This window comes from Pseudomonas sp. PS01270 (assembly GCF_029959775.1).
GTDB classification, from domain to species: domain Bacteria; phylum Pseudomonadota; class Gammaproteobacteria; order Pseudomonadales; family Pseudomonadaceae; genus Aquipseudomonas; species Aquipseudomonas atacamensis.
On record NZ_JASCPT010000035.1, the window covers coordinates 1 to 44,759 of the forward strand.

32 protein-coding genes, 4 tRNA genes, 1 pseudogene and 1 riboswitch are annotated in these 44,759 nt (G+C 59.8%); of the genes and pseudogenes, 24 read left to right on the forward strand and 13 right to left on the reverse strand.

The genetic code is table 11. The annotated features are described in order from the left end of the window. The first annotated feature begins 169 nt into the window (after positions 1–169). Complete coding sequence (gene argR / locus QMX86_RS12700) at positions 170–1,150, forward strand: transcriptional regulator ArgR (protein WP_024014018.1); 981 nt, start codon at positions 170–172, stop codon at positions 1,148–1,150. 14 nt (positions 1,151–1,164) lie between these two features. Here the strand turns inward: argR and QMX86_RS12705 are convergent, their stop codons facing one another. Continuing rightward, complete coding sequence (locus tag QMX86_RS12705; protein ID WP_282386270.1) at positions 1,165–8,928, reverse strand: DUF6543 domain-containing protein; 7,764 nt, start codon at positions 8,926–8,928, stop codon at positions 1,165–1,167. A gap of 304 nt (positions 8,929–9,232) precedes the next feature. On the opposite strand from QMX86_RS12705, the gene QMX86_RS12710 reads away from it, so the two are divergent. From QMX86_RS12710 to astE, 7 genes are all read left to right on the forward strand, one after another. After that, positions 9,233–10,453, forward strand: a complete 1,221-nt coding sequence (locus QMX86_RS12710; RefSeq protein ID WP_122602132.1) for an aspartate aminotransferase family protein — start codon at positions 9,233–9,235, stop codon at positions 10,451–10,453. 246 nt (positions 10,454–10,699) lie between these two features. Further along, entirely contained in the window at positions 10,700–11,719 is a 1,020-nt protein-coding gene (aruF, locus tag QMX86_RS12715) for an arginine/ornithine succinyltransferase subunit alpha (protein ID WP_024014015.1), read from the forward strand. 51 nt (positions 11,720–11,770) lie between these two features. After that, positions 11,771–12,796 carry an arginine N-succinyltransferase gene (astA, locus tag QMX86_RS12720; protein ID WP_024014014.1) on the forward strand — a complete coding sequence of 342 codons (1,026 nt, stop codon included), beginning with the start codon at positions 11,771–11,773 and terminating at the stop codon, positions 12,794–12,796. Next, positions 12,793–14,262, forward strand: a complete 1,470-nt coding sequence (astD, locus tag QMX86_RS12725) for a succinylglutamate-semialdehyde dehydrogenase (RefSeq protein ID WP_282386275.1) — start codon at positions 12,793–12,795, stop codon at positions 14,260–14,262. The genes astA and astD overlap by 4 nt, the downstream gene beginning before the upstream one ends. 138 nt (positions 14,263–14,400) lie before the next feature. After that, entirely contained in the window at positions 14,401–15,747 is a 1,347-nt protein-coding gene (astB, locus tag QMX86_RS12730) for an N-succinylarginine dihydrolase (protein WP_282384528.1), read from the forward strand. A 57-nt stretch (positions 15,748–15,804) separates the two neighbouring features. Beyond that, entirely contained in the window at positions 15,805–16,095 is a 291-nt protein-coding gene (locus QMX86_RS12735; RefSeq protein ID WP_016773591.1) for a hypothetical protein, read from the forward strand. A 12-nt stretch (positions 16,096–16,107) separates the two neighbouring features. Then, a complete protein-coding gene (gene astE / locus QMX86_RS12740; RefSeq protein ID WP_122612067.1) occupies positions 16,108–17,115 on the forward strand; it encodes a succinylglutamate desuccinylase in 1,008 nt (335 codons plus the stop codon). A gap of 134 nt (positions 17,116–17,249) precedes the next feature. Here astE and QMX86_RS12745 read toward each other — a convergent pair whose 3' ends face one another. Next, the gene (locus QMX86_RS12745; RefSeq protein WP_016773593.1) at positions 17,250–17,759 is read right to left on the reverse strand and encodes a 6,7-dimethyl-8-ribityllumazine synthase; all 510 of its coding nucleotides are present in this window, start codon (positions 17,757–17,759) and stop codon (positions 17,250–17,252) included. 103 nt (positions 17,760–17,862) lie between these two features. After that, a riboswitch (FMN riboswitch) is annotated at positions 17,863–18,034 on the reverse strand. A gap of 275 nt (positions 18,035–18,309) precedes the next feature. Here QMX86_RS12745 and ltaE point away from each other — a divergent pair. The 7 genes from ltaE to QMX86_RS12780 all read left to right on the forward strand — a co-directional run bounded on the left by ltaE (position 18,310) and on the right by QMX86_RS12780 (position 24,270). Beyond that, positions 18,310–19,314 carry a low-specificity L-threonine aldolase gene (gene ltaE / locus QMX86_RS12750; RefSeq protein ID WP_206421708.1) on the forward strand — a complete coding sequence of 335 codons (1,005 nt, stop codon included), beginning with the start codon at positions 18,310–18,312 and terminating at the stop codon, positions 19,312–19,314. Positions 19,315–19,460: 146 nt separating this feature from the next. Further along, positions 19,461–22,076, forward strand: coding sequence for an alanine--tRNA ligase (gene alaS / locus QMX86_RS12755; RefSeq protein ID WP_282384527.1), 2,616 nt, complete (start codon positions 19,461–19,463; stop codon positions 22,074–22,076). A 90-nt stretch (positions 22,077–22,166) separates the two neighbouring features. Continuing rightward, on the forward strand, positions 22,167–23,408 hold the full coding sequence (locus QMX86_RS12760) for an aspartate kinase (protein ID WP_016773595.1): 1,242 nt from the start codon (positions 22,167–22,169) through the stop codon (positions 23,406–23,408). Between the two features lie 187 nt (positions 23,409–23,595). Next, positions 23,596–23,784 carry a carbon storage regulator CsrA gene (gene csrA / locus QMX86_RS12765; protein WP_002554426.1) on the forward strand — a complete coding sequence of 63 codons (189 nt, stop codon included), beginning with the start codon at positions 23,596–23,598 and terminating at the stop codon, positions 23,782–23,784. 62 nt (positions 23,785–23,846) lie between these two features. Continuing rightward, a tRNA-Ser gene (locus QMX86_RS12770) sits at positions 23,847–23,937 on the forward strand. Positions 23,938–24,044: 107 nt separating this feature from the next. After that, a tRNA-Arg gene (locus QMX86_RS12775) sits at positions 24,045–24,121 on the forward strand. Between the two features lie 72 nt (positions 24,122–24,193). Then, positions 24,194–24,270 (forward strand) — tRNA-Arg (locus QMX86_RS12780). Between the two features lie 19 nt (positions 24,271–24,289). Here QMX86_RS12780 and QMX86_RS12785 read toward each other — a convergent pair. Next, positions 24,290–24,802, reverse strand: coding sequence for a cell envelope protein SmpA (locus QMX86_RS12785; protein WP_282384526.1), 513 nt, complete (start codon positions 24,800–24,802; stop codon positions 24,290–24,292). A gap of 321 nt (positions 24,803–25,123) precedes the next feature. On the opposite strand from QMX86_RS12785, the gene mgtE reads away from it, so the two are divergent. Beyond that, on the forward strand, positions 25,124–26,566 hold the full coding sequence (mgtE, locus tag QMX86_RS12790; protein ID WP_016773597.1) for a magnesium transporter: 1,443 nt from the start codon (positions 25,124–25,126) through the stop codon (positions 26,564–26,566). Between the two features lie 135 nt (positions 26,567–26,701). Here mgtE and QMX86_RS12795 read toward each other — a convergent pair whose 3' ends face one another. Further along, complete coding sequence (locus QMX86_RS12795; protein ID WP_003178899.1) at positions 26,702–27,028, reverse strand: Arc family DNA-binding protein; 327 nt, start codon at positions 27,026–27,028, stop codon at positions 26,702–26,704. 388 nt (positions 27,029–27,416) lie between these two features. Here QMX86_RS12795 and phnN point away from each other — a divergent pair, with 388 nt between their 5' ends. Then, positions 27,417–27,986: a phosphonate metabolism protein/1,5-bisphosphokinase (PRPP-forming) PhnN gene (gene phnN, locus QMX86_RS12800; RefSeq protein ID WP_282384525.1), complete on the forward strand. Its 570-nt coding sequence runs from the start codon at positions 27,417–27,419 to the stop codon at positions 27,984–27,986. Here the strand turns inward: phnN and QMX86_RS12805 are convergent. After that, positions 27,961–28,140, reverse strand: a complete 180-nt coding sequence (locus QMX86_RS12805; RefSeq protein WP_016773599.1) for a PA3371 family protein — start codon at positions 28,138–28,140, stop codon at positions 27,961–27,963. The genes phnN and QMX86_RS12805 overlap by 26 nt on opposite strands. Positions 28,141–28,160: 20 nt before the next feature. Further along, positions 28,161–28,394, reverse strand: coding sequence for a hypothetical protein (locus QMX86_RS12810; RefSeq protein WP_207807944.1), 234 nt, complete (start codon positions 28,392–28,394; stop codon positions 28,161–28,163). A 298-nt stretch (positions 28,395–28,692) separates the two neighbouring features. On the opposite strand from QMX86_RS12810, the gene QMX86_RS12815 reads away from it, so the two are divergent. Beyond that, positions 28,693–28,769, forward strand: a tRNA-Arg gene (locus QMX86_RS12815). A gap of 75 nt (positions 28,770–28,844) precedes the next feature. Here the strand turns inward: QMX86_RS12815 and QMX86_RS12820 are convergent. Both QMX86_RS12820 and QMX86_RS12825 read right to left on the reverse strand, forming a co-directional pair. Further along, positions 28,845–32,981: a CheR family methyltransferase gene (locus QMX86_RS12820; protein WP_282384524.1), complete on the reverse strand. Its 4,137-nt coding sequence runs from the start codon at positions 32,979–32,981 to the stop codon at positions 28,845–28,847. A gap of 184 nt (positions 32,982–33,165) precedes the next feature. Continuing rightward, on the reverse strand, positions 33,166–34,518 hold the full coding sequence (locus QMX86_RS12825) for a lysozyme inhibitor LprI family protein (protein WP_282384523.1): 1,353 nt from the start codon (positions 34,516–34,518) through the stop codon (positions 33,166–33,168). A 217-nt stretch (positions 34,519–34,735) separates the two neighbouring features. On the opposite strand from QMX86_RS12825, the gene QMX86_RS12830 reads away from it, so the two are divergent. The 4 genes from QMX86_RS12830 to QMX86_RS12845 all read left to right on the forward strand — a co-directional run bounded on the left by QMX86_RS12830 (position 34,736) and on the right by QMX86_RS12845 (position 40,030). After that, positions 34,736–36,340 (forward strand): tetratricopeptide repeat-containing response regulator, encoded by a 1,605-nt coding sequence (locus tag QMX86_RS12830; protein ID WP_282384522.1) that lies wholly within the window; start codon positions 34,736–34,738, stop codon positions 36,338–36,340. After that, entirely contained in the window at positions 36,337–37,029 is a 693-nt protein-coding gene (locus QMX86_RS12835) for a HAMP domain-containing sensor histidine kinase (protein ID WP_016773604.1), read from the forward strand. The genes QMX86_RS12830 and QMX86_RS12835 overlap by 4 nt, the downstream gene beginning before the upstream one ends. 307 nt (positions 37,030–37,336) lie before the next feature. Continuing rightward, entirely contained in the window at positions 37,337–38,578 is a 1,242-nt protein-coding gene (locus QMX86_RS12840) for a glutamine synthetase family protein (RefSeq protein WP_172834031.1), read from the forward strand. A gap of 69 nt (positions 38,579–38,647) precedes the next feature. Then, entirely contained in the window at positions 38,648–40,030 is a 1,383-nt protein-coding gene (locus QMX86_RS12845; protein WP_073472165.1) for an MFS transporter, read from the forward strand. Positions 40,031–40,104: 74 nt separating this feature from the next. Here QMX86_RS12845 and QMX86_RS12850 read toward each other — a convergent pair whose 3' ends face one another. The 4 genes from QMX86_RS12850 to flgA all read right to left on the reverse strand — a co-directional run bounded on the left by QMX86_RS12850 (position 40,105) and on the right by flgA (position 42,710). Beyond that, positions 40,105–40,851 (reverse strand): flagellar brake protein, encoded by a 747-nt coding sequence (locus QMX86_RS12850; RefSeq protein WP_016773607.1) that lies wholly within the window; start codon positions 40,849–40,851, stop codon positions 40,105–40,107. 92 nt (positions 40,852–40,943) lie between these two features. Beyond that, positions 40,944–41,411: a flagellar protein FlgN gene (locus QMX86_RS12855; RefSeq protein ID WP_016773608.1), complete on the reverse strand. Its 468-nt coding sequence runs from the start codon at positions 41,409–41,411 to the stop codon at positions 40,944–40,946. A 48-nt stretch (positions 41,412–41,459) separates the two neighbouring features. After that, complete coding sequence (flgM, locus tag QMX86_RS12860) at positions 41,460–41,786, reverse strand: flagellar biosynthesis anti-sigma factor FlgM (RefSeq protein ID WP_016773609.1); 327 nt, start codon at positions 41,784–41,786, stop codon at positions 41,460–41,462. Positions 41,787–41,948: 162 nt separating this feature from the next. After that, positions 41,949–42,710 (reverse strand): flagellar basal body P-ring formation chaperone FlgA, encoded by a 762-nt coding sequence (gene flgA, locus QMX86_RS12865; protein ID WP_083387045.1) that lies wholly within the window; start codon positions 42,708–42,710, stop codon positions 41,949–41,951. An 82-nt stretch (positions 42,711–42,792) separates the two neighbouring features. Here flgA and QMX86_RS12870 point away from each other — a divergent pair, with 82 nt between their 5' ends. Both QMX86_RS12870 and cheR read left to right on the forward strand, forming a co-directional pair. Beyond that, entirely contained in the window at positions 42,793–43,725 is a 933-nt protein-coding gene (locus QMX86_RS12870) for a chemotaxis protein CheV (RefSeq protein ID WP_016773611.1), read from the forward strand. Positions 43,726–43,771: 46 nt separating this feature from the next. Further along, positions 43,772–44,599, forward strand: a complete 828-nt coding sequence (cheR, locus tag QMX86_RS12875) for a protein-glutamate O-methyltransferase CheR (protein WP_016773612.1) — start codon at positions 43,772–43,774, stop codon at positions 44,597–44,599. On the opposite strand, the pseudogene QMX86_RS12880 reads toward cheR, so the two are convergent. After that, a pseudogene (locus QMX86_RS12880) lies at positions 44,580–44,759 on the reverse strand (hypothetical protein); the annotation flags it as partial. The gene cheR and the pseudogene QMX86_RS12880 overlap by 20 nt on opposite strands.

Sequence of the window (44,759 nt, forward strand, 5' to 3'; positions counted from 1 at the left end):
GCTCGCGAAAGCGGTAGAACAGATAGCAGTTATGATGACTGGTACACCGCCTTCGCGAGCAGGCTCGCTCCCACATTCTGATCTTCACCGGTTTCAGGATTTGTGTTCATTTCCGGGCTAGCATTGGCCCATGCCTTCATCACCGTTGTTCGTTTCGGATTGCCCGCCCATGACTGCCCATCGAATTGGTTTCCTGATTTGGCCCAGCACTAAAGCGTTGACGCTGGCGCTGGCGGAGGAGGCCTTGCGTGTTGCGCAGCGGGTGCACCCGGACGTGGTTTACGAACTGTCGTTCTTGCAGGCCGAGCCGCAGAGCGAAGGGGCCTGGCAATTGCCCGGCGAACCCTGGGCCGGCAAGCTCGAGAATTTCCAGAAACTGTTCCTGCTCGCCGACGAGCCACCGACCACGCTCGCGCCGGCGCTGAGCAGTGCGCTCAAGCAACTGGTGCGTGCCGGTTGCGTGATCGGTGGTCTGTCGGCCGGTGTCTATCCGCTGGCGCAGCTCGGTTTGCTCGACGGTTATCGCGCCGCCGTGCACTGGCGCTGGCAGGACGATTTCGCTGAGCGCTTCCCGAAAGTCATCGCCACCAGCCATCTGTTCGACTGGGACCGCGATCGCCTGACTGCTTGCGGTGGCATGTCGGTGCTCGACCTGTTGCTGGCGGTGCTGGCCCGCGATCACGGTGCGGAACTGGCCGGTGCGGTGTCGGAAGAACTGGTGGTCGAGCGCATCCGCGAGGGCGGTGAGCGTCAGCGCATTCCGTTGCAGAATCGCCTCGGCTCCAGCCATCCGAAGCTCACCCAGGCGGTGTTGCTGATGGAAGCCAACATCGAAGAGCCGCTGACCACCGACGAAATCGCCCAGCATGTGTGCGTGTCCCGTCGGCAACTGGAGCGGATCTTCAAGCAATACCTCAACCGCGTGCCCAGCCAGTACTACCTGGAATTGCGCCTGAACAAGGCCCGGCAGATGTTGATGCAGACCAGCAAGTCGATCATCCAGATCGGCCTCTCGTGTGGCTTCTCCTCGGGGCCGCATTTCTCCAGCGCCTATCGCAATTTCTTCGGTGCCACGCCGCGCGAAGATCGCAACCAGCGACGCAGCAGCAGCCCTTTCGAATTGTCGTCAGTGCCGCCGGAGCGTGGCTGAGCGCGGATCGACCCTCAATCGGTTTCGATGCCGCCGGAGAAGTCATGGAAATCCTCAATCGTCTGATACGCGGTGTCGTTGCTCGACTGCTGCTCCAGCAGGCGCAATTGATACGCCGCCTCATACCGCTGCAGGCGCTGCAAACTTTCGGCAGTCAGCGGGTTGTCGCTGAAGTCGTATTCGGTCAGCACGTCGCCGGGCTGTAAAGAAAACTCGCCCGGCAACTCGGTGATCGCGTTCCCGGACAAGTCCGCGTACCTCAATCGAGGCAGTTCGAACAGACCGTCGGGCACCTTGCTCAAGGCGCAATTGCCCAGACGCACATCGGTCATCTGCGGGAAATGACTCAGATCCGGAGTAATGTTGAGCGGATTGTCGCTCAGGTCCACGGATCTCAGGTTTCTCAGCGTTCTGAAGGCTTCTGCGGTCTGCGCAGTCAGCGTGATTTCACAGCCAGGCAGATACAGGCTGTGCAATCTGTCCATTCCGAAGATTCTGGGGGGAACCTCGCGCAACGGATATTTGCGGATGGTGATGCTTTTGAGTTTGGGAAAAAGCGCCAACAATTGATCGACCCTGGGCGGGGCGGACGCTCCGCTTGTCAGTCGCAACTCTTCGATATGGTCGAAGCTTGCGGCCAGCGCCGGCAGCTCGCCGGTGAACGAAATGTCGCAGGTAACTCTTGGGTCCATGATGTACGTGGGCGCCCGGCGCAGGTCGGTTTCCAGATCTCGCCTGAAATGTTGGCGATTGAGTTTCTCCCTGGCTGCCGCGTCGTTCGCCAGTGGCATCTGCGTGTCAGGATCGTTGGGGATCTCGTTTGCCCAGCTATCCAGGCGTTCGAGCAGGCTCGTGAGGCCGGTTTTGCGGCGCATCAGCTCAAGGCGTCCATCGGCCAGCGTACCCGCCAGCTTGTAGACCAGATCGTTGGCATCGAAGCCGGACAGCGACGGGTAAAGGCTTTGCGCCAGATCGATGTCGTCCTGTTGGACCCAGACACCGAAATTGTCGGCTTTGGCCTGGAAAGCGGCTTTGACACGTTCTCTGGAAGCAACCGACAACGGGTTGGCGCCCAGTTCAACGCCGCGACCGGAATAACGCGTCAGCTCCGTCGGCACTTCGATGATGTTGTTGTCGCTCAGCAACGCAACTTCCAGCTGCGGCAGCTGTTCCAGGCCGGCAGGAACGCTATCGATTCCGGTGCTGGTCAGATCGATGAACGTCAGGTTCTGCAGTGCCGACGCATCGGGCGTGACCTGCAGCGGATTGCTATACAAGTCCAGAGATTTCAAGCGGGTCAGCGTGGACAAGACCGCTTGTCCGGCAGGATCCAGTGTGATCTGGCACTTGCTCAGCATCAGCGTTTCCAGCGACGGCAGGCTTTGCAGCGCTTGAGGCATCTGGCCCAGGGAAAAATCCTGCAGTTCCAGGCCCTGCAATCCGCTGAAGCTTGTGAGAAAACCGTCGGAAACCTTCAGTGCCGGATTGCCCTGCAGATTGAGATGGGTGATGTGACTGAAGTCGGTGGCCAATTGCGGTAACTCACCGGTAAATGCCGCATTGGCATTGAAGGTGTTGAACCGTAGTGCTGAATTGTCGGTGCGCCTGCCGCGCCACAGTTGTTCGAGGCTTTCGCTGAATTTTTGTCTCTCGGCGAGTTCTGCGGCTTTTTCCTGCGCAGTCCATGGCCGTTCTGTCGATGGATTGTTGACTGGCAGACGCTCACTCCATGCGTTGAGATCACCAATCATGCGGGCGATTTCGCCCTCCCATCTGATCAGTTGCGCCGTGCCGGTCTGTAATGTCCCGGGCAGGCGATAAATCATGTTGATCGCAGCGTTTTCCCCAAGGCGTGGGAACAGTCTCTGCGCCATGGCAATGTCAGCCGATGGCGGCTTGATGCGGAAGTTGCGCCCGTGTGCCGCGTAGTAGAACTTGACGCGCTCGCGGGCATTTATCGACAGAGGGTTGTCGTTCAGATATATGCCGTCGGCCTTATCGGGCTTCAGGCTGAAGATAGCGTCCGGCAGCTCGGTAATCTGGTTATTGGCAAGCGAGAGCTCTCGCAGCAGCGGATGCTCGGCGATGCCCTTCGGCACGCTGGTCAGATCGGTATGGCCAAGTAAAAAGTTGGTTACCCTGGGCAGGGTTGTCAGATCGGGCGCGTTTGACAGTGGGTTGTGGCTCAGATCGAGCAGCCGCAACTCGGACAGAGTGCCGAGTACTTGCTGTCCGGCAGGTGTCAGTGTCAGCGCGCAGTCATTCAGTTTGAGCTCTTTGAGATACTGCAGGCGGCCGACGAATGAGGGGATGTCATAGAGCGTGAAGGCTTTTAATTTCAGCGTCTGAAGATTCGGGAACAAGGCAGCGAACGGCTCCAGTCCGGCGGTCGTCACGTTGCCGGTGAGCTTGAGGCTGGTCACGTGATCGAAGTTGACACTCAGGCGCGGCATTTCGCCGAGGAACTTCAGGTCTGCCGCAAACAATGCGCTGCGCTTGCCGCTTCCCATCGATCTTTCGCTCCAGAAATCCTCCAGCAATTGCTTGAAGTCCGAGCGTGCGGATCGTTGCGCCAGATGCTCGCTTACGCTCAAGGCCTGGCCTGTGACCGGGTGCGCGGACGGAATTGCCGAGGCCCAGCGGGTCAGGTCATCGCGCATCTGTTGCTGCTCCGCTTTCCAGCCAAGGAGCTGTTTGCGGCTGTCGCCCAGATTGCCGGGCAAGTCGTAGATCATCTCGCTGGCCTCCTGCTTGTTCAAACCGGGAAACAGCTGCCGGGCGAGGCTGACATCCTGCTCAGGCGCCAGGACGTCAAAGTCGTTTCGATGGATGCGGAAGTAGTTTTTGATCTGATCGCGCGTTGCTGCCGATAGCGGATTGTCGGCAAGGTCAATGCCGTCGCTGCGCTCGGCGGGGAGGTCGAACAGCGCCTCCGGCAATTGCGTGATGCGGTTGCCCGAGAGGGCTGCGATTCGTAACCCCGGATGGCTGCTCAGTCCTTCGGGAACGACGGTCAACCCGCAGTTGGACAGGTCGAGATGGAACAATTCCGGCAACAGGTTCAGGTCGGGGAACGTTCCCAGCGGATTGTTGCTCAGGTCCAGCGTATCCAGGGCGGTGAGTGACAGCAGCGCAGCCTGGTTTTCCGGGGTCATGACCACGCCACAATTCTTCAGCTCCAGATCGGTCAGCCGAGGCAGTTTTGCTTCGCCAAGCGCCAGCGGTTCCAGTTCGAAGCCGCTCATTTTCAGCTTGGCAAGGTTGGGCAAGCACTCCACGAAGCGCAGGGCGGCGGTGACATTGGCGTTGCCAACGAGGTTCAACCGGGTAACGCGCTCCAGACCGGTGCTGAGTATCGGCATATCGCCACTGAAGGCCGCCGTTGCCCTGAGTTCTTCAAGGCGCGGGTACGTGGGCGGGCTGCGCCAGAATTGTTCGATCTGTTGCGCAAAGTCTCGCCTGGCATCCAGTTCGCGGGTCTGCGTCTCGAGCGGCAGACGTTCTCCCGATTCGGAGGCAGTCACGGCGGCCTGGTTGATCCATTGGCTGAGTTCGAGATTCAGAACGCCGAGCTCATTTTCCCAGCGTGACAACTGTGCACCGCACTCGGCCAATGGCCCGGGCAATCGGTACAAAACCCGTGTCGCGCCTTCGGTGTCAAGGGAAGGGAACAAGGCGATGGTGCGCTGCAGATCCTCCTGCACAGGCCGGACCCCGAAGTGCTTGCCGGTGTGCTCGTAAAACACTTTGACCCGTTCCCGAGAGGCTGCGGTCAACGGGTTGTCTGCAAAGGTGTAACCATCGCAGAGGGAGCTGGCCAGGTTGAAGAACTTTTCCGGTATCCGCGTAATGCGGTTGCGATCGAATTGCGCCGAGATCAATCGCGGATGATCCAGCAGATCGTCGGGCACCGTATGAATGCCGGTGTCGGACAGATTGACGTAGCGCAACGAAGGCATCGCGTGCAGGTCCGGCGGCAAGCCCAGCGCATTGCCTTGCAGATCGAGCAGGGTAAGTTGTGGCAAGGAAGCCAGCACCGACTCTGTGACCGTTGTCAGGCTCACTCGGCAATCGCGTAAACGCAGTTCGCGCAGCGAGGGCATTGAAGTCAGTGCTTGCGGCAGGCTGGGCAGATTGAGGTTGCGCGCATCAATATTCTGCAACTGACTGAAGGACTGCAGAAAGCTGTCGACAGATGTGGTCATCGGGCTGCCATCAATGGCGAGCGAAGTGATATGGCTGAAGTCTGCTGACAACACCGGCAATTCGCCCATGACCGCCGGTGTAAGGCGCAAGGCGTATCCGGCGGCGAAGCCCTGTTGATTGATACCCGTGACGTGCTCCCGCCTCCAGGCTTTGAGCAATTGCTCCCTGAGCAGCCTGCGATTCTGGAGTTCGGCGCGCTTCTCCAGCGGCGTCAGCGCCGTGCCGGTTTCGGGATGCAAGGCGGGCGGATTGTTGGCCCAGACATGCAGCTCGTTCTGCAATTGCAAGTAGTCATTTTGCAAGCGAAGCATCTCTGCGCGCGGGCCTGCTGGACTCCTGCGCATGCTTTCGGCGAGAAAGCGCATCTCATGATTGGACATGCGTGGATAGAGCACGCGGATGTCTTCTTCGAGGGTGTGCGGCTGGTAAGCGGGACGCGGCGGACGCGGAGCATGGGCGTAACCGTCGGTACCGAGCAGGCGCAGGGTGTCGACAGTCGGCGCTCGGGACGGCGTATCGGCAATCACCTGACGCCACTCGTGGCGCTCGAGCGTACGTTGACGAATGGCCGCCTTCAGCGCCTGACTCTGACCAATGCGCAGGTCCAGGCTCTGGCGCTCGCTGTCGGGCAATGCGTACAACAGGCTGGAATAGAAATCAGTGAATGAGTGCAGCTGCTGCCCGCGATCGTCATAAGGTTGATATTGGCCATCGTCGCGGCGAACCAGCACCTTGTGTGCAGGGGCATCGTCACGGCCGATGGTGTCCAGTAATGTGCCCTCGTAGCGCCCGTCACGGATCTCGATGCGCACATCACCACTCCAGCCCGGCAACAATTTGAGGCTGTGCAGCGCCAGAGAGTCAGAGTCGGGGTTGCTCACCGAGGCCAGCTCAAGGCCCTCATATGCGCGGGCAACGCGCACCTCGTCACTGGCCATCTGCATGAGCGTCTGTTGGCGCGGGGGCAACTGTCCTTCGCTGATCTGCAGCAGTTCGCTGCCGGTCGCGGTATCGAGCAGTTCGCGGGTAATGCTGGCCGGCAATTGTGGAGGGTGAGTCTTGAGTCGTGCCGCCAGCGGGTCGTCGAGGTGCTGAAGGGTTTGATAGCGCGACTCGAACAGCGCGCTTGTGTTGCGTCTGGCGAGGTCAGCCACTTGCTTGCGCAGGTTCTGGCTGCGGACCTCGATGGACGGCGTCGGTCCTGCGAAGGGCTCGTCCAGCAAGGCTTTGATCTGCGTCTCGTCGAGGGTTTGGAGCAGGGTTTTGAGCACGTCGCCACCGATCAGTTCGCCCTGGCGCAGTTCGGTCACGGGCAGGGTTGTGTCGGCAGACGATTGCCACAGTTGCTGGCCTTGGCGATCAAGCAGACGCAGGCATTTGTCGCCTGGCCAGCGACCGTATTCGCTGAGCACCTGCAGTTGCATGGCCGGGTCGGCGCGCAAAAAAACTTCGGCGTCATCGCTGTCGAGCTGGTCGATGAAGCGTTGCAACTGCTGATCAAGCTTGAAGCGCTGGATACTGTCGGCCAGCAGCGGCGGGACCTTTTCCTGCTCGACATGCATTTTGCGCAGCGCGTCTTCGCTGGTTCCGCTGATCTGCAGGACGGTTTCGCGCTCGCTCGCGGACAAGCTCTCGACCGCAGGGCCGATACGGCGCAGCGCGGTTGCGCCATCCCACTCCAGCGGTTGCTCGAGTTCAGTGTGCCAGGCACCTTCGCCGTTGTGGCGCAGCACCGGCTGGTATGCGTCGGGGCGACTCGGATGTTCGATGCGGTACTGCCCTGGCACCTGACTTTCCGTGACTGCAAAGTGCGCGTCCTCCAGGGGCAGCAGGCGCTTGTCTTCATGGGTATGCAGACCCAGCGCATCGGGTTGCGAATCGGCAGTCGGGCGCTGCGGATGTTTGTAGCGTTCGAGATCCGGTTGCCAATAGCGGGTGTCACCATTGGCCAGTTGTACCGGTTTGAAGCGGTCGATGAACGCTACGATTTCCTTGGGCAATACCTTGCGAAACTCGGCCGCGCCAATCGCACCGCCGACGGCGAACATGCCCAGCTGGATCATCGATTCCACGGTGCCCATCAGGTGTTCGACCGCTTCGGTCGTGCGTCCCTGCGCCCACTCGACAATGCCTTCGAATACTTCATCGAGCATCTGATAGGCCATGTACGCCATCATCGCTTCACCGAGCACCGGCACGAAGGGCGCGACGATCATCGCGGCGGTCTGGGCGATGGAAGAGAGGATGTTGACCAGCGAATCCCAGAATGCCCAGCGCGCCCTTTGATCAACCAGGGCAGTCGGTACGGCAATGGTTCGGGCGTCATTGAAAATCTTGTTCAGCTTTGCCTGGTACAGGTGTTGCCAGACATCGTCGTAAAACGGCGTCAGCGCAGTCTGCAGATCGGGCCGCTCCACCGGGGCTTCGCGCCACGCCGGCAGCGGGTCGCCGGGTTCGTGTGGATGCCAGCGGATTTCACTCAGCCGGCTGTTGAGAGTGCTGAAGAAGAAACCGCGCTGGTCGTGGTTGACGAAGCGGCTGAAGAATTGCTGATAGTCCCTGGAGCGCAACTGGCGCGTCAGTTCCACAACCATTTCCAACGGCGAGGCGTACTCCTTGAACGGATGTTCGGGGTCATCCGGGACGTAGGCGACGACGCGCGCGGCATTGCGCGTCATGTACAGGTCCGGGGCGAATACCACGATGCCGGTCAGCGGTGCGCAAAGCATCGTCATGTCATGACACAGCAGCGGCGCGCCATGCACATGCAGGCCTTTCACGCCGTCGAGCATGGCCTCGATCGTGCGTAACGCGTTTTCCGAGACATCGCGGTTCATCCGCGCCCATTGCAGGGCAGACTTCATCGCGGCCTTCTGGCTGGCGTCGATTTTGCCGCGCAAGACCGACGCGACCATCGGATCGGAATAGCCCAGATTGTCTTCCAGACTGGCTTTGTATTTCGCGCCGATATCCAGTCGACGGCACAGTTTTGTGAAAGCGGAAATGCTCAGTTTCGCCTTGATCTCGGGCAGGGTTTCAAACTGTCCTGTGGCCGAGGGGGCGCTGGTGAATGTCGACTCGGCTTCGAAGGCGTTGTCTTCGGTTTCCCTGTCTTCGAAGTTATGCAGTGCAGCCTCGAGCAGTGACACGGACCAGGCGCGGGCGCCGGTGCGGATCGGAAACCACGGGGTGGTGGCGGGAATGTACAGGCGCACGTAGGTGTTTCTGACATCCAGCTCCAGATCGAAGCAGCGTTTCAGCTCGGCCTTGAGCAGGGGCTCGGCGAAAGCCGCAGCGTCCTGCAAGTGTTCCAGGCTTTTATCGACCCGGCTCTGGGCGCTGATATGCGCCGCCCCAAGGCTTTTCATCAGCGCGTGCTGTTCGGCTGGCGCGTTCTTGAGCGCGGCCGGCTGTTGCGGGAGGCTGCTTTTCAGTGCTTCTCGCCGAGTGGCTGAGGTGTCGCCCAACCAGGCCGGAATCGCGTTTTTCAGTGGTTGATAATGCTCGTCCGCATGGTGCGCGTCAGTTGCGTCATCCGGGCTTGCTGATGGGGGTGCTTCAGACAAATGCATGGCCATTCCTTGGCGTTGGGAAGAACCCTCAGCAAATCAGCAGCAAGCGCCCCCCGTGCGGTAGATATTTATGTCTCTGCCGTGGGGGCTGACTTGGTATCCTGCGCGGCCTGCCGCAAATCGGCCGCGCCCGGTAAACTGCGCCTTTGCGACGCTATATGTCGCATTGCCGTAAACCCGGGAAAATCCGGGGTTTGCGCTATAAGAAGTTGTCGCTTGGCGACAAGGCCGGGCACCCAACTGTCCTTACAATCCCCTCATCGCTCGCCAGTTCCAGGCGGGTGTTCCTCTTCAGGAGACTCCGATGTCCGTTGAGCACGCTGCGGTACAACGCGCCGATTTCGACCAGGTAATGGTTCCCAACTACGCGCCTGCCGCTTTCATTCCGGTGCGTGGCGCCGGTTCCCGGGTCTGGGATCAGGCCGGCCGCGAGCTGATCGACTTCGCCGGCGGGATTGCCGTTAACGTATTGGGCCACGCGCATCCGGCGCTGGTCGGTGCGTTGACCGAACAGGCGAACAAGCTGTGGCACGTGTCCAACGTGTTCACCAACGAACCGGCCCTGCGTCTGGCGCACAAGCTGATCGACGCCACGTTTGCCGAGCGCGTGTTCTTCTGCAACTCCGGCGCCGAAGCCAACGAGGCCGCATTCAAGCTGGCCCGTCGCGTCGCATTCGACCGTTTCGGCACCGAGAAATACGAAATCATCGCCGCGCTGAATAGCTTCCACGGCCGTACCCTGTTCACCGTCAACGTCGGTGGCCAGTCGAAGTACTCCGACGGTTTCGGTCCGAAAATCACTGGCATCACCCACGTTCCCTACAACGATCTGGCGGCGCTGAAAGCCGCGGTGTCCGAGAAGACCTGCGCGGTCGTGCTCGAGCCGATCCAGGGCGAGGGCGGCGTACTGCCGGCCGAGCTGGCTTATCTGCAAGGTGCCCGCGAACTGTGCGACGCGAACAACGCGCTGCTGGTGTTCGACGAAGTGCAGACCGGCATGGGCCGCAGCGGCAAGCTGTTCGCCTACCAGCATTACGGCGTGACCCCGGACATCCTCACCAGCGCCAAGAGCCTGGGCGGCGGTTTCCCGATCGCGGCGATGATGACCACCGAAGCGCTGGCCAAACATCTGGTCGTCGGCACCCACGGCACCACCTACGGCGGCAACCCGCTGGCCTGCGCCGTCGCCGAAGCGGTGATCGACGTGGTCAACACTCCTGAAGTGTTGAACGGCGTGAACGCCAAGCACGACAAGTTCAAGACTCGCCTGCAACAGATCGGCGAGAAATACGGCCTGTTCACTCAGGTGCGTGGTCTCGGTTTGCTGATCGGTTGCGTGCTGAGCGACGCCTGGAAAGGCAAGGCCAAGGACATCTTCAACGCCGCCGAACAGGAAGGCCTGATGATTCTCCAGGCAGGTCCGGACGTGATCCGTTTCGCCCCGAGCCTGGTGGTGGAAGACGCCGATATCGACGCCGGTCTCGACCGCTTCGAACGTGCCGCAGCGAAGTTGACGCAAGCCTGATGGACCTTTCGGCGCCTGGAGTTTTTCCGGCGCCGAACCAATTTTTGATACCGGGCACATTCGCCTGTTGGATTGAACCTGTGGTGAGGGGATTTATCCCCGATGGGCTGCGCAGCGGCCCTGGATTTTTGGGGGTGCTTCGCCCCCCAGCGGGGATAAATCCCCTCGCCACAAGTCCCATTCCTGCATCGATCTTTATGTGGGCCCGGTTTTTTCTGTGAATATTGAAGAGAAAGGAGTGACACCATGCTGGTGATGCGCCCCGCGCAAATGGCTGATCTGGGCGAGGTACAGCGTCTGGCTGCGGACAGCCCGATTGGTGTCACTTCCTTGCCGGATGACGTGGAACGTCTGAGCGACAAGATTGCCGCGAGCGAAGCTTCGTTTGCCGCCGAAGTGAGCTTCAACGGTGAAGAGAGTTACTTCTTTGTCCTCGAAGACTCGAGCACCGGCAAACTGGTCGGCTGCTCGGCCATTGTCGCTTCCGCCGGTTATTCGGAGCCGTTCTACAGCTTCCGCAACGAGACTTTCGTCCACGCCTCCCGCGAGCTGAAGATCCACAACAAGATCCACGTGCTCTCGCAGTGCCACGACCTGACCGGCAACAGCCTGCTGACCAGTTTCTATGTGCAGCGCGAGCTGGTCGGATCGCCGTGGGCCGAGCTCAATTCCCGTGGCCGTCTGCTGTTCGTCGCCAGCCACCCGGAGCGTTTTGCCGACTCGGTGGTGACCGAGATCGTCGGTTACAGCGACGAGAATGGCGACTCGCCGTTCTGGGATGCGATCGGGCGTAACTTCTTCGACCTCAACTACGCCGAGGCCGAGCGCCTGTGCGGGCTGAAAAGCCGCACCTTCCTCGCCGAGCTGATGCCGCATTACCCGATCTACGTGCCGCTTCTTCCGGACTCAGCCCAAGAGGCGATGGGCCAGGTGCACCCACGTGCGCAGATCACTTTCGACATCCTGATGCGCGAAGGCTTCGAGACTGATCACTACATCGACATCTTCGACGGCGGCCCGACCCTGCATGCGCGGGTTTCCGGGATCCGTTCGATCGCCCAGAGCCGCGTGGTGCCGGTGAAGATCGGCGAACCGGTCAAAGGCGCCGGGCGTCAGTACCTGGTGGCCAACGCACAGTTGCAGGATTACCGCGCGGTGTTGCTGGAGCTGGATTACGCGCCGGGCAAACCGGTGACGCTGGATATGGAAGCAGCCGAAGCCCTGGGCGTCGGTGAAGGTGCCAGCGTGCGCCTGGTGGCGGTTTAACGCCTTAGCGAGTTTCACGGGTGGCGCGAGCGGCCCGTTTGAGGAGATAGCATGATTGTTCGTCCCGTACGCAGCAGCGATTTATCCGCGCTGATCGACCTGGCCCGCAGCACCGGCACCGGCCTGACTACCTTGCCGGCCAACGAAGAGCGCCTGACCCACCGGGTCGGCTGGGCCGAGAAGACCTTTCGCGGCGAAGCCGGGCGTGGCGATGCCGACTATCTGTTCGTGCTCGAAGACGATGACGGCCGCGTGGTGGGGATTTCCGCCATCGCCGGTGCGGTCGGCCTGCGTGAGCCCTGGTACAACTTCCGCGTCGGTCTGACGGTCAGCGCTTCGCAAGAGCTGAACATCTACCGCGAAATCCCGACGCTGTTTCTGGCCAACGACCTGACCGGCAATTCCGAGCTGTGCTCGCTGTTCCTGCACGCCGATTACCGCAACGGCCTCAACGGCCGGATGCTGTCCAAGGCGCGCATGCTGTTCATCGCTGAGTTCCCGGAGCTGTTCGGTAACAAGATCATCGCCGAAATGCGTGGCGTGTCCGATGACGCCGGGCGCTCGCCGTTCTGGGAAAGCCTCGGCCGCCATTTCTTCAAGATGGAATTCAGCCAGGCCGATTACCTGACCGGCGTCGGCAACAAGGCGTTCATCGCCGAACTGATGCCGAAATTCCCGCTGTACACCTGCTTCCTTTCGCCGGACGCGCGCAACGTCATCGGCCAGGTGCACCCGGATACCGAGCCGGCACTGGCCATGCTCAAGAGCGAAGGTTTCAGCTATCAGGGTTACGTCGACATCTTCGACGCCGGCCCGGCCATCGAATGCGAAACCAGCAAGATCCGAGCGGTGCGTGACAGCGAAGCGCTGGTGCTGGCCGTCGGCACGCCGGGCGATGACGCCACGCCGTTCATCATCCACAACCGCAAGCGCGAGGATTGCCGCATCACGGCTGCGCCAGCGCGACTGGCTGCGGGCACCCTGGTGGTCGATCCGCAGACCGCGAAACGTCTTCAACTCAGCGCCGGCGATCAGGTTCGCGCCGTGGCGCTGTCCGCTGCACGGGAGTCGAAATAATGAATTCGCTATACATCGCAGGTGAGTGGCTGGCCGGTCAGGGCGAGGCCTTTCAATCACTGAACCCGGTGACCCAACAAGTGCTGTGGGCGGGCGAGGGCGCCACTGCCGCGCAGGTCGAATCGGCGGTTCAGGCTGCTCGCCAGGCATTTCCTCAGTGGGCACGTCGCACCCTCGAGGAGCGCATCAGCGTCCTCGAAGCTTTTGCTGCTGCGTTGAAAAACCACGCTGACGAACTGGCTCGCACCATCGGCGAAGAAACCGGCAAACCGCTATGGGAAGCTGCGACCGAAGTCACCAGCATGATCAACAAGATCGCGATTTCGGTGCAGAGCTACCGCGAGCGCACCGGCGAGAAGAGTGGCCCATTGGGCGACGCCACCGCCGTATTGCGCCACAAGCCCCACGGCGTGGTTGCGGTGTTTGGTCCTTACAACTTCCCCGGTCACCTGCCTAACGGTCATATCGTCCCCGCGCTGCTGGCCGGTAACAGCGTGCTGTTCAAGCCCAGCGAACTGACGCCGAAAGTCGCCGAGCTGACGGTCAAGTGCTGGATCGAAGCCGGTCTGCCGGCAGGCGTGTTGAACCTGCTGCAAGGCGCGCGGGAAACCGGTATCGCGCTGGCGGCGAACCCGGGTATCGACGGTCTGTTCTTCACCGGTTCGAGCCGCACCGGCAATCACCTGCACCAGCAATTCGCCGGGCGTCCGGACAAGATTCTGGCGCTGGAGATGGGCGGCAACAACCCGCTGGTGGTCGATCAGGTCGCTGATCTGGACGCGGCGGTGTACACCATCATTCAGTCGGCGTTCATTTCCGCCGGCCAGCGCTGCACCTGCGCCCGGCGTCTGCTGGTGCCGCAAGGTGCGTGGGGCGACAGCCTGCTCAAGCGACTGGTTGAAGTCAGTTCGACCATTGAAGTCGGTGCCTTCGATCAGCAACCGGCACCGTTCATGGGCTCGGTGATTTCCCTCGGCGCGGCGAAAGCGCTGATGGATGCGCAGGAACAACTGCTGGCCAACGGCGCGGTGGCGTTGCTGGAAATGACTCAGCCACAGGCGCAATCGGCCTTGCTGACTCCGGGCATCGTCGATGTGACGGCCGTGGCCGAGCGTCCGGACGAAGAACTGTTCGGGCCGTTGCTGCAAGTGATCCGCTATGCCGATTTCGGCGCCGCGATTAGTGAAGCCAACAACACCGCTTATGGACTGGCCGCCGGTTTGCTCTCCGATTCCGAAGCGCGTTACCAGCAGTTCTGGCTGGAAAGCCGCGCCGGCATCGTCAACTGGAACAAACAGCTGACCGGCGCCGCGAGCAGCGCGCCTTTCGGCGGCGTCGGCGCCTCGGGCAACCACCGCGCCAGCGCCTATTACGCAGCGGACTACTGCGCGTACCCGGTGGCGTCGCTGGAAACCCCGAGCCTGGTGCTGCCTGCTGCCCTGACACCCGGCGTGAAAATGGCGTAGCGCCCATTCGCGAGCAGGCTCGCTCCCACAGGGAAATGCATTCCAGTGTGGGAGCGAGCCTGCTCGCGAAGGCCGCACCTCGGTCTTAAAGAATAGTTACTGAAGCCTATAACAACAGATTCTCGTGGAGCCTCGCTGATGAAATCCTATGAAGTCAATTTTGACGGTCTAGTGGGGCCGACCCATAACTACGGTGGTCTGTCCTACGGCAACGTCGCCTCGCAGAGCAACAGTCAGCAATCCTCGAATCCGAAGGAAGCGGCGCTGCAAGGTCTGGCCAAAATGAAAGCGCTGATGGACATGGGCTTTCAGCAAGGCGTGCTGGCTCCGCAGGAACGTCCTGATGTGGCGGCGCTGCGCCGTCTGGGCTTCAGCGGCACTGACGCGCAGGTGATCGAGCGCGCCGCCAAAGAAGCGATGCCGCTGCTGGTCGCCAGTTGCTCGGCGTCGAGCATGTGGGTGGCCAACGCCGCCACGGTCAGCCCAAGTGCCGACACCGCTGACGGCCGCGTGCACTTCACCGCCGCCAACCTCAATTGCAAATATCACCGCAGCATCGAACACCCGACCACCAGCCGCGTGCTCGGCGCGATGTTCGCCAATCAACAGCACTTCGCCCATCACGTCGCTTTGCCGGCAGTGGCGCAGTTTGGCGACGAAGGCGCGGCCAACCACACGCGTTTCTGCCGTGAGTACGGCGAAGCGGGCGTCGAGTTTTTCGTGTTCGGCCGCAGTGCGTTCGACAACCGTTTCCCGGCGCCGCAGAAATACCCTGCACGCCAGACCCTCGAAGCCTCGCAAGCCGTCGCGCGTCTGCACGGTCTGCGTGACGAAGGCGTGGTCTACGCGCAGCAGAACCCCAACGTTATCGATCAGGGCGTGTTCCACAACGACGTGATCGCCGTGGGCAATGGTGAAGTGCTGTTCTATCACGAGGACGCGTTCCTCGAGACCGACAAGATGCTCGCCGAACTGCAAGGCAAACTGGCCAAGGTCGGCGGTAACTTCCAGTCCGTTTGCGTGCCGCGTTCGGCGGTCACCGTGGATGACGCGGTGCGTTCCTACCTGTTCAACAGCCAATTGCTCTCGCGTCCTGACGGTTCGATGCTGTTGATCGTGCCGCAGGAATGCCAGGCCAACGAACGCGTCTGGGCTTATCTGCAAAGCCTGACCAGTTCCGGCGGGCTGATCCGCGAAGTGAAGGTCTTCGATCTCAAGCAAAGCATGCAGAACGGCGGTGGCCCGGCGTGCCTGCGTCTGCGCGTGGCGCTGAATGAAACCGAACTGGCGGCGGTCAACCCAGGGGTTATCATGACGGCCCCGTTGTACGGTTCGTTGACCGCATGGGTTGAAAAGCACTACCGCGACCGCCTGAGCGAAACCGACCTGGCGGACCCGCAGTTGCTGCTTGAATGCCGGACGGCACTGGATGAACTGACGCAAATCCTTAAACTGGGCGCGGTTTATCCCTTCCAGATCAATTGATCGCCAGCGCGCTGCCTGAACGTGGCGCGCGGCGTGTCACCCCAAGAGAGTAAAAACATGAGCGATTCCCTGCAGCTGATCCTTGAAGACACCGACGGCACGCAATTGCAAACCTCGTGCACCCGCGTTGCGGTCATGTGGCAAGGCAAAGAGCTGTGGATCCAGCAGGACGGCCGTGGCCAACTGCTGATCGGCGTGGACGTCGAGGAAGGTGACGAAGAGTACGCCAACCTGCTGCTGCGCCCATTGGCGACTAATCTGGTAAGTCTGCAACTGGAAATGGAACCGGCTGACCTCGGCGCTGACGAGGATCACGTACACGGCCCGGATTGCAACCACGACCACTAAGGAAACCGCTCTATGCTCGCCCTCGGCAAACTGCTTGAACTGACCCTCGCCGGCCGCGAACCGGCGGAGAAGACTCAACTGACTGTCGAAGGCGTGCGCATGCGCTGGTTGAGCGAAGGGGCGCTGGAAGTCCGGCCCCCGGAAGCGCGCGACAATGGCCTGGACCTGCTGCTGTCGGCAGGCATCCATGGCAACGAAACGGCTCCGATCGAGTTGCTCGATCGGCTGCTGCACGACATCGCGCGCGGCGATCTGAAGCCGCGCGCACGCATTCTGTTCCTGTTCGGCAACCCGGAAGCCATCCGCAAGGGTGAGCGTTTCGTCGAGCAGGACGTCAATCGACTGTTCAACGGTCGCCACGAACAAAGCAGCGGCTCGGAAGCGTTGCGCGCCTGTGAGCTGGAACGGCTGGCGGCGAGTTTCTTCAGCAAACCCGAGCGCGAGCGTCTGCACTACGACCTGCACACGGCGATTCGTGGGTCGAAGATCGAACAGTTCGCCTTGTACCCGTGGAAGGAAGGGCGCCAGCATTCCCGTCGCGAATTGGCGCGCCTGCGCGCCGCCGGCATGGAAGCAGTGCTGTTGCAGAACAAACCGTCGATCGTCTTCAGTTCGTACACCTACGACAAACTCGACGCCGAGGCTTTCACCCTGGAACTGGGCAAGGCGCGGCCGTTCGGGCAGAACGACGGCGTTAACGTTTCACTGCTGGAAACCCGTCTGAAGCAGATCATCGAAGGCACCGAGCCGGAGACAGAAGAAGGGCTGGACGGCTTGCAGCTGTTCAGCGTGGCGCGGGAAATCATCAAGCACAGCGATGCGTTCCGCCTGAATCTGCCAGCGGACATCGAGAACTTTTCCGAGCTGGAACCGGGTTATGTGCTGGCCGAGGATCTGGCCAATACCCGCTGGGTGATCGAAGAGCAGGGCGCGCGGATCATCTTCCCCAACCCCAAGGTCAAGAACGGCCTGCGCGCCGGCATCCTGATCGTCCCGGCCACAGACGAAAACCTCGCCTGAGTTCACCACATCCCGTGTGATCGTTCCCACGCGCAGCAAAGGAATGCAGCCCGGGACGCTCCGCGTCCCAACAGCGGACGCAGAGCGTCCATTGAGGCATTCCCACGCAGAGCGTGGGAACGATCATGTAAGGATCAGACCGCTACAGCACGCGGCTCGGTTCGACGCAACGCGCGAATCTTCTGCAAAGTATCGGCGCAAGTCCGCGCTGCTTCCTGACCCTTGTGCACAAAGTGCTCGAAGAAGAACTTCTGATGCTCTTCGCCCGAATGGAAGTGATGCGGGGTCAGCGACACCGAGAACACCGGCACTTCGGTTTCCAGCTGCACCTGCATCAGGCCGCTGACCACCGATTGCGCAACGAACTCGTGGCGGTAAATGCCGCCGTCCACCACCAGGGCGGCGGCGACGATGCCGGCGTAACGGCCGGACTTGGCCAGCAGCTTGGCGTGCAGCGGCATTTCAAAGGCGCCGCCGACTTCAAAGAAATCGATGTCCGATTCCTGATAACCCTGCACCAGCATTTCAGCGACGAAGCCTTTACGGCTCTGGTCGACGATTTCCTTGTGCCAGCAGGCCTGGATGAACGCGACGCGCTCGCCCTGTGGGTGTTTGCTTTTGCTGTCGATAGCGGTGGGTTGCATGTTCTGACTCCTGTTTGTGTGAAAAACAGGGCGTTATGAATCGAAAGGGATGCAAGGGTGCGAACGCAGGCACGGATGCACGCGGACGGCCCTTTGGCGTCGATCCCGTTCTCTCTTCATCCGGACTATGACCGTCGGCCCCGGGATCACACCGGGTCTGCTGACCTTGCCGACGCACCCGACTCAAGCCGTGTGCAACGCCAAGCGCTCGCGGGCTATGCGCATTGCGCGCAATTACCGCCGGTGGGGAATTGCACCCCGCCCTGAGAACGTTTGTGCCGCCCAATCTCGGGCAGCGCGCAGTTTGTAACACATATTTTTCGGTCCTGCACAGAACCTGTGGGAGCGAGCTTGCTCGCGAAAGCGGCTTCACATTCAACGAATATGCTGCCTGTTACTGCTCTTTCGCGAGCAGGCTCGCTCCCACATGGATTGTGCTTTTTCCTGAGGACGGTAATTTTTCCTTCTTCAAGGCTTGATTAATCCGCGCCATGACCGCAGTAATCCCACTTCACAAAGGGCTTTCCCCATCTGACCAGAGGCCAGGTTCATGAGCGTTATCGATCTTCGCAGCGACACCGTCACCCAACCGACTCCCGCCATGCTCGATGCGATGACCGCAGCCGATACCGGTGACGATGTGTATGGCGAAGATCCGACGGTCAATCACCTCGAGGCCGAACTGGCCAAACGCCTGGGCTTTGCCGCCGCGCTATTCGTGCCGACCGGGACCATGAGCAACCTGCTCGGCCTGATGGCGCACTGCGAGCGTGGCGATGAGTACATCGTCGGTCAACAGGCGCACACCTATAAGTACGAAGGTGGCGGGGCGGCGGTGCTCGGCTCGATTCAGCCGCAGCCGCTGGAGGTGCAGGCCGACGGTTCGCTGGATCTGGATCAGGTCGCCGCCGCGATCAAACCGGACGATTTCCATTTCGCCCGCACGCGTTTGCTGGCGCTGGAAAACACCATGCAGGGTAAAGTGCTGCCGCTGGAATATCTGGCGCGCGCCCGACGCTTTACGCAGGAGCATGGCCTGCAATTGCACCTCGACGGGGCGCGGTTGTACAACGCGGCGGTCAAGCTCGGCGTCGATGCCCGTGAGATCACCCAGCATTTCGATTCGGTGTCGGTGTGCCTGTCCAAAGGCCTCGGCGCGCCGGTCGGCTCGGTGCTGTGCGGCTCCGAACAGTTGATCGGCAAGGCGCGGCGTTTGCGCAAAATGGTCGGTGGCGGCATGCGTCAGGCCGGGTTGCTCGCGGCGGCTGGCTTGTACGCGCTGGATCATCACGTCGAACGGCTGGCGGATGACCATGCGAACGCGCAGTTGCTCGCCGAGGGTCTGCGTGAGGCCGGTTTCGTCGTCGAGCCCGTGCAAACCAACATGGTCTATGTGCAAATGGGCGACAAGGCCGCAGCACTCAAGGACTTTGCCGGCGAACGCGGGATCAGGCTCAGCGCCGCTGCGCGCTTGCGCATGGTCACGCACATGGACGTCAGCCGCGCGCAAATCGAACAAGTGATCGCGACATTCGTCGAGTTTTCACGCAAGTGACAGCGTCAGCCGTCCAATTGACCGTTTCTATCGTATAAACACGCTGTACCCCGCGCGCAGGGCCGATATAATGCGGCCCTTTGCCGTCGCTTCGTCTCATGACGTTTCGAACAGGCCTTTGGCCGCAGCCTCCGTGGAAGAACCTAATGAAAAGCGCAGAAATCCGTGAAGCCTTCCTTCGCTTCTTCGAAGAGCAAGGCCACACCCGTGTAGCCTCCAGCTCTTTGATTCCGGGCAACGACCCAACCCTGCTGTTCACCAACGCGGGGATGAACCAGTTCAAGGACTGCTTCCTGGGCCAGGAAAAACGTGCGTACACCCGTGCCACCAGCAGTCAGAAATGCGTGCGCGCCGGCGGCAAGAACAGTGACCTGGAAAACGTCGGTTATACCGCGCGTCACCACACGTTCTTCGAAATGCTCGGTAACTTCAGCTTCGGCGACTACTTCAAGCACGACGCGATCACCTTTGCCTGGACCTTCCTGACTGGCGTGCTGAAGCTGCCGAAGGAAAAGCTCTGGGTCACTGTCTACGCCACCGACGACGAAGCGTATGACATCTGGACACAGAAAATCGGCGTGCCGGCCGAGCGCATGATCCGCATCGGCGACAACAAGGGTGCGCCGTACGCCTCCGACAACTTCTGGACCATGGGCGATACCGGCCCGTGCGGCCCGTGCACCGAGATTTTCTACGACCACGGCGAGCACATCTGGGGCGGCCCACCGGGCTCGCCGGAAGAAGATGGCGATCGCTACATCGAAATCTGGAACAACGTGTTCATGCAGTTCAACCGCACCGCCGATGGCGTGTTGCATCCGTTGCCTGCGCCGTCGGTGGACACCGGCATGGGCCTGGAGCGGATCAGTGCGGTGATGCAGCACGTCAACTCCAACTACGACATCGACCTGTTCAAGAACCTGCTCAAGGCTTCGGCTGAAGCGATCGGCTGCGAAAACGGCGATCAGTCGTCGCTCAAAGTCGTCTCCGACCACATTCGTTCCTGCGGTTTCCTGATCGCCGACGGCGTGCTGCCGTCCAACGAAGGTCGCGGTTACGTGCTGCGCCGGATCATCCGTCGCGCCTGCCGTCACGGCAACAAGCTCGGCGCCAGCGGCAGCTTCTTCTACAAGATCGTCGCGGCGCTGGTTGCCGAGATGGGCGAAGCCTTCCCGGAACTGCAGAAGCAGCAAACCAACATCGAGCGCGTGCTCAAGGCTGAAGAAGAGCAGTTCTCCAAGACCCTGGAGCACGGCCTGAAAATCCTCGAGCAGGATCTGGCCGAGCTCAAAGGCACCGTGGTGCCAGGCGACGTGGTGTTCAAACTCTACGACACCTACGGTTTCCCGATGGACCTGACCGCCGACATCGCCCGCGAACGCGGCCTGACCGTCGACGAAGCCGGCTTCGAGCGCGAGATGGAAGCGCAGCGTGTGCGCGCGCGTTCGGCCAGCTCGTTCGGTCTGGACTACAACACCCTGGTCAAGGTCGACGTGGCCACCGAGTTCACCGGTTACGCCGCCACCAGCGGCTCGGCGAAAATCGTTGCCATCTATAAGGATGGCCAGTCGGTCGACGTGCTGAGCGAAGGTCAGGAAGGCGTGATCGTGCTCAACCAGACGCCGTTCTACGCCGAATCCGGTGGCCAGATCGGCGACTGCGGTTTCATTCAGGCCGGCAGCAGCCGCTTCGACGTGCGCGATACCACCAAGACCGGCGGCGCATTCCTGCACCACGGCGTGCTGGCCACGGGCAGTCTGACCATTGGCGCACCGGTGGAAACCCACGTCGACGCCGAAGTGCGTCACGCCACCGCGCTGAACCACTCGGCTACGCACTTGCTGCACGCCGCGCTGCGTCAGGTGCTCGGTGAGCATGTGCAGCAGAAAGGTTCGTTGGTCGACAGTCAGCGCCTGCGTTTCGACTTCAGCCACTTCGAAGCGATCAAGCCAGAACAGATCAAGCAGCTGGAAGACATCGTCAACGGCGAGATTCGCAAGAACTCCGCCGTTGAAACCGAAGAAACCGACATCGAAACCGCGAAGAACAAAGGCGCCATGGCGCTGTTCGGCGAGAAGTACGGCGACAGCGTGCGCGTGCTGAGCATGGGCGACTTCTCGGTTGAACTGTGCGGCGGTATCCACGCCAACCGTACCGGCGACATCGGCCTGCTGAAAATCATCAGCGAAGGCGGTGTGGCATCGGGCGTGCGTCGTATCGAGGCAGTCACCGGTGCTGCGGCGCTGGCCTACTTGAACGCGGCGGAAGAACAACTCAAGGAAGCGGCCAGCCTGGTCAAGGGCAGCCGCGACAACCTGATCGACAAGCTCTCGGCGGTACTGGAGCGCAACCGTCTGCTGGAGAAACAACTCGAGCAGTTGCAGGCCAAGGCAGCCAGCGCGGCGGGCGACGATCTGTCGGCCTCGGCGGTGGACGTCAAGGATGTGAAGGTTTTGGCCGCCCGTCTGGACGGTCAGGATGGCAAAGCGCTGCTGGCGCTGGTCGATCAGCTGAAAAACAAACTCGGCCGCGCAGTGATCCTGCTCGGCGGTGTCCATGAGGAAAAGGTCGTACTGGTTGCAGGCGTAACCAAGGACCTGACTGGCCAACTCAAAGCCGGTGATTTGATGAAACAGGCTGCTGCGGCAGTGGGCGGGAAGGGCGGTGGTCGTCCGGACATGGCGCAGGGCGGCGGAGTCGATGCCGCTGCGCTGGATGGCGCGCTGGCGCTGACCGTTCCATTCGTCGAGCAGGCTTTATAAGACGGCTCGCCGGCCCCGCAGTCTAGTGGCGGGCCCGGCGACTGTTCGAAAGATTATTGGGCGCCCTTCATGGGCAGAGGCGGCTTTGAAATGGCTTTGATCGTACAGAAATTTGGAGGCACCTCGGTCGGCACTGTCGAGAGAATCGAGCAGGTCGCCGACAAGGTTAAGAAATTCCGCGATGCCGGCGATGACCTGGTGGTTGTGCTGTCTGCAATGAGCGGCGAAACCAACCGTCTGATCGATCTGGCCAAGCAAATCAGTGGCGAGGCACAACCGGTTCCGCGCGAGCTGGACGTGATCGTGTCCACCGGTGAGCAGGTGACGATTGCCCTGTTGGCCATGGCGCTGATCAAGCGCGGTGTGCCGGCGGTGTCGTACACCGGTAATCAGGTGCGGATCCTGACTGACAGTGCGCACAATAAAGCGCGTATCTTGCAGATTGATGACCAGAAGATCCGCGGTGATCTGAAGGCTGGCCGTGTGGTGGTTGTCGCCGGTTTCCAGGGTGTCGATGAGCACGGCAACATCACCACCCTCGGTCGCGGCGGTTCCGATACCACCGGCGTGGCACTGGCGGCGGCCTTGAAGGCGGATGAATGCCAGATCTACACCGACGTCGACGGTGTCTACACCACCGACCCGCGTGTGGTGCCGGTCGCTCAGCGTCTGGACAAGATCACCTTCGAAGAGATGCTGGAAATGGCCAGCCTCGGTTCCAAGGTGCTGCAGATCCGTGCGGTGGAATTCGCCGGCAAGTACAACGTTCCGCTGCGCGTACTGCACAGCTTCAAGGAGGGTCCGGGCACCCTCATTACTATTGATGAAGAGGAAACCATGGAACAGCCGATCATTTCCGGCATCGCTTTCAACCGCGATGAAGCCAAGCTGACCATCCGTGGCGTGCCAGACACCCCGGGCGTGGCGTTCAAGATTCTCGGCCCGATCAGTGCCGCGAACATCGAAGTCGACATGATCGTGCAGAACGTCGCGCACGATAACACTACCGACTTCACCTTCACCGTGCACCGCAACGACTACCAGGCCGCACAGACTGTGCTGGAAAACACCGCTCGCGAGATCGGTGCCCGTGAAGTGGTCGGCGACACCAAGATCGCCAAGGTCTCGATCGTCGGCGTCGGCATGCGTTCCCACGCAGGCGTGGCCAGCCGCATGTTCGAATCCCTGGCGAAAGAAAGCATCAACATCCAGATGATCTCGACTTCGGAAATCAAGGTGTCCGTAGTGATCGAAGAGAAATACCTGGAACTGGCTGTGCGCGCGCTGCACACGGCTTTCGAACTGGATGCTCCGGCCCGTCAGGGCGAGTAATCCGCTTCTGTGAAGGGCGCGGTCTGACCGCGCCCTTTATTTTTGAATGGCGCGAGCCCCGGAACTGTTCTTTTGCTCGCGCTGGTCAATACTCAGGCATGTAGGGCTACGATCGCTGCGGTTGTAGGTCGGGTGCCTTTTTTTTGCAGACTGTTGTCCCTGAAATGAATGGCGTAAGGAGAAAGGTATGCTGATTCTGACTCGTCGGTGCGCGGAAAGCCTGATTATCGGTGACGGCGAAATCACCGTGACCGTGCTCGGCGTCAAAGGAAACCAGGTGCGTATCGGCGTCAACGCTCCGAAAGAGGTTGCGGTGCACCGTGAGGAAATTTACCTGCGTATAAAGAAAGAGAAGGACGAAGAACCAAGCCATTAATTTTTATCGATTTTTATGTTTGCAAACGGGGAAGAAGCTGGTTAATATACGCCCCGTGTTGCGGAGAGCTGGCCGAGTGGCCGAAGGCGCTCCCCTGCTAAGGGAGTACACCTCAAAAGGGTGTCGGGGGTTCGAATCCCCCGTTCTCCGCCATTATTTGCTTAGTACGTCGTAATCTGGCTTCTTCTGTAAGTTGTTGAAATTACTAGAAAAAGTGTTTGACATAGAGATTAGACGGCCTATAATGCGCGGCAACAAATGCACTCGTAGCTCAGCTGGATAGAGTACTCGGCTACGAACCGAGCGGTCACAGGTTCGAATCCTGTCGAGTGCACCATTTAAGAGTTATTTGCTGTAAGGTGAGTAACTCGGCTTCAGCCAGTTGTGGTCTGGTTTAAAAACACAAAATGCACTCGTAGCTCAGCTGGATAGAGTACTCGGCTACGAACCGAGCGGTCACAGGTTCGAATCCTGTCGAGTGCACCATATACCAAGAAGCCCGCGTTTAACGCGGGCTTTTTGCTGTCCGGGATTTGGCTTTTCCCTTCACACAGCCTCTTTCATCAAAATCAATTTGAGCACTGCGGCCTCGCTTGAGGTCGTAACGATAGCTCGTCGTCGACGTGCGCGTGTTGATCTTGTCGGGTTTGCCTAGTGCGCTTTCGACGTCCCGCTGGCTCATGCCGGCAATCACCCGCCGGTTGATGATTGCTTCGCGCCGCTGTCTGTTATCGATCAGGTTTCCACATTTGTGTTCGGTGCCACCGACGATGCCCGGTTCGCGTCCGCTGTCTTTCATGCCGGTCACTGCTTCGTGATTGAACTCCGGCATGATTGCGACCCAGCCAGGTGAGTAGGGGTGAACCTCCTGAATTGAGAGTTGCTCGCCTGTTGCGCAGCTCATCGATGTGAAGGTGACGCTGCCGTCAGCGGCCTGGCAACGATGAAGTGTGGTGGCGTTGGCAGGCGTGGTGTGGAGCAGGGCGGTCAGTAGAAGAAGCGCTGGTTTTGCTGGCATTCGATGTCCTCCATGACGATCTAAGCTCAAGGGTAGTCGCTGCTTTTTGCATTGCCGGTGTGTTTTCTTTTCAAGATGAGTCGTCGCATTTGCACGGGTCAGGCAGGTGCTCAGGTTTGTTTCGCAAGCGCTTGTTTCAGCCGTGATTTTTTCAACGTTTTAAACCGTCAGGCGTGTATCATTGCGCCCGTCAGCCCCGCCGGGGCTTATGGAAAACCTCCATGGACTTACCCAGTAGTTGTTCAGTAAACCGTTTCACCAATCATGAATTGACTGATTGATCCTTCCGGCGTGCCCCGCTGCTGGGAGTGGAGTTCGCCTATGTCCGAAATCGAAGTAAAGAAAACACAGGAAAGCCTGCAGGACCGCCTGGCTCAGGTCGTCGAGTTGCTGCAGCGCCAACGTGTCGTTGAAGACCTGACTCATCGCCAGGAAGGTCCGCACCACGACCGCGTGGAAAACCTGGTTCACCGGCAAAACCTCGTCGAGCTGCAACGCAAGCTCGATGATCTGCACTCCGCCGACGTCGCCTACATTCTCGAAGCCTTGCCGCTGGACGATCGTCTGACGCTCTGGCAACTGGTCAAGGCCGATCGCGACGGCGACATTCTTCTCGAAGTTTCCGATTCCGTCCGTGAAACGCTGATCGCCGACATGGACGATCACGAGCTCCTGGCTGCGGCCAAGGACATGGACGCCGACGAACTCGCTGACCTGGCCTCCGAGCTGCCGCGCGACGTTGTCCATGAGCTGATGGAGAGTCTGGATAACCAGCAGCGCGAACGCGTGCGCTCGGCCCTGTCCTATGACGAGGATCAGGTCGGTGCGTTGATGGACTTCGAGATGGTGACGATCCGTGAGGACGTCAGCCTTGAAGTGGTTCTGCGTTACCTGCGTCGCCTCAAAGAGCTTCCCGGTCACACCGACAAACTGTTCGTGGTCGATTACGACGGCGTGCTCAAGGGCGTGCTGCCGATCAAGCGTCTGCTGGTCAACGATCCGGAGAAGCAGGTCGCCGAAGTGATGGCCAGCGATCCGGTGAGTTTCCACCCGGACGAAGACGCCTACGACGCCGCTCAGGCATTCGAGCGTTACGACTTGATCTCGGCGCCGGTGGTCGACAAGAACGGCAAACTGATCGGCCGTCTGACCATCGATGAAATGGTCGACCTGATCCGTGAGGAAAGCGAAAGCGAAGTCCTCAACATGGCCGGTCTGCGCGAAGAGGAAGATATCTTCGCCTCGGTATGGAAATCCCTGCGTAACCGTTGGGCGTGGCTGGCGGTGAACCTGATCACTGCATTTGTCGCATCACGGGTGATCGGTCTGTTCGAAGGTTCGATCGAGAAGCTCGTGGCACTGGCGGCGCTCATGCCGATCGTGGCGGGTATCGGTGGCAACTCCGGTAACCAGACCATCACCATGATCGTGCGCGCCATGGCGCTGGATCAGGTCAGCACCGGCAACACCTCGCGCTTGATGCGCAAAGAGCTTGCGGTCGGTTTGATCAACGGTCTGGTCTGGGGCGGGGTGATCGGTGTGGTCGCGTACATGCTCTACGGCAGTTGGTCACTCGGCGTGGTCATGACGGCAGCGATGACGCTCAATCTGTTGCTGGCGGCGTTGATGGGCGTGTTGATCCCGATGACGCTGGCGAAAATGGGTCGCGATCCGGCGATGGGCGCCAGTGTGATGATCACCGCGATGACCGACAGCGGTGGCTTCTTCATCTTCCTCGGGTTGGCGACAATCTTCCTGCTCTGACCTTGTGCAATGAAAAGCCCGTCAAATCGACGGGCTTTTTTGTGCCTGCCACACTCAATTGCCAAGCGGCCATCTGTCATATTGCGGGCAAAAAAAAGCCAGCAATCATGCTGGCTTCAATATGTTCGGTATAACTCAGGACGCGTCTGCGGCCATTTCTGCGTCGTGTGCGATCAGCGACACCAGGGCGTTCTGCTGACGGTGCGACAGCTGACGGAAGCGTTGCAACAGCTCGCGCTCGTGCAGCGACAGCTCCGGGCTGTCCAGGCGCATGCTCAGCTCTTCGCCCAGTGCGCCTTCCTGAATAAGACTCTGCTCAAGGCGCGCAATGATCTCGGAGTTCATGCTGCGATGATGATTGCGAGCCACCTCGGCAATGCGTTCACGCATTCCGTCTGGCAGACGTACGACAAACTTGTCAGCCGTACGGCTGGAATAAATTGCCTGTTTCAATGGGCGCATATATTTAACCGGTTAGTTCAGGGGAGCGGTTCTCGGGATTGGCCGCAGGATGTGTGGTAGGACAAGCATCCGGACCAATTGGTTCAACCTGAATTGTTAAGAGGCCGGCATCATGCCTCAAAATTGCCAGATCATTGGCGTCAATTCTGTGACAAATATTGAGTCGGGTAAAGGCGTAATGCCAGCACCAGTTGTCAGAAATGCGGACTGGTTGGAAAACTTTCCATCCTTGCGTATCGCTGCCCGTTTTCGAATGCATATCCGTTGATGCCCGAAGACTTCAGAACGTGCATGCTATGCGGCTCGCTATTCTTGATCCCTATGTGTACAGGATAGTGGCAATTTGCCGATTTACTAGAGGCAGGACCCGTCGGAGGGCGTTTTCGGGATGGATGGCAAGCTTTTTTACCTGATGGGGCCGTCCGGTTCGGGCAAGGACAGCCTGATCGATGCATCGCGTGAGCCACTGCGGGCGTTGAACTGTGAAGTAATACGCAGGGTGATTACCCGCTCGGCGGAGTCCGTCGGCGAAGATGCAATCGGCGTGACACCTGAAGAGTTCGAACGGCGACAGCACGCCGGCGCTTTCTCCTTGGCCTGGCAAGCCAACGGCCTCTCCTACGGCATTCCAAGGGAAATGGATGAATGGTTGCAAGCGGGCCGGCACGTACTGGTTAACGGGTCAAGAGCGAACCTGCGTCAAGCAATGGAGAAGTATCCAACCCTGGTGCCGATTCTGCTGACAGTCAACGATGAGGTCCTGCGCAAGCGCTTGCTCAGCCGTGGTCGGGAGACCCCTGAGCAAATCGATGCGAGGCTGGCTCGCAATGCGTTGTTCAAAGACCGAAGATCCAGCGACAGCCCCGTTCATCAGATCGACAACTCTGTTGACCTTGCTATCGCGGTCTCTTCGTTATTGGAATTGGTTCGGCTCAACGCAGAACCGGATCGAACTTGATTTTGCGCCCGGCAATCAGCGCCAGCACAAACAGCACCGCAAACACGCCACAGCCAACCAGAGGCAAGGTGACTTCCGTCTCCTCGAACAGCGCCAGATGGGTAACGCCACTCAGTAAAGCGAGGATGAGAAATCCTGTCGCCGATTTGGACATGTTGTACTCCTGAAGATATTTCAAAAAACCAGACGTTCGGTGGTTGGCGCCGAGGCTAGCTCAGGCTCGCTGACCATTTGTGTAGAAGCGTCGCTGCGATCACTCAACACTGCCCACTGCGGCGCTTTCTGCACTTGCAGGTAATGCGGCATGCGCTGTGCCACTGGCTGCTCAACGTCAGCCTTGGGAAAAAAATGTGATCCGAGCAAGAAAGCCAGAGCCGCTGCGTTTGCAAGCAAGAGGGTGCTGTTCATGGCACGACGCTCCAAATTGTTCTTTTTGATAGAACAGGCATAGCAGCCGCCGTGCCAACAGTGTAACGGCTGATAAGTCCTTTAAAAACAAGGGCTTGGTATGTTTTTTCCGGCGACGCTGATTGCAATCTGCAATGACCGCATTTCCGCGCAGTGCAATTTGCCCGGTAAAAGTTCCCGCAATCTTCCAGGGCCCTTGCCTACACTTAAAAAGCCCTACGGACGACATGACAAAACAGGGGCTGGCCGTTAACATGCACGCCGTCTGTCGCACCGTGTTCAGGTCGCGTCGATCAGTGTCTCAGTAGCTCAATTGGATAGAGCATCCCCCTCCTAAGGGGAAGGTTGCAGGTTCGAACCCCGCCTGGGACACCACCTCTTCAAAAAACAAAAAGCCCCGTCGCACTTACTCGTGCGGCGGGGCTTTTTGCGTTGGAGCGCTGGCGAGCTCTACAGCAACTCCGAGCGGCGCAACGCCTCGATGGTTTCAATCAGGTCGTCGTACGCCACCGGTTTGCCCAGATGCTGATCGAACCCGGCTTCCCGGGATTTCTGCATGTCGCTCTGAGTGCCATACCCGGTGAGGGCGATCGCGGGTACGTTTTTCACCAGCGGCAGTTTGCGCAGGGCAGCCATCAGTTCATAGCCGGTCATGACCGGCATGCCGAGGTCGGAGATGATCAGATCGTAGCGCGTGCTCTCAGCGGCTTTCAGCGCTGCCACGGGATGGTCGAAGGCCGTTACGTCGGCGTCTTCCATCTCCAGCAGCAGCTTCAATGTCTCCAACACTTCCGGAGAATCGTCGACCAGCAGAATGCTCAAGCCATCGAGCTTGCCGGAAACCGGTTCAACCTCGGCTGTTGCAGCGGTTTCTTCAACATCAGTCGACAGCGGCAGGCGAACGGTAAAGGTACAACCGGCGCCGAGCCCCGGCGAAGCAACCTTCACCGTGCCGTGCTGGGCTTCTGTCAGTTGCCGCACCAGTGACAGGCCAATGCCCAAGCCTTCACGTTGATGGTTGGTGTGCTGTTTTTCCGCCTGGCCGAACAGATCGAAGACGTGTTCAAGGTTTTCCGCAGCGATGCCGACGCCGTTATCCTTGACGTCCAGTTGCGCCATTTTCCCGCTCTTGCTGGCGATCAACTCAATGCGCCCGCTCGGTGGTGTGAACTTCAAGGCATTGTTGACCAGATTCCAGATGATCTGCTCGACCCGTGTCGGGTCGGCATGAATGATCAGCGGTGCTTCAGGCAATTGCAGGTCGATCCGCGTGGCATGCTGCTCATTGAGCACTACCGTGTGGATGTCACGCAGAACCGCGCTCAGATCGACACGCGCCAATTGCAGTTTGAGCTTGCCGGTGCGCACCCGTGCTACATCAAGCAGGTCGTCGATGATCCGCGCCTGACTGGTCACCGCATCGCAAATGGTGTTGACCGCTTTGGTCGCCGGCCCGGCGGTGCGGATCATTGGCAAACGGCGCAACAGTTCGGCGTTGAGCTGGATCAGGTTGAGCGGGTGCTTGAGTTCGTGGGACATGACCGCGAAGAACTCATCACGCAGGGACACCGTATTGCGCGTCTGCGCCAGTTCCTTGCTCTGTTCATCCTGCTGGCGCTTGTGCCCGGTCAGGTCGCGGGCGATTTTCACATAGCCTTGCAAGCGATCGCCGCTGAGCAGGGTGACCTCGCCGCTGCAGAAGAAACGGCTGCCATCCTTGCGCACATGCCAGCGCTCATCCTCCGAGCGCCCGTGCTGACGAGCCGTGGACAATTCACTTTCAGCCATGCCGGCAGCACGGTCTTCGGCTGTGAAGATGAAGTCGTAATACTGACCTTCGGCCTCGTTTTTGCTGTGGCCAAAGATCAGTTCAGCGCCTTTGTTCCAACTGGTGATCGAACCCATTTCATCGAGGATGATAATCGCGTAATCACGCGTACTCTCAGCGACCAGACGCATGCGTTCCTCGCCCAGGCGCAGCTCTTCCTCGGCTTCGCGGCGTTTGCTGATGTCGATGAAGGTCAACACGGTGCCGTCGATGTGGTCTTCGCTGGAGCGATAAGGCAGCAAGCGGGCGATGTACCAGCGGTTATCGGTACTGTTGACCTCGCGTTCGATCATGTTCAGCGATTCGAACACTTGCGCCGCGTCCTCGGTCATCGCCGGGTAATTCAGGCGATGGGTGATATCCAGCAGTGAACGGCCGGTGTCTACCGGCAACATGCTGAAGATGTCGGTGGCGCGCGGCGTGAACCATTTGATGCGCATGCTGCGATCGACGAACACCGTAGCAATGTCGGTAGAAGCGATCAGATTGGTCAGATAATCGTTGATCTTGTCGGTTTCTTCGACTTTGGTCTTCAGCTCGTAGTTGACCGTCAACAGCTCTTCATTGATTGACTGCAACTCTTCCTTGCTGGTCTCGAGCTCTTCGGTGGCCGAGCGCAGTTCTTCGTTGATCGCCTGCATCTCCTCGTTGGAAGCCTTGAGCTCTTCGCTGGAGATTTCCGACTGTTCGATGGTGTCCTGCAAATGCAATTTGGTGCGTTGCAGCTCACGTTCGAGGTTGGAGAGCACTTGGCTTTCAGTCTGCAGCACCGTGGTCAACGCCTGCTCGTGCGCGTCGATCTCCGTTTCATCGAAGGTCACCAGCACGCACTCGCTGTCGAAGTCGTCGTCCTTGTATGGCTGCGCAATCAGCGTGATGCGGTACTGACGCTCCTCGCGCTTGAGCAGCACTTCACGCGAGCGCACGGTGAGGTTGCTTTGCTGCACCTGGAACAGCGTAGTGCGAATTTCCAGGCGCAGTTCCGGCAGGATCAGCGTCAGCAGGTTGCGTGACAGCTCGCCGCCGACATGCCGCAGGAAGCGCCCGGCGGCTTCGCTCATGTGAAGGATATCGGCGTTGGTGTCGACGATAATGCTCGGCGGGGCGAAGCGTTCTATGGCGCGGCGGTGGATATCGGCAAACGACAGCTTGACGGGCTCGATGGCTTTCGATGGCGGTCGGGAAACGCTGGTGCGCATGTAACCGCCACGCGGCATGGTCGGGGTGCGGCGGCTGTTCGCCGTACCAGTCTTGGCGCGGAAGATGCGGTTGCGCTTGTCCACTGGCGCGAACAGTTCATGGCAGGCATCGGCGCTTTCCGAGGTGCCGAGAAACAGGAAACCACCCGGTCGCAGGGCAAAGTGGAACATCTGCAGGATTTCCCGCTGCACCTCGCGATCCAGGTAAATCAGCAGATTGCGGCAAACGATCAGGTCGATCTGCGAGAACGGCGGATCGGACAACAGGCTGTGCTTGGCGAACAGCACTTTCTCGCGGATTTCCTTGCGGATCCGGTAGTGGTCATCGTCTTTGACGAAATAATGCCGAAGGCGTGTTGGCGGTACGTCGGTGACGATGGCTTGCGGATAGGTGCCGGCGCGGCCAGTGGTGATCGCGCGTTCGTCGATATCGGTGGCGAACACTTGCAGGTTGGCCTTGCTGCTTTGTACCTGCATCTGATCATCGAGCAGGATTGCCAGGCTGTAGGCTTCTTCGCCGGTCGAGCAGCCGGCAGACCAGACGCGCAGTTCTTCTTTTTCCGACGAGTCGGCAACCGATTGCACCAGTTGCGGCAGCACATCGCGCTCAATGGCTTCGAAGGCTTCGCGGTCACGGAAGAAGTTGGTCACGCCGATCAGCATGTCGCCGAGCAGGGCCTTGGATTCTTCCGGGGTGTTTTGCAGGTAGTCGTAATAGGCGCCGAGGTCAGACTGGCTGGTGACCTGCATGCGCCGCTCGATGCGGCGCAGCACGGTGGCGCGCTTGTAATGTTTGAAGTCATGGCCGGTGCTGCTGCGCAGGTACAACAGGATCTCATGCAGGCGTTGTTCGGCGATCGACGCCTCGTGTTCGTTTGCAGGCTTCAAGGCTTTCAAGTCGGGATCATTGGCGCTGGGTAATTTGATGTTCTGAGAGTTGCGCCACAGCTCCATCAGTTTCTGCGGCATCTCGACCACTGGCAGTATCAGATCGACCATGCGCGTCTCGATGGCGGCGCGCGGCATGCCGTCGAACTCGGCGTCTTCCGGCACTTGTACCAGCGTCACGCCACCCTGTTCCTTGATTCGCGACAAGCCCACCGCACCATCGGAACCGGTGCCTGAAAGCACCAGGCAAAAAGCCCGCTCGCGATGCACATCGGCCAGATCGCGGAAGAACAGGTCGATGGCAGTGTGGCGCGCTTGCGGTGAGCCAGCGGGGCTGACGCGCAGGTAGCCGTCATTCATCGTCAGCGAATGCGCCGGAGAAATCACGTACACGCAGTTCTTTTCGATCGGCACCGGCTGCGTCACTTGCAGCACCGGCATGCGCGTCGATTCCTGAATGATCTGGTCGGCGATGCTCTGGTGATCGGGCGACAGGTGCAAAATGATCACGAACGCCATGCCACTGTCCTTCGGCATATGCTCGAAAAACAGCTTGATCGCTTGCAGGCCGCCCGCCGAGGCGCCGATGCCCACCACGGGGAAATTCAGGTGGCTGGGGGTCAGGTCCTTGCGTTCGGGCGCAGAGGGCGAGGCAGGGGTTTTCGAGGTCATCACTTCGGCCTTTTTTGTGGCGGTACAAGCGTATCGCGGACGTCCGGGGGCGCAGGTAATTGAGCAGAATAAACCTCATTTGCGGATCTGCCTGCACTTTTGAAGGACAAATGTACTGCCTGTGTTTTTGACATCCGGTGATTGGCAACCGTGCCGATTAATTTTCCGGCGTGATGATCGGTGGTCAGTCGTCGTTGATTTCGACTTTGCCAAGGCTCCCGCTGACCTCGGTTACATGCCGACGGCCAAAGACTTCGTAGGTAGTCCCGCTGGCCTCTACGCCCGGCTTGCGCACGGCCAGTTGAGCGAATAACCCAGTCTGTTCGCTGTAACTGCCGAACCAGTCAATCAGCGCCCCGATGTAGCATTCGCCGCCGATCATTACCGGCAAATCGGCGATCTTTTCGATGGTGTAGTGCCCTGGACCGTAGCTGTAGTAATCGTCTTCGCCGGCGCCCGTCGGAGGAATGGGGCAAAGGGGCGCGTCAGGGTTTGAGCCCGATGCGACTTTCATTGCCTGAGTGACGGCGTGGTCGAGTGCCGCGTGCAAATCCGCTTCGAGGTCATAGGTGCTGGTGCCGTCTTCTGTATGTTGCGTGGTTGGCACTTGCAGGGAGTAAGCGTAACGCACGGACACCGTCGGTACCTGACGGTTGATCTTCAGCGGATTGAGCAGGTAAAGATTATCGACACCATAGGCGCCGTTTCGGTAAGCGGCATAAATTCTGTTGTGAAGCCTGATCCAGCTGATTGCCTGATTAGCGCCACGGTCGTTGGTGTAGAACAGCGAGCTTTCCGGCTCGACCGATCTTTTGACGAACCGCTCGCCCGTGCGGCGCCAGGTTTCCACGTAGGTGAACAAGCCGGTGCCGCCTGCGTATGTGTCGACGATAAGGTCGCGCTGGCCATCACTGTCCAGATCCAGCAGTGCGTAAGAAGTCCGTCCGGTCTCGGCGGCGCCTCCGATGCTTGAGGCTTTCAATGCTTGCCACTCATCCTCGCTCACGCCTTTGGGACGCGACTTGGGGAAGCTGGTTTGCTCGCCGTAACTGTCGACTGGATCCCCCGCGAACGATGTCTGCGAAGACTCGAAAGCCCGTGCGGCCAAGGCATGTTCCAGCGCAAATTCCGGGTGGTTTTTGCTCTCGGCACGAATGCTTTCCTGCAGATCGTTCATCGCCTGAAGATCCACGGCGTCCGGCTGCCACATTGCGGCTTGCGTCCACTGTGCCTGCAATGCTTGCAGGCGCTGGCGGTAGCTGCCATCCAGGCAAGCGACATCGACTGCGCAGGCATTGCGGGTTTTTAGCCAGGCGCGCTGGGTGCGCTTGAGCTCAGGTTGCGTCGCTGTGGCAGTTGTCATCAGTTGGCGATACAGCGTGCCCATCTGCGCGTCGAGCTCATAAAGCGGTTTATTCGCGCAAATCGTGTTTTCCACGTCGTTCGCCGCTTTGGTGCAGTCCATTGCCGCCGCACTCATTGGCTGGATAAACAGCAGCAAAAAGGCCGACAGGATGTAGCGTCCCTTGATGTACACGATTCAGTCCCTATGAAAATCCTTGAGCAGGCGCGCAGAGTAATACTCCAGGCAACATTCTTGAAGCTCCACCCTCAGGCCCCGGCACTTTTGGCCGATAACCCGAACGGTGAGTTCAGGCTCGCGCGAAATCGCTTGATGGCGCATGGCCTCCGGCTATCATCTGCGCGCCTGAAATCGCCTCGGTTCGTTTTCTTCAATTGCCTGGAAATCTTCGATGTCGTCGTATCACCAAAAAAGCTTTCTGATCGTCGATGATTTTTCCGATTTCCGCAGTTCCGTGCGTTCGATGTTGCGTGAGCTCGGCGTCAAGGATGTCGATACTGCCGACACTGGCGAGCAGGCGCTGAAGATGTGCTCGCAGAAGTCCTACGATTTCATTCTTCAGGACTTCCACCTCGGCGACGGCAAGAAGAATGGCCAGCAGGTGCTCGAAGACCTGATGTCGGAAAAGCTCATCAGCCACGAAGCCGTTTTCGTCATGGTCACCGCTGAGACCAGTCAGGCGATGGTGCTCAGCGCGCTGGAGCACGAGCCGGATGCGTACCTGACCAAGCCGTTCAACCGTTCCGGGCTGGCCCAGCGCTTTGAGCGTCTGGAGCAACGCAAGACGTTGCTCAAACCGATTCTGCAGGCCCTTGATCGCGGTAAGCCGGTCGAGGTGCTCAATGCCTGTATTGCCCTGTGCAAACAGGACATCCGCTATTCGCCGCTGTGCCTGCGCTACCGCGCCGATGCGCTGCGCGACATGAATCAGAACGAAGCGCTGGAGCGACTCTACGACGGCATCATTGCCGACCGTCCGTTGCCGTGGGCCTTCGCTGGATTGGGCAAGTTGCTGTTCAAACGCGGGCAGGTCTCGCAGGCCAAAGAGGTCTATGAAAAGGCCTTGAAAGTGTTCCCGATGATGCCGGCGCTGTATGACGGCATGGCTGACGTGCTGGTGGCCGAAGGCGACAGCAAAGGCGCGCAGCGGGTGCTGGAAGAAGCGATTCGTCTGTCGCCGCTGGCGGTGCGCCGTCAGGCTTTGCTCGGCAAACTGGCGATGGCCAACGAAGATTTCGAAACCGCCTCGCGGGCTTATCGTCAGGCCGTGGCGCAGGGCGCGCAGTCGCGTTTCAAGGATCCGGAAAGCAATCTTGGCCTGGCGCACGCGCTGATCAGCAAGGGCAGCGATCGCGGCCTCGACACGCGCACGCGTCTGGAGATCAACACTACGCTTAGTGCCGTGGCCAAGGAGAACCCGAGCGATCCCGGCCTGCAAATCCGTGCGCGGCTGATGAAGGCCACCAGCCTGTTGCTCAACGACGCCGAAACCGCCGACAAGCTCACCGAACAAGCACTGATGCGCCTCGATGGCATGGAGCAATTCATGAGTCCCGAGGCGGCGTTGCTGGTGGCCAAGCAGTTGCAGATGCTCGGTCAGGCCGAGGCGGGCACTTCGATGCTCAAGAGTTGCGCGGAGATTTACGGTGATGACCCGGCGGTGATGAAAGACATTGCCAAGCTCACCGACGATCCGACGATTCTCAGTTCAAGTAACGCTGCGGCCGATCTCAACCGCCAGGGCGTGCGCGTGTACAAGACCGGCAATCTGGTCGAGGCCCGCGAGGTGTTCCGCAAGGCGCTCAAGCTGCAACCGAAAAACATCAGTATTGCGCTGAACCTGGCCCAGTCGCTGCTGCACGGCACCGACACCAGTGTGCCGTCGGCGGAGCTGGAAGAATGTCGGGCCTGCCTGAAACTGGTGGGCCTGATGCCCGACACCGACGCGCGGTTTGCGCGTTATCAGAAGCTGAAAAGCAAGGCGTTTGGCGAATGAACCCAATTGATCCGGCGCTGGATTTTTCCACGGTGATTGCCTCCACCGTCCACGACATGAAGAACTCCCTGGCCATGCTGATGCAGGCGCACAGCCAATGGCTCGCGCGTCTGCCCAAAGAGCTGCGCGACGGCTCGGAACAGGGCGTGATCGACTTCGAGTTCGCCCACCTCAACGGCATGCTCGTGCAGTTGCTGGGGCTGTACAAACTTGGCGTGAATCAGTTGCCGCTGCAGCCGGCGTATCACGAACTCGACGATTTCATCGAGGCGCAACTGGCCGCGCATCAGGAAGTGTTTGCCAGTCGCGGCATCATCGCCACCTATGAAGTCGATCCGTTGAGCCCGCTGGGTTTCTTTGATCGCGAGCTGATCGCTTCGGTGCTCGGCAACTGCATCAACAATGCGATCCGCTACGCCCGCGAGTCGCTGCTGATTACCGTCAGCGACGAAGCCGGGCAACTGGTGTTGAGCATCAATGACGATGGCGACGGCTATCCGGCAGAGATGCTCGAGCGTCAGGCCGATTATGTGCAGGGCATCAATCACAGCAGCGGCAGCACCGGGCTGGGTCTGTATTTCGCCAATCGCATCGCCGCGCTGCATCAGCGCAACGGCGTGGAAGGGCGCACCGAAATCAGCAATGGCGGGCCGTTGGGCGGTGGGGTGTTCAGCCTCTACTTGCCCTGAGGTCTGGTGTAGGAGCTGCCGAAGGCTGCGATCTTTTGATTTTAAAAAGCAAGATCAAAAGATCGCAGCCTCGTTGCACTCGTCAGCTCCTACGGCTCCTGCGCAAGATCGGGATTTTTGTGGGCGCTGCTTGATATTCCGAACAGCCGCAGCCTATTTTGTCCGGGTCGCCGTTCGCGGCTCGCACAATAACAAGGATTGCGTCATGACAACCGATGGCCAGGGTTCACTCGCGCAGCGATTGACCGGCATTGATGAGATTGAATGTGTCACCCCGGATCTGAACGGTGTGCCACGGGGCAAGGTGATGACCGCCGAGGGTTTCCTCGAGGGGCGGCGTTTGCAGTTGGCGCGGGGTGTGCTGCTGCAATGCATCATGGGCGGCTATCCGCCGGCGCGGTTCTACGGCAGCGATGACGGCGATCTGGCGCTGGTTGCCGATCCTGCGCAGATTCACCGTTTGCCCTGGAGCGACGAGCCGCGTGCCATGGCGATTTGCGACGCCGACGAACTGAGCGGGGGGAGCTCAAGTCTCTCGACCCGTGGTCAGCTCAAAGCGGTCATCGCCCGTTACGCCGCGCACGGTCTGGCGCCGGTGGTGGCGACCGAGCTGGAATTTTTTGTCTTCGCACCGAACACCGATCCGACTCAGCCGTTCCGTCCGCCGGTCGGCCTCGACGGCCGTCGCGAGGATGGCCAGTCGGCGTTCAGCGTCAGTTCCAACAACGGTCTGCGGCCGTTCTTCAGCGAAGTGTATAAATGCATGGCCGCCCTGGGCCTGCCGCGCGACACCTTCATGCATGAAATGGGCGTCAGCCAGTTCGAGATCAATCTGCTGCACGGCGATCCGCTGCTGCTGGCCGATCAGACGTTCCTGTTCAAGCACCTGCTCAAGGAGGTCGCGCTCAAGCATGGCCTGAGCGTGGTGTGCATGGCCAAACCGCTGGCGCACACGCCGGGCAGTTCGATGCATATTCACCAGAGCATCGTTGAGATCGGCAGCGGCAAGAATGTCTTCACTGACTCGAACGGCGAGCCGACGTCGATGTTCCGCCACTTCATCGGCGGGCAACAGGCAGGCCTCGCCGATTTCACCGCACTGTTTGCGCCCAACGTGAATTCCTATCAGCGCCTGTGTCATCCGTACGCGTCGCCGAACAATGCCTGCTGGTCCCATGACAATCGCGCCGCCGGCTTGCGTATTCCCGCCAGCTCGCCGGTCGCACGTCGGGTCGAAAATCGTCTGCCGGGCGCCGACGCCAACCCTTATCTGGCGATCGCCGCCAGTCTGGCTGCGGGTTTGCACGGCATCGAACAGGAACTGGAGCCGAGCGCGGCAATCCAGGGAGAATTCGCCGTGCCGGATAATCTGGCCTTGCCGTGTACCTTGCACGCCGCGCTGGAGCGTCTGAAACGTAGCCAGTTGGCGAGGGAACTGTTCGGGTCGGAGTTCATCGAAGGCTACATCGCTTCGAAGACCATGGAGTTGACCAGCTTCTTTGATGAAATCACTCCCTGGGAGCGCCGTGTGCTGGCCGCCCAGGCCTGACGTATCGCTGCTGCCGGGCTGTCGATCTGACCGCCCGGTATTTACTGCAAGGAGCCGCTCGGAACGCCGATGCGCCAAATCTGGAAATCCTTTCGAGCGCTGTATTTCGCCTCGCTGATGATGTTGATCGGCTCAGGCCTTCTTTCTACTTATCTGGCTTTGCGTCTGGCTGCCGACAACGTCGACGGGCTGTGGGTCGGTGCGCTGATGGCGGCCAACTATTTCGGTCTGGTGCTGGGCGGCAAGATCGGCCATCGCCTGATCGCCCGGGTCGGGCATATCCGTGCCTACTCGGCGTGTGCCGGGATCGTCGGCGCGGCGGTGCTCGGCCATGGGCTGGTGGACTGGCTGCCGGCGTGGCTGGTGCTGCGGACGATCGTCGGTCTGGGCATGATGTGTCAGTACATGGTCATCGAGAGCTGGCTCAACGAGCAGGCCGATGCCAATCAGCGCGGGCTGGTGTTCAGCGGTTACATGATCGCCTCTTATCTGGGCCTGGTGCTGGGCCAGCTGATTCTGGTCATGCACCCCGGCCTCGGCCTGGAACTGCTGATGCTGGTGGCGCTGTGCTTTGCCCTGTGTCTGGTGCCGGTGACGTTGACCCGACGGATTCACCCGGCGCCTCTGCACCCTGCGCCGATGGAGCCGCGCTTCTTCATCAAACGCGTGCCGCAATCGCTGAGCACGGTGCTCGGCGCCGGTCTGATCATCGGTTCGTTCTACGGTCTGGCGCCGCTGTACGCCTCGCAACAGGGGCTGACGACCGAGCAGGTCGGTCTGTTCATGGGTAGCTGCATTTTTGCCGGTCTGCTGGTGCAGTGGCCGTTGGGCTGGTTGTCCGACCGTTATGACCGCGCGCTGCTGATTCGCTGCTTTGCCGGGTTTCTGGCGGTGGCGGCGTTGCCGTTGGCGATCATGCCGCAGGTGCCGCTGGAGGTGCTGTTCGTCGTCGGTTTCTTCTGTTCGCTGGTGCAGTTCTGCCTGTATCCGCTGGCGGTGGCGTTTTCCAACGACCACGTCGAAGGCGATCGCCGCGTGTCGCTGACCGCCATGCTGCTGGTGACCTACGGCGTCGGCGCGAGCATTGGGCCGCTGCTCGCGGGTGTACTGATGAAGTTTCTCGGCAGTCAGAGCCTGTATGCGTTCTTCAGTTTCTTCGCGTTGGTGCTGGTCTGGCGGATTCGTCCGAAAGCAGTGACCAACCTGCACCAGGTCGACGACGCACCGCTGCATCACGTGGCAATGCCGGACAGCATGTCGAGCTCGCCGCTGGTGGCGGCGCTTGACCCGCGTGTCGATGAGCAGGTGGTGCAGGAGCAGATGGTCCAGGACACGGCGCCGGTCACTCCTGAGCCTGAGCCCGAAGAGCAGCCGGAAGCAGTCGTTGAAACCGAACTGGACAGCGGCAATGACGACAAGCCAGCGCCAGATATCAGTGGTGGCCGGCCTTAAGTCGCACGTAAACATCGGCGCATAAAAAAAGGGCAGTCCCGCACAGGACTGCCCTTTTTATTGGTCACTGCGACTCAGAGATCGTCTTTGTCGAAACGCCGTGCTTCACGCTGCAACTGGTAAACAAAGCGCTCGACGTTGCGCGCAGCCTGGCCACTGATGTTGTGGAAGCGCAGACCGGCGAAGGTGATGTTGAGTTTTTCTTCGAAATGCAGATAGCGCAGTTCGACCGATGTTGGCTGGTTGCCGAACAGCGGCGGGGCGATCAGGCGATCGTAGACCTGGCCCAGTTGCAGGCGATCAGTGATGTCGCCTTCGAAGCGGAACTTGCAACCGGTCGCAGAAATATCCAGCAGCTTGCCCTGCAGAGGAACCTTGAGCTTTTCGCCGCCCAGTTCAACGCTGACCAGATCGGTGAGCTTCAACGCAGCGCGGAAGGCGTTACGGCGCTGGTGATAGACCACTTCGCTCGGCAGGTCGCCGGTGTAGAAACGGTCGCCGTCGGATTCTTCGATGTTCAGCGTGCCGTTGCATTCCCAGGCGATGCGCACGCCGTCATGAAAGCCTTCGACCTTGAACGGTTCGCCAGCCTGGAGGAAGCGTTCGCCGTCGCGTGGAATCATTTCGTCCAGCGCGATCGTTGCGGTTTCGCGGTCGACCTTGATCAGGTAACTCTGAAAGCGCTGGCTGCGTTCATGGAAGGTGATGATCAGCGGATCGTGGCTGTCTTGCAGCTGGCGCAGGTTGCTGGAGATTTCCAGTGGCGTGGTGAGCACCTTCGGAGGCTGCGGAGCATCATCCGCGCTTAGGGTGTTGGACACGGTTCTTCAATCTCCAGACAAAATAAGACTACGACTGGCCAGTATTTTGCCAGCATGTTGCGCAAGTGGATAGTGCAGGGTCAGCGAATGGCTCATGCCTGGCTGAGCGTTCGCGGCTTGACCGGTTTGGCAAAGGTCCCGCTGGCGTCGTACAGCGCTGGCGGCTCACCGCCGGTGAGGATCTTCAGCTGATTGGCCGTGGTCGCCTGCTGGATCTGGATCGACTGGCCGTTCTTGATGTTGGCCGCCTGGCACTGGGCGATCAGCGCGGTCAGGGCATCGCCCTGGGTCAGCAACTGGTCGCCAATGCTCGACTGGCTGGCCAGTTGCTCAAGACCTGTGCGATCGGTCGGCAGGTTGAGGCTGGCGAGGATTTCGCTGCGCTTGCGGCCATGCTGCTCGAGCAGAATGATCAACGCTTGCTTGGTCGCCAGAATTTCTTCCAGCAACGGCATGTCGCGACCATGCAAAGCGAGGGATTCGGTTTGCAATAACTCCAGCAATTGTTGCGCTGGAGCAAAGTCGTCGTTGATCAGTTGCAATAAGTTAGTGTCGTGCATGGCTGGCCTTGGGGTTTAAGCGTCCAAAAGCCTGGCGCCGGCAAAAGCCTAGCGCTGGGCTTCGAAGTTGAGCAGTTTGCTGGCTACACGGTTGCTGTCGACTTTATAGCTGCCATCGGCAATCGCGGCTTTCAACTCGGCCACTCGGGCTTTGTCGACAGCAGGCTGATCGCGCAGCTTGTCAGTGACCTTCTGCAACTGTTGAGCCTCATTGCTGAGGTGTACCGACTCCCCGCTTTTGGCGACATTGGCCTGTTCGGCCTGGGTATTCAGCGGCGCGGAGGGGCTGTTTTCAGCGCTTTCCTTGGCGTTGCTGGTACGTGTGCTGCCGGTTAGTGACGAGGAACTGTTCAATCGGTTGAAATCGATAACCATGATAAAAAACCTCTGGGAATTTGGACGCTTGCCATGTTTTCGGCTATCCCCTGAAAAACTTTAGGCCCAATCAACCATAAGCTTGCATGCGCCGTTGCGAGACCTGCTGCGGCACAGTTTAGGGAAGCGACGGGATCGGCGCCAGTTTTCTCCACGAGGCTTTTACATGGCCACTTCGACCTGTCCCGGCGCAATCACCTGCGCCTTGATAACTCTTTGAGAATTAAGGTTTTTTACTCGAATCTGTTCTTTCATGCCGCCATTGGAGAGCGCTTCCCCCGGCATGCGTACGGCAAGGGTGCCGCTGCGCGCAGTGATCACCACCTGGTCACCCTTGCGCACCACTTCGGCCTGTTCCAGATGCACCAGTGTGATGACCTGATCGGCGACCGTTGGTCGGGTAAGTTTCTGCCCGATCGCTTCGTCGACGGAAGTCAGGAAACCCTGGTTGATCGTGCTGACGTCGCGCTCGCGCAAGGTCACATCCTGCGGCTCGATAATGCCGGCGCGTTTCAGCGGACGAGTGGTCGTCACGATCTCGCGAAACAGGCGGACTTGAGCGGGTACGAACACCGTCCAGGGCGAACTGCCTTCGCAGCGAACCTTCACCGTGACGCGGCCCAGCGGGCGTGCCGGGCTCTCCAGCGTGGCTGTCAATTCCTTGTCGCACATGGGCATGCGCATGCGCGGGTCGAGCTGGTTGACTTCGATTTCGTAGCGGCCTTCGGTTTGACTGGAAGCCAAATAGTCTTCTACGGTGAATTCAAGAAAGCCCTGAGTCACGCCGATAAGCATATCAGGCAAGGTAACCGCATCTGCATGGGCAGGACTGCCAGCAAGCAAGCAGCAAACGGCGGCCACCGCGCAAAGCCCTTTGCGAAGGGAGGATGTCAGGCGTCGGGAAAATGTCGTTTGAGCGTTCATACGAGTTAAAAAGCAAGCGCCGTGCCGTTTAGCAATGAATGTGCGTCGCAACAACACTTGGCGTTGGTGTAGGAGTCTGGGCATGGCTGGTGTAATGGATTCGGTGAACCAGCGCACGCAACTGGTAGGGCAGAATCGCCTCGAGCTGCTGTTGTTCCGTCTCGACGGGCCGCAGCTCTACGGGATCAACGTGTTCAAGGTACGGGAAGTGTTGCAGTGCCCGTCCCTGACGTTGATGCCCAAATCCAGTCCTGTCGTGTGCGGGGTAGCGAATATACGGGGAGCGACCATTCCGATCCTGGATCTGGCAATGGCAACGGGCTCCGGTGCGTTGAAAGACAAGAACAGTCCGTTCGTGATCATCACGGAGTACAACACCAAGACCCAGGGTTTCCTGGTCCGCTCGGTGGAGCGCATCGTCAACATGAACTGGGAAGAGATCCATCCGCCACCCAAGGGTACCGGTCGCGATCACTACCTGACCGCTGTGACGCGGGTCGACAACCAGTTGGTCGAAATCATCGACGTCGAGAAGGTGCTGGCCGAAGTGGCGCCGACGCCGGAAGCGATTTCGGTGGGCGTGGTCGATGTCGAGACGCAGACCAAGGCGTTGTCGCTGCGGGTGCTGACGGTCGATGACTCGTCGGTGGCGCGCAAGCAGGTCACGCGTTGTCTGCAGACCATCGGTGTCGAAGTGGTGGCGCTGAACGACGGCAAGCAGGCGCTGGATTACCTGCGCAAGCTGGTCGACGAGGGCAAGAAGCCGGAAGAAGAGTTCCTGATGATGATTTCCGACATCGAGATGCCGGAGATGGACGGGTACACCCTGACGGCGGAAATCCGCGGCGACGCACGCATGCAAAAGCTCCATATCATCCTGCATACTTCGTTGTCGGGGGTATTCAATCAGGCGATGGTGAAGAAAGTCGGTGCTGATGACTTCTTGGCCAAATTCCGTCCTGATGACCTCGCATCCCGGGTAGTCGACCGGATCAAAGCAGCAGATATCAGCTAGGGGCCTTCTGCCCCTGGCGGTCAACACGATTTAAGAGGCGGCATCATTGTCTACGGGTAATTTGGATTTCGAACAGTTCCGGGTCTTCCTGGAAAAAGCCTGTGGCATTCTGCTCGGTGAAAACAAGCAGTATCTGGTCTCGAGCCGTCTCAACAAACTGATGGAGCAGCAAGGCATCAAGTCCCTGGGTGAGCTGGTACAGCGCATCCAGACCCAGCCGCGCAGCGGTTTGCGCGAGCAGGTGGTCGATGCCATGACGACCAACGAAACCCTGTGGTTTCGCGACACCTATCCGTTTGAAGTCTTGAAGAACAAGGTACTGCCGGAAGCGATCAAGGCCAGCCCCAACCAGCGTCTGCGGATCTGGTCGGCGGCCTGCTCGTCGGGACAGGAACCGTACTCGCTGTCGATGTCGATCGACGAGTTCGAGCGCAGCAACCTGGGGCAGTTGAAGATGGGTGTGCAGATCGTTGCCACCGATCTGTCGGGCCTGATGCTCAACAACTGCAAGACCGGCGAGTACGACAGCCTGGCGATCGGTCGTGGCCTGTCGCCGGAACGCCTGCAACGCTACTTCGACCCGAAAGGGCCGGGGCGCTGGGTGGTCAAGGCGCCGATCAAGAGCCGGGTGGAATTCCGCTCTTTCAACCTGCTCGACAGTTACGCAGCGCTGGGCAAGTTCGACATCGTGTTCTGCCGCAACGTGTTGATCTACTTCTCTGCCGAAGTGAAGAAGGACATCCTGTTGCGCATTCACAGCACGTTGAAGCCGGGCGGGTATCTGTTCCTTGGCGCTTCGGAAGCGCTGAACGGATTGCCGGATCATTACCAGATGGTTCAGTGCAGCCCGGGGATTATTTACAAGGCGAAATAAGCGGTTTGCGCTGATACAAAAAACGGGAAGCCCGCAAAGGCCTCCCGTTTTTTATGCCCGAAGAAATTCTCTTAACACCAACAATCCCTGTGGGAGCGAGCTTGCTCGCGAAGAGGCCGTCACATTCTGCATTTGCATTGGCTGACACGCCGCCTTCGCG

What these genes read in the sequence shown, in the direction of transcription:
- argR (WP_024014018.1), top strand. Translation starts at nt 170, where the DNA reads ATGACTGCCCATCGAATTGGTTTCCTGATTTGGCCCAGCACTAAAGCG.
- QMX86_RS12705 (WP_282386270.1), bottom strand. Translation starts at nt 8,928, where the DNA reads ATGCATTTGTCTGAAGCACCCCCATCAGCAAGCCCGGATGACGCAACT.
- QMX86_RS12710 (WP_122602132.1), top strand. Translation starts at nt 9,233, where the DNA reads ATGTCCGTTGAGCACGCTGCGGTACAACGCGCCGATTTCGACCAGGTA.
- aruF (WP_024014015.1), top strand. Translation starts at nt 10,700, where the DNA reads ATGCTGGTGATGCGCCCCGCGCAAATGGCTGATCTGGGCGAGGTACAG.
- astA (WP_024014014.1), top strand. Translation starts at nt 11,771, where the DNA reads ATGATTGTTCGTCCCGTACGCAGCAGCGATTTATCCGCGCTGATCGAC.
- astB (WP_282384528.1), top strand. Translation starts at nt 14,401, where the DNA reads ATGAAATCCTATGAAGTCAATTTTGACGGTCTAGTGGGGCCGACCCAT.
- QMX86_RS12735 (WP_016773591.1), top strand. Translation starts at nt 15,805, where the DNA reads ATGAGCGATTCCCTGCAGCTGATCCTTGAAGACACCGACGGCACGCAA.
- astE (WP_122612067.1), top strand. Translation starts at nt 16,108, where the DNA reads ATGCTCGCCCTCGGCAAACTGCTTGAACTGACCCTCGCCGGCCGCGAA.
- QMX86_RS12745 (WP_016773593.1), bottom strand. Translation starts at nt 17,759, where the DNA reads ATGCAACCCACCGCTATCGACAGCAAAAGCAAACACCCACAGGGCGAG.
- ltaE (WP_206421708.1), top strand. Translation starts at nt 18,310, where the DNA reads ATGAGCGTTATCGATCTTCGCAGCGACACCGTCACCCAACCGACTCCC.
- alaS (WP_282384527.1), top strand. Translation starts at nt 19,461, where the DNA reads ATGAAAAGCGCAGAAATCCGTGAAGCCTTCCTTCGCTTCTTCGAAGAG.
- QMX86_RS12760 (WP_016773595.1), top strand. Translation starts at nt 22,167, where the DNA reads ATGGCTTTGATCGTACAGAAATTTGGAGGCACCTCGGTCGGCACTGTC.
- csrA (WP_002554426.1), top strand. Translation starts at nt 23,596, where the DNA reads ATGCTGATTCTGACTCGTCGGTGCGCGGAAAGCCTGATTATCGGTGAC.
- QMX86_RS12785 (WP_282384526.1), bottom strand. Translation starts at nt 24,802, where the DNA reads ATGCCAGCAAAACCAGCGCTTCTTCTACTGACCGCCCTGCTCCACACC.
- mgtE (WP_016773597.1), top strand. Translation starts at nt 25,124, where the DNA reads ATGTCCGAAATCGAAGTAAAGAAAACACAGGAAAGCCTGCAGGACCGC.
- QMX86_RS12795 (WP_003178899.1), bottom strand. Translation starts at nt 27,028, where the DNA reads ATGCGCCCATTGAAACAGGCAATTTATTCCAGCCGTACGGCTGACAAG.
- phnN (WP_282384525.1), top strand. Translation starts at nt 27,417, where the DNA reads ATGGATGGCAAGCTTTTTTACCTGATGGGGCCGTCCGGTTCGGGCAAG.
- QMX86_RS12805 (WP_016773599.1), bottom strand. Translation starts at nt 28,140, where the DNA reads ATGTCCAAATCGGCGACAGGATTTCTCATCCTCGCTTTACTGAGTGGC.
- QMX86_RS12810 (WP_207807944.1), bottom strand. Translation starts at nt 28,394, where the DNA reads ATGAACAGCACCCTCTTGCTTGCAAACGCAGCGGCTCTGGCTTTCTTG.
- QMX86_RS12820 (WP_282384524.1), bottom strand. Translation starts at nt 32,981, where the DNA reads ATGACCTCGAAAACCCCTGCCTCGCCCTCTGCGCCCGAACGCAAGGAC.
- QMX86_RS12830 (WP_282384522.1), top strand. Translation starts at nt 34,736, where the DNA reads ATGTCGTCGTATCACCAAAAAAGCTTTCTGATCGTCGATGATTTTTCC.
- QMX86_RS12835 (WP_016773604.1), top strand. Translation starts at nt 36,337, where the DNA reads ATGAACCCAATTGATCCGGCGCTGGATTTTTCCACGGTGATTGCCTCC.
- QMX86_RS12840 (WP_172834031.1), top strand. Translation starts at nt 37,337, where the DNA reads ATGACCGCCGAGGGTTTCCTCGAGGGGCGGCGTTTGCAGTTGGCGCGG.
- QMX86_RS12845 (WP_073472165.1), top strand. Translation starts at nt 38,648, where the DNA reads ATGCGCCAAATCTGGAAATCCTTTCGAGCGCTGTATTTCGCCTCGCTG.
- QMX86_RS12855 (WP_016773608.1), bottom strand. Translation starts at nt 41,411, where the DNA reads ATGCACGACACTAACTTATTGCAACTGATCAACGACGACTTTGCTCCA.
- flgM (WP_016773609.1), bottom strand. Translation starts at nt 41,786, where the DNA reads ATGGTTATCGATTTCAACCGATTGAACAGTTCCTCGTCACTAACCGGC.
- flgA (WP_083387045.1), bottom strand. Translation starts at nt 42,710, where the DNA reads ATGAACGCTCAAACGACATTTTCCCGACGCCTGACATCCTCCCTTCGC.
- QMX86_RS12870 (WP_016773611.1), top strand. Translation starts at nt 42,793, where the DNA reads ATGGCTGGTGTAATGGATTCGGTGAACCAGCGCACGCAACTGGTAGGG.